The sequence below is a fragment of the Paenibacillus sinensis genome, assembly GCF_019904155.1.
GTDB lineage: Bacteria > Bacillota > Bacilli > Paenibacillales > Paenibacillaceae > Paenibacillus_AQ > Paenibacillus_AQ sinensis.
This window is the reverse complement of the sequence record NZ_JAHCMB010000190.1, coordinates 1-57185: the sequence shown is the minus strand read 5'-3', so window position 1 is coordinate 57185 and position 57185 is coordinate 1. Positions and strand designations below refer to the sequence as shown.

The window sequence follows — 57185 nt, the reverse complement described above, 5'->3', positions numbered from 1 at the left end:
ATTGTCCAAGCTCGTCGGCCAGCTGCCACGTTTCTTTCTTATCCAGCCACATAAGCGGAGTATGGATGACAAATTCATAGTCCATCGAGAGATTAAGCGTCACGTTCAGCGACTTCACAAACACATCCCGGCAGTCGGGATATCCGCTGAAATCCGTCTGGCACACACCGGTTACGATGTGATGATAGCCGAGCTGCTTAGCCAGTATGGCCGCGAACGACAGGAAGAGCAGGTTGCGTCCGTCAACGAAGGTGCTGGGCAATTCACCTTCCTCGCCCGCCGATATTTCAATATCGCTGCGGGTGAGCGCATTGGGAGCCAGCTGGTTCAGCAGGCCGAGATCCAGAATATGCTGCTTCACTCCGAAATGGCCGGCAATTTCCTTGGCAACCTCGATTTCCGCTGCGTGCCGCTGGTTATAATTAAAGGTCACGACCTGAACTTCTTCGAACTGCTTCAGAGCCCAAGCCAGGCAGGTTGTGCTGTCCTGACCGCCGCTGAAGACGACTAGCGCTTTTTTATTCATGGGATTAATTCCTCTCCTTAATCTGCTTAAGCATTAGACAAAGACGATTCCGACAACCCGTTGATTACCGGTTATCTACCTTCTCCGGATACAAATCGTGGTTCAGCAGCCGATGCTCGGCAATGGCCTCGAATTTGGTTCCCGGGCGTCCATAGTTGCAGTAAGGATCGATGGAGATGCCGCCGCGCGGCGTAAATTTACCCCATACCTCGATATAGCGCGGGTCCATCAGGGCAATCAGATCATTCATGATGATGTTCACGCAGTCTTCGTGGAAATCGCCATGATTACGGAAGCTGAAGAGATACAGCTTGAGCGACTTGGACTCTACCATTTTCACTTCCGGAATATAGGAAATATAGATCGTGGCGAAGTCGGGCTGGCCGGTTACCGGACAGAGACTTGTAAATTCCGGACAATTAAATTTGACAAAATAATCGCGTCCCGGATGCTTGTTGTCGAACGTCTCCAGCACACCCGGATCATAACCGAAATTGTACATTGTACCCTGGTTTCCGAGGAGTGTAACTTCGGGCATTTCTTCTTTTTTTCTACCTTCGGACATAATAAAAAATCCCTCTCTTTTCCATCGGCGCACCGGCGCCGTTATATTGGAAAGAAGAACGAGACTTCATCAAACCAATCCATAACACTAAGAAAAACACAAGCAGACATGCCGGTCCCGGCACATCGTTCTTAGTTTTTTATAGAGGGAGTTTGCGAACCTCTCCCGCGGGCTCAGCCGCGGATTTTCTTCTTCAGTTAGTTCATGCGTAAGAACTATAACATAGGTAACCGCAATAGACAAGGTTGAACACGAAGACACAAACGGAACAATAATGGATCGGCTTCCACTTTGTCCCGTTTGCTCATTTCCTGTTCATTTTGGGGATACAGAGAATCCCAGGGTTTCGATGGCTCGGACGACCTCCGATAATTCCAGGGCTTCATCCTCATATTCGATAATGGCCTTCTCTCTCGCATAACTGACGGATATCCTCTGGACCCCATTCAGTTTGCGCAATTCCGCTTCTATCGTTTTGGAACACATCTTGCAGGTCATTCCATGTACATGCAGAGTCGCTTCCGCCACATTGATTCCTCCTCCCCGATGCCATCCTTCGGCGCTCAGTTCCGAACTGTCACTCTGTAACCGTAATATGGCTTTCAATCATTTCCATCCAGCATGTAAAAGAAAAATCTCCCGCCTCTGTCGGTGTGAATTCCACAACATTATCCCCGGGTACAAGCTTCTTTCGCAAATGAAAGGCAGGGACAATAATCTCGTTGTTGCAGTCATTCAACTGCTCCCGGCTTACACGAATGATCCATTTTACCGGGATTCCTCTCTTGACCGTAATTGGAGAATAGCTGTCTTTTTTTACGATGGTGACAACGGTCTGAATTTCCTGATCATGTTTCGGTGACGCCTTGGGAGACGCAACGGCTTGAGCCGTGGCAGCCGGTTTAGGCTTATGAGAAGCATCAACTTTAGCTGTGGCAGTCGGCTTGGCAGAAGCTGCAGGGGTCGGTTCCACTGTCGCAGCAGCCGATTCTTTCTTGATGGTGGAAGGTTTCGGCTGTTGAGTGGCGGCGTCGGCTGATTTCGCTTTGTTCTCTGTCGCAGGCTTGACCGTAGGCTCCAGTCTCCGTTCCTCCTTGTGATCCCTGCCATTCGCTGAAGCATGGCCCGGAGTGGGCGTCGGCTTGCTTGCCGGGACGGCAGAGGCTTTGGGAGACGGAATCTGATGCAGGGCTGAATCGGCAGGCTCCGCACTGGGAATGCCGACCTTGGCCGGCGGCACGGCTGTTGCAGCAGCATGTCCATTGTAACTGTGAGGGTTGTTTCCTTCATCCGGATTAAGAAAGGTCGGGATCGGGGATGCGCCGGATGTGATCTGGGGACTTGGTACAGTCGAATTTATTGTCGTCCCGCTCACAGTTAACAATCGATTCCGATCATAGCGACCAACATCATCCACAACGACAATGCTGCTCCGGATCATTCCCATCCAGCAGGAATACTCATAGACGCCTTCTTCCTTCGGGGTGAAACTGATGAGATTGTCGCCAGCCTGAAGCTTCTGCTCGATCTTTAACCTGGGAATGCTGAGCGCATCGTTGCAGGTGTTCAGATTCTCTTGTTCAATATGCAAATTCCAGGTGACGGGTATTCCCTTTTGCACGACGATCTGCGGATAGCTGTTCTTCCCTGCTTGCGCTGTCGCAAGCTGAGTTTGACCGTTCTCGTTCAGCTCGGCGATCACCGCATTGGGGCTGATACGCCCTTGTTCGTAAGGAAGGGATATGCCTGCAAGGGCAAATCCCCTATTCAGCATGACCAGACCCAGAATAATGACAATCACGGCGCTTGCCTTCAATACTTGTCCGGCGAACTTCTTGCTCAGCATCGGGTGGATGGCCCCGAACAGAAAGAGCATCGGAACCGTGCCCAGAGAGAAGGCCAGCATCGACAGAGCCCCATGGACCACACTGCCTGTTCCAAGAGCATATAACTGCATAATTTGTAGCGGTCCGCAGGGCATTAACGCACTGAGCAAGCCGACTGCCAAAGGACCCAGACCGGAGGCCCCGTTCCGGATCACATTGAACGCAAATGAGGGCATGCTCAGGTTGAATCTTCGCAAGACTTTGAACAAGCCCAGCAAATTGAATCCCATAATGATCATGAACAGACCGCCAATGAGAGGAATGATTCCGCGCCAGATTCCCGGCAATTGAAAGACCTGGCCGATTCCGCCCGCAAGTCCCCCAAATAACGTATAAGAGATAATCCGGCCGCCATTATAGCGGATGGAGGGGATATAACGCTGCAACCGTTCGAGTTTGTTCAGCTTATTCCGGCTCCGCATGGACTGGGAGATCGCAATCCCTCCGCACATCCCCGCACAATGAAAAGAGGTAAGAATGCCGACCGTAAAGATCATGCCGTAGCCTGCATCCATGGATAGCTGCGGGACATTCTTCATCAGGACCAAATCCAGAAGAAAGGTTCTCCATTCCGGATGAAGCCAGAGCAGCATGGCGGCCGACAGAATCACCGCCGCTGCCAGAAACCATCTTATTCCTTTCCCGATGTCACGGGTCCGCAGATTTCGCTCATCGGCGTGACTGGTATCCGTCAAGTGATCAGACATTGTTCCTCATTCCTTGTTAACTGAATTATCTATACGCATTTCCTAACCTCTCAAACCTTGCTCATCCGGAAATCATTCAGCCTCTCCCAGCCTCCGCGATGAAATTATTGAAGAACAGCAGTTACTCCATATGCTCCCTCCCGCTGCTCGAATCTTGATCGCCGTCAGCCGGCGCATCGACGGCGGTTACATCCTGTGAAAGGGAAGCGACATGAATAATATCCCCCTCGATCGTACCGGATACATGGATCACGATATTAGTCTCTTTCTTGATGCTGTCGATCAACACGGCAGCCAGCTCATGGCCTCTCGTATCAAACTTGTAGTATTTGTACTTGCCGTCTGTCTGAAGGACGTCGATTCCGAATCCGGACGAAGCGCAGCCCGGCATCAGCAGGCATTTCTTCGAATGCTTCGTGGGGTCGCTTGTTCCGCTGTGATGGCCTTCGATAAGAATACCGTCCAGTTCCTGCAAATTGGCCGCTGCGCTGTCGTTGCCGTTGCCGCTATCGCTACCGCCGGGAGCGATCTTTACGACCTGAAGCTTGCCTGACACCAATCCGTCCACCGCATCCACGACAGCTGTTCCGGATTCGATTCCGGCTACAGCGGCAGCTCCGGCAAGTGAAGCATCGCCCGCCGCGGTCAGTGAATAAACGGTTTCGCTGCCGTTTGCAGTCTTCTCCTTCAGACCGAAGCCTCCTGAGGTCTGGACAATTGTGCCGGTATGCTCCTGTTCCGCTGTAAAAGCCGGCGGCTGCACGTCAAGCGGCTGTGCGCCGTTTGCCTTGGCTAGAAAGAACACGGCCTCTGACCGGGTTAGCAGCTTTTGCGGCAGCAGATATCCATCGGATGATGCTTCTATGTATCCTTGAGCCGCCGCCTGGCGCAGCCACTGCCCCACCTCACCGGCAGGAAGATAGGCGATATCTTTGTAGGCATGAAGATTGTCAGCCGATGCTTCCTTCCAGTTTAAGGCAGTTGCAAAGGCAGCGGCAGCCTCGGCCCGTGTCGCCGGCTGGTTCGGCCGGAAAGCGCCGTCCGCATCAGCGCTTAAATAGCCATCTCCCGCTGCCTGGCTTATAGCCGATGCATACCATGAGCCGGAGCGCACGTCGGAGAAGGATGCCGCTTTTTTCGTCTCTTCATCCGGAAATGCTTTGGTGAGCAGCACCGCCAGTTCCGCCCGAGTGATCGGGGAGTCGGGATGAAAGCTCCCGTCCTGATAGCCGGTCAGAAGCTTTTGCCCGATTGAACGCTCAATAATCGTCTCGGACCAATGACCGCTGTAATCTTTGGCGCCTGCTTGACCTTCATTCGCGTAGACCGGGGCTCCCCCCGCCTCAAGGGCTGCCGTGATCGCCAATATGGCGAGCGGCGCCTTTTTTACCGCTGATCTGTACTTTTTGTAAACCATCTTCATCATCCACTCCTCCTTCAAATGAGTCACATCTTAATTCCGATTTATTTTATGTGATTTATGTGATTATTTTCACTATACATTGTTCGTATTTGCGTTACTATAGCCTTTTCTAGCTATTTATGCCGACGGATTGTGACAAAATGGAAAATCCGATAAAAAGCGAGGGATTCCGAATGACGTACAGACAAATGAAGTGGTTGATTCTAACGATCCCGACTTTCACCATGGGCTTGTGGGAGTACGTACGGCACAAATTTCTGCTCCCTTACATCACGATGGATTTAGGAAATTGGCTGGCGCCGGTTGTCGTATTTCTAGCCACCCTTCTGTTCCTGATCCCGCTGTTCTCGTTAATCGAGAGAAATCAGGCGGAACTGAATGAGGCCCGCAGCCTGCAAGCCGCACTTCAGGAACGGGAGCAGCTATCCAGAGAACTCCATGACGGCATCATGCAGTCTTTGTTCCTTCTGAACGCCCAGGTGAGCCGGATGGAACAGATATCGGATAACGATGGCAGCCTGTTCCAGTCCTTCAAAGAAAGCATTCACCGCACAAATGTATATGTGAGAGAAGCCATTGCCAATCTGCGGTATCCGAACGACTGCCTCCATATGCCCTGGGTTCAGGGGATCGAGCATCTGGTGGACACCTATAAGCAGGAAACCGATATGGCGTTCAAGCTACATTGGGCCCTGCCGGAGCATCTGCTTACAACGAAGGAGAAAATCGAGCTGTTCGCCTCGGTTCGCGAAGCGCTCGTCAATATCCGCAAGCATGCGGAAGCGAACAGTGTCCGGATTGAAGCCGCGCCTACGGCTAACGGTTGGGAGTGCCTGGTATGCGATAACGGCAAGGGATTTGCCGAAGCTCCTTCGCATGAGAATCGATACGGCCTCAAAATGATGGAAGACCGCGCGAGAACAATGAACTGGCATTTTCATTTTGGAAGGAACGAGGGTGAAACGATCTTCAGTATTCGAAAGGGGGAAGCCGCATGAATACACCTGTCCGTGTGATCGTGATCGACGATAGTGAACAGGCCCGGGAGGGCATTCACACCATCCTTGGCGGCGATCCGGCATTTGAATTCGTTGCTGAAGGCAGAGACGGCATTGAAGCAATTGAGCTGACGGAGCGATGGATGCCGGACCTCATTCTGATGGACATTCAAATGCCCGTGATGGACGGTCTGGAAGCAACGAAACGGATCAAGGAAAGATTCCCCTATGTAAAAATTGTTATTCTCACCGTATCCGACGACATTACCCATTTGTTCGAAGCTCTCAAAAAGGGCGCACAGGGCTATATGCTGAAGAATTTAAAGCCAGAATCCTGGGGTGAATATTTAAGGGCAATCGCCCTGGATGAGGCCCCGATGACCCGTGAGCTTGCCCACCTTCTTCTTAACGAGTTCTCACGGACGAAACAACCGGAGGCATGCGGAGACCCGCTGACCGGACGGGAACGGGAAATCCTGACATTGGTCGCGAAAGGCTTGTCCAACCGGGACATTTCGCTGCAGCTGATCATCTCCGAGCATACGGTTAAGAATCATTTGAAAAATATTATGCAGAAGCTTCATATGGAGAATCGCGTCCAGCTTGCGAGGTACGTCTATGAGCAGAATTGGCTGGGTTAGCCAGAATGGGCTGAAAAGATGCGGTCGGATTTCCAAATTTCTCTTGACAGTATGAAGTAAAAAGATATCATAGTTGTATGACTATTGAACAACAAACACTACTTAACGATGAGCAGCGTGTGCAGATTTTCAAGGCATTGGCCGATCCCACCCGTCTTCAGATTATCCGGACGCTGAGAGACAGCAGAACGGAGCTGAACTGCGGAGAGGTCGGCGAACGATGTGAAGCATCCAAATCGAACGCCTCATATCATTTCCGCACCTTGCGAGAAGCGGGACTGATTATGGTAAGAAAGGAAGCGCAGACGAAGTACATACAGATTCGACAAGAAACGTTCGATCATTATTTGCCCGGATTCCTGGATACCCTGTGATCCGGTTTTTTATCGCCGTTTAGTTCAATGGTTATTTAACTAATGAAATAGGAGGTCATTATGCAAAAAACAAGCCTTACGCTCTTCTTTCTCATCATGTTCGTTGTCGGTACAGATACGTTCCTGATCAGTCCGCTGCTCCCTGTCCTGCGGGAGGACTTCGGGGTGTCTACGGCTCTGTCAGGGTGGATGGTCAGTGCCTATGCGCTCGGCTACGCGATTTTCGCCTTAATAGCCGGCCCCTTGTCAGATCGGTTAAATCGGAAGCCGGTTATGATTGCAGGAATGCTCGCCTTCGCGCTGTCTACAGCGCTCTGTGCAGCCGCAACCGGATTCTGGAGCATGCTGCTGTTCCGGTTCCTCGCCGGCGTAAGCGCGGCATTCGTAACGCCTCAGGTGTGGGCCTCGATTCCGATTCTTCTGCCCAAGGAACGGATTCTGCAGGGTATGGGTATCGCAACCGCTGGTCTCTCCTGCGCGCAACTGCTTGGTCTCCCGCTGGGCGGATTCTTCGCTGTTCATTCCTGGAAGACACCCTTTCTGGTGATCGCGGGCTTCTCTCTCCTCCTGACACTGCTTCTATTAACCCTTCTGCCCTCCATCCCCTCCAGGCTCGCAGCAGGAACAGCGCCCAGTCTGCTGAAGCCTTACGCCTCTCTTCTCTCCTCTAGAACCGCCATTTTGGCATTCTTCGCATACTTTATATTTCAAATTGGAAACTTTGCCGTCTTCTCGTTTCTTGGCTCCTGGCTCTCCCAATCATTCGGCCTTGGCGTCTCCCGGATCGGCCAGGTGATGCTGTTTCTCGGACTTGGCAATCTGCTTGGCAGCCTGTTCGGCAGTCGATTAAGCGGACGCTATGGACGCTACACCGTCTTGGCCGGGGGCATGCTATTGAATGTGCTGCTGTTCCCTATACTCGCCATAACCGGTAATTTGACAGGCATACAGGCGGAGCTGGTACTCATTTACGGAATTGGCGGCACACTGTTTCCGCTCATGGTCAGCATTCTGCAGGGTCTGACGGTTAATGCCAGGGGGACGGTGTCGGCTCTGACCAACACCCTCATGTATCTGGGAACGACAATCGGTGCGGCAGCGGCGGGAGCCGTATACCAATCGACTGGTCATTTCCTCAGCGTTGCGCTTGTAACGGCTTGCTGCCTGCTTCTGTCCATATGGCTGTTTCATCGAAGCGGCGCCGCAGCACCGGCACGGATTCAATCCGAAAAAGCGGGGTAAATTACACATTATAGACCTGATGAACGACACTTGCGGCAAAGGATGGGATTATCTTATGGAAGAGCATGTGAAACTGCTGGCGGAATGGCTGGAGGAACATATCGGAGAAACCGTTGTAATTGAAAAACAGGAGATGGAAGACAGCGATAAAGTGTATTTCAAGCTTGATCGCGTCGATTATCGGGATGCGGATTCCGTGATCGATGATTACCTGGACAGCGCACTGATTCTCCACGGAACGGGAAGCACCATGAACGGAGACGGAGAACTCGTCGCGCTGCCGGGTCAGAGCTACGAGATCGCCGTAAGCGGCCTGAGCTTCGAGCCAGCCGGTGCCGGCAACGTTGCAGCGAAGACTGAACGCGCCAAGTATACACTGACCATTGAGTGATCGGCGGCAGAATGTCTATTAGTTATAGATGAGTATCTCTTATGACGACAAATCGCTGCGGTGATATTTCCCGCAGCGATTTTGCCATTGTTAAAGTCTTGATTGATCCATTGGTTCCGGCGTTCGTGTTATACGTTCCCGGTCTTCGGTTCCTCGCCGATAATCTCGACTTCCGTCTCAAGCTCAACGCCGAATTTCTCGTTGACCTTCTCTCTGATATGCGCGATCAGTCCGATGTAATCGCTGGCTGTCGCATTATCGGCATTGATAATGAAGCCCGCGTGCTTCTGCGACACTTCCGCGCCGCCGATTCGTGTGCCCTGAAGGCCACTCTCCTGAATCAGCTGGCCGGCGAATCGTCCGGGCGGACGCTTGAACACACTCCCGCAGGATGGATATTCCAAGGGCTGCTTCGACTCACGAAGCTCGGTTAATCGGTCCATCTCCGCCTTGATGGCAGCGGGATCGCCGGGCTTCAGCGCAAAGCGCGCTTCGAGAATGACGTACTGCCCTCTCGTAAAGACGCTCTTCCGGTACCCGAACTGAAGCTCTTCGCCAGTGAACTTGACGAGCTCTCCCTTGCTGTCGATCGCCAGTGCGCTCTCCAGCACATGGGCGACTTCGCCGCCATAGGCTCCTGCATTCATATACAGAGCCCCTCCGACTGTGCCCGGAATGCCGCAGGCAAACTCCAGACCGGTAAGACCATGGCTCAGTGCGACGCGCGAAGCTTCAATAATCTGAGAGCCGGCCTGCGCCACGACATAATCATTCTCTACACTTATTTCACCAAGACCCGAAGTCTGCAAAACGATGCCGCGTACACCGCCGTCCCGAATAATGACATTCGAGCCGTTGCCCAGGATGGTCAGGGCAATCCTGTTAGCAGCGGCATAGGCAACTACCGCCTGCATTTCTTCATAAGTTCCGGGTGCAGCCAGAATGTCGGCTCGGCCGCCCATTTTAGTAAACACATGATCCCTCAGCGGTTCAGCGTTCTTGACCGTACCCGTATGTACCAGCTTCACCAGTTCTGTCTGTATGTGGTTAATATCCATGGATTTGCTCCTTTAATCCTTACTTGGCTTAAGCAATCCTCACTTTAACAACGAACAGGCTCCCTTGTCAATGACGGGAGCCTCTGCAAGCCTATGAAGTTGATATTCCGGTTTGATGCCGGAGGCCTATTCCGCTGCTGCCGATCCTGCCCGCAGACGGTTTTCCTCCCGGCGCCTGTTTCGCTCCCGCTCGCTTACCCGCGGACAAATGTAGCAGAGGCTTCCGCCTTCGGTGCAATAATACAGACAACAGCGGTTGCGGATTTGCACCCTCTTGCCGGGATCGGCGATATCCTCCGTATACCGCACTTCCACCTTGAACGGATTGCGGTGAAGGCCGAATATGTCGGCAGGCAGGTCTTTAAGCAGTTGGTAGGACTCGCGGAAACGCACTGTGGTTGGATCGGATTCTTCTCGCTCAAGCATGCTTTCATAATAATTGAACCGGGTCGGCAGCTGTCCCCATGCATCCGTTATCGAAAGACCGCTTGCTCTTGAAGCTTCCCGAATCAGTGGACCGGCCGTCTCCTGATAGAACTGCTTCAACACGGAGACGATATCCCCCTTCTGTGCTTCCCGATCTTCTCCTAGAGGCGTTTCGATCCATTCGCCAACCGACCAGGCTACCCGGCAGTAGCCTTTGGATGGGATAAGATGGAGCGTCAGACTGGACAGCTCCATTCCCACTGCGGCTCCCCCGGCCGAGAGGCCATACAGCAAGGCAAGAGCGGGGCTGGCGATCCAGTTAGCCAAATAAGCCCCGGCTGCCTTGCGCTCCAGCGCCTTCATCATAGGGACATAAATATCCATGAAGCGATCCATGCCTTCCGGCTCCGCAATTTCTCGGGCGGAAAAAGAATACGCGGCGCCTTCCGGCACCGCTGTATGAATATCGAATAATTGGGCGAATTCTTCCTTCAGCAGAATGGTCACCCGGGTTCCCCCTCTCTCAGCCCTTTCCGGCTTCCCCCTCTTCACGCTATCTGGCTACGGTAACACCGTATAAGAAGAGCCTCTAGACAGCCTCGCGTCCGGCAAGACTGTGCGGGAGGCATAGCGGAAGGCCGGTTCGCGGATCTTCCACGATGTCCGCTTCAATACCGAAGACGGCACGCAGAACCTCCGGCGTCATGACTTCAACCGGGGTCCCTTCGCTGATCACCGTACCTGACTTGATCGCAACCATATGCTGGGCATAGCGCGAAGCGTGATTCAGGTCATGAACGACCATAATAATGGTTCTTTTTTCCCGTTCGTTCAACATCTGAAGCAGCTGCAGCACTTCAAGCTGATGGGCCATATCCAGAAAGGTGGTCGGTTCGTCGAGGAACAGAATTTCCGTCTCTTGCGCCAGAGCCATGGCAATCCAGGCACGCTGCCGCTGTCCGCCTGAGAGACGTTCGATCGGCCGATCTCCAAAGGCGCTCATCCCGGTAACTTCAATCGCATTCGCCACAATCCGGCGATCCTCGGAGGTTAGCGAGCCGAAGCCTTTTTGATGCGGATAGCGTCCATAAGCGACCAATTCGGACACCGTCAGGCCGTCCGGTGCAGTGGGATTCTGCGGGAGTATAGCCAATTGGCGGGCTACTTCCTTGGTCGATTGGCTGTGGATGGATTTACCGTCCAGCAGCACGCTGCCTCCGGCCGGCTTCATCAGCCGGGACATTGTCTTGAGAATGGTCGACTTCCCGGACCCGTTCGCTCCGACGAGCGCTGTGATCTTTCCGGTTGGAATGGTCAGATTAAGGTCTTTGACAATAATCGACTCCGCATATCCGATGCTTAATTGATTTGCGTTCAGGCGTTCCGCCATTTCACTTCACTCCTTATCCTTATTAAAGCGGTATGACCGCCGTAATGATATCATCCCTGCTCTTGCTATAAACCTCAGCCGGTATGGCTCTCTTCTATATAAATGATATTGATTCTCATTATCTATGTCAACTTGAAAGATACTGAATTATCAAAAATTTTCCGAAATCCGTTGTTTTTTCAGCAAAAAAAACCGCCCCGGGAAACCCGGAACGGCCTTTGAGAACAAACTGATCTTAGAAAGCTATTTATTTAAGTGATAAGGCACTGTCGCGACGACAATATCTTTATGATTCATCAGATAAGTCCGGATAAAAACACTGGTTTGATTATGCAGAACCGCCTGCCACCAATGCTTGGTAATAAACTGCGGAATCAGAATCGTAATATGGTCCGTTGAGGCCGTCTTCCACTCGACCGTGTCGATAAATTTGACCAGTGGCCGCATAATGCTGCGATAACGGGAACGGAGCACGATCAGACGAACGCCCGGGTTCCATTCCTCCCACTTCTGCTCCATCTTGCGAATTTCTTCTTCGTCAAAACCGACATACAGCGCCACTACGTTATCGGTGAGCGATTTCGCGTAGCTCAGGGAGTGAAGCACTGCACGTGTCACGCCGGATACCGGAACGACTATCGTACTTCCCTTGATTACCGGTTTCTCGGTGTCGAGCTGAATCCGGAGCTGGTCGGCCGTATTCATGTAATGCTGATGAATCCGGAAGAAGATCAGCATCACAATCGGCAGGAAGATGAAGGCCACCCACACATTCGAGAACTTGGTGATGATGAAGATCAGCGTAATGGTCAGCGTTGTCAGCATCCCGATGGTATTGACTACAAATTTCGTCTTCCAACCTGAAGGCTTCAGCTTAGCCCAACGGATCATCATGCCAAGCTGGGACAGGGTGAACGGGATAAATACGCCTACCGCGTACAGCGGAATGAGATTGGTCGTCTCTCCATGGAACGCCGCGACAAGAACCGCAGAAGCTACGCCCAAGAAGATGATGCCATTCGAAAATCCGAGCCGGTCACCACGGACCATGAAGGCATGCGGCATATATTTGTCCTTGGCCAGCATGAACGACAGCAGCGGGAAAGCCGAGTACGCCGTGTTGGCCGCCAGGAACAGGATAATCGCCGTTACCGTCTGAATGCCGTAATAGAGAAATCCGCGTCCAAAGGTCGATTCCGCTATCTGCGACACGACGGTCTCTTTTGCGTTAGGCGTAATGCCGAACCAGTAAGCAAGCAGCGTAATGCCGGTGAACATGAAGCCCAGAATCAGTCCCATCATCATCAGCGTCTTGGCCGCATTCTTCTCGGCGGGAGCCTTGAAGTTCGGAATGGCGTTCGATACCGCTTCGACACCGGTCAATGCCGAACAGCCGGAGCTGAAGGCCTTCAGCAGCAGGAACAGGCTGACATTCGATACGGCCGTCCCGATTTCGGGAACGTCGGCATGGGCACCGCCTACTGCATATTTGATCACGCCGGTTACAATCAGAACGACGATCGACAGAACGAACAGATACACCGGAATCGCGATGAAGGAGGCTGACTCGGTTACACCGCGAAGATTGATGATCGTCAGAATGATAATAACTGTTACGGCGATGGCTACGGCGTGATCATGCAGGCTTGGAAAAGCCGACGTAATCGCGTCCGTGCCCGCCGAGGCGCTTACGGCAACCGTTAGAATGTAATCCACCAGCAAAGATCCGCCAGCCAGCAGGCCCGTCGAGACGCCAAGATTATCCTTGGCGACTATATACGCTCCCCCGCCCTGCGGATAAGAGAAGATGGTCTGCCGGTACGATAAAATCAGAATCGCCAGCAGCGCAAGAACAGCAAGCGCGATTGGCAGCGAATACCAGACCGCCGTGAAGCCGACCGTTACAAGAACGAGCAAGATTTGTTCCGTACCATATGCGACGGATGAGAGCGCATCGGAGGACAGAACGGCAAGTGCTTTCAGCTTGCTTAATTTCTCCTGTTCAAGCTCTGTGGACTTCCTTGGACGGCCGATCAACAGCCGTTTGACTCTGCTTACCATGTTGGATCCAGTTCCTCTCTTTGGTGAGTTGAAACGGTAATACCGTGCGCCGTTTTCAGTGGTTTATTTTCATAAATGAAGGCAAAAAAATAAGCATACGGTAATGACCGCATGCTTAAGACATGATCATTATCCACTGTGGCTTACGAGGTTAGCTGGCGGATTCGGACTGTGGCAGCCCTACGGACCGAAGACTTCGGTACCGATTCACCCCTTGACCGGCAGGCGGTCATGTTGGTTCCCCCGTTTTTCCTTCTGGGAAAATTCAGCGCATATTCAACTACTCACAAGGTCTAATATTAGTCGATAAACCCGGAGCAGTAAACAGTGAATATGATGAAAATAAATTGAAAAAACGACTAAAAAGCGCAAATTTCCAGTAAGAAAACTTCTACTCTTTCATTCTCTTGTTTTATCCCTTTAGCTCTTGTTTTTTCATCAATCAATGCTGTCTTTCTCCGCTGCCCGTTCTCTGCCGTTCCACAGCAGCAGTCCGATCAGCACAAATGCCGTGAGCGCCAGAAGCGGAACCGTCACAAAACCGAACCAATTGAGATAATCCTTGGTGCATGGAACGCCGATGCTGCAAGAAGCGATACGTCCAAGGGCAGGTATTTTCTGCTCTGCGTAATGATAGGTCGAAATGCTCCCTCCGATTACGCACAAAGGCAAAATGTAGGGAATGATCTTCCTGTCGTTCCGATAGGTCGCAATGCCGAGCAGCACGAACTGGGGATACATGAAAATCCGCTGGAACCAGCACAGCTTGCAGGGTTCGTATTTAAGTACCTCGCTCAAGTAGAGACTGCCTGCTACCGCGACCAGTGATACAAACCAGGCAAGGTAGAGACAGTGGCGTCTTACGAAGTCCTTCATTTCGACTCCGCCGCCTTCGCTGCCGACTCGATTGCGGCTCCCACCTCGTTCATATCAAATGCATTTTGGGCCGCAGTCCCGTTGACGAACAGCGTTGGCGTGCTAGTTACACCATTGTCTGAAGCAGTCTTGTTATCCCGTGACAGCTCGTCTGCATAGGTGCGATTCTGGATATCGGTGCGGAGAAGGTCGTAATCGATATCAAGCTGCTCCTTCTTGGCCAGCTCCACCAGCTTGTCCTCGGTCGCCCATCCTGAATTCTCCGCTCCCTGATTGCTATACATTGCGTCATAGAATTTCCAGAAGACATCGCTGTTCTGATGATAGACCGAAAGGGCGGCGAGCGATGCCGTCTCGGAGTCCGGGCCGATAAAAGACATATTCACAAAGTACAGCGCCGCCTGCCCCGTATTGATGTACTTATCCATAAGTTCAGGCTTGATGCTATTTGAGAACTGGGCGCAGGAGGGACATTGAAAATCGCCGAATTCCACAAGCTTGACCGGTGCGTCGGCTTGTCCAAGTCTTGGAAGCGTCGAATAGTCGAACTCAGCCGAAAGGGATGCGGTACTCTTGCTGCCTGAATTTTGGGAGGCCAGAGCAAAAAGACCGGCAAATATCGCGATGACCAGAACCACGGAGGCGATCAGTAATATTCGCGTCTTCTTTTTTTGCCGCTCCTGCTCCTGGCGCCGCCTCTCCTGATTACTCACGGAAGCGGCAGAGCCGCTGCTTCTTCTATTGGATTTGCTCAATGTAAGCCTTTCCTTTCTGTCCATCCGGACCTAAAGTTCAATAGATGATGTCTATTGGTAATAGTAAAAAGTATATAGTTTAGCTTATATCTTTGGCAAATGGAAGCAGCAGGTAATTCTTCTCGGCAAAAAAAGAGCGCACGCCTTATTTAAAGGTCGTCACGCTCTCCTTGCTTACGCCTGCTCCGGCTTCCAGACCCTTTTCAGGCTCCCGCCTCTTCGACCAGAGGCTCCGCCTTCAGCAGCCTGATACGGGCAACCCGCTTGTTGTCCGTCTCCTCGACCACGAACAAGTGGTCGTCGTACTGGAAGGACTGCCCCTTCTGCGGCGGATTCACTTCAAGTCTGGCATACAGCCAGCCTCCGATTGTATCGTAATCCTCCGTCTCCAGCTGCAAATCGAACCGGTTGTTCACCTCTTCGATCAACAGCAGGCCGTCAAGGGAATACTCTTCTTCTCCCAGCTTCTCCACTTCCGGACGCTCCTGGTCGAATTCGTCCTGAATCTCGCCGACGATTTCCTCCATGATGTCTTCCAGCGTAACGAGTCCCGAAGTACCGCCGTATTCATCAATCAGAATGGCGATCTGGGTCTTGGCCTTCTGCATCGTCTTCAGCAGGGCGCTGATCTGAATGGAATCGGGCACGGTCAGCACCGGCCGGATCAGCTCCTGCAGATTCATCGTATTCTCGCGGATCAAATCCTTCATATGAATAAATCCGACAATATGGTCCTTGTCGCCGTCGAATACCGGATACCTCGTCCGCATACCTTCAAAGGCGACAGTGAGATTCTCCTGAACGGACAGATGACTGCTCAGGCAGATCATTTCTGTCCGCGGAATCATAATCTCCCTGGCCGTGGTGTCTGCAAATCCGAAGATATTGTCCACCAGAGCCATTTCGGTGTTATCGATCAGTCCGCTCTTGTTGCTCTCTTGCATGATAATCCGGATTTCCTCTTCCGTATGCGCAGTTCCCGTCTCGGAGACGGGCGTCAGTCGAAACAGCTTAAGCAGCCCGTGGGCCAAGCCGTTCACGATCCAGATCAGCGGATACATCAGCCGGCAAAAGGCTGTCATAAGTCCTGCCGTCAACAGCAGAACGTTCTCCGCCTTGTTCACGGCAATGGTCTTGGGCGCGATCTCGCCGAGTACGATATGCAGAATGGCAATCAGCAGGAACGCCAGGATAACAGAGCATACATGCACCGCCGTCTCCCCAAAGCCGAGCCCTGTAAGGGCTGGAGTCAGCAGGGTAGCGATTACAGGCTCTCCCAGCCATCCAAGCGCCAGCGAGGACAGCGTAATGCCGACCTGGCAGGCTGACAGATAAGCGTCCAGGTTCCGGATGATATACCGGGCGGACAACGCTCTTTTGCTGCCTTCTTCAGCCAGGGTCTCTATGCGTCCTCCCCGCGCCTTCACCATTGCGTATTCGACAGAAACAAAGAATCCGTTTAACAGCACCAACAGAAAAATCAGACTTACTCTCAATAAACCGGGTAAAGGGTCGCTCAAATTCTCTTCCTACCCGTCCACATATTCAGGCAGGCGGGTAGGCCCACCTCCTTCGTTTGTTCAAAATTGTGACTACCGACAGTGCAATCGTTCCTTTCGCTACATATTTCCCAATGCATTCAGCTCCTTGCCAGTTCCGAGTGTAATGAATTATTCATTATTATATAAATTTATACCTGTAGACCGCAAGCATGCGCGTCCCCTCCGAAAATTGGATACGGCTTGTCATTGCAGCCTTCAGGAGCGTAAATGAGTACAAACTGCGGATTACGGTGAAAAAACCTGCAATACGGTCCCTTGGCCTTCCGATGCTTCAATTACCGCCCGCGCTCCGTTAATTAAAGTCATTTGTGGGGGAACATGGCCACAGTCTATATCATATATAACAGGCAGGTTCAATTCCTGAGCCAATTCCGCATAGACATCTTCGGCTGTGTAATCATCGACAGATTGATTGGCGGAGCTGCGCCCGAACAGAATACCCGAGCAATGATCGAACCAGCCCGCCAGCTTCATGTGAACGAGCGACCGGCGCAAATCGGCGGTATTTAGCTCGCAGTTCTCCAAAAACCAGACAATTGGCTCACCGTGTATGTAATTCTTCTGGAATTCACCGACATTTCCGTAAGGTGTACCGATCAGATGTCTGATCACATCGATGCATCCTCCTAGCAAGCGGCCTTGAATATTCGCCTTGTCTTCCGAAACAATTTTCCATGAGGCAGGTTCCGTTAAGTCAAAAATGCAGGGCGACGGCTCATCACGCTTCCACTCCCGCTGGTACTTCTCCGAGGAATGCTGCAGGACGGATTCTCCCATACGCGTGGACAACACGTCCTTCCACCTGGCTGTAGTCGGGTCCGAGAATTCACCTCTAAGATCAATCAAATTTGTACCATGTGCTGTGGCAATGCCAGTTCGTAAAGTTACCGCTAACAGCAGGAGACTGATATCCGAATAACCAAGTATCCATTTTTCCTTGAATCGGTTAAAATCCAGAAATTCCAATATCTCAATCAGCAGTTCACCACCCCAAGGCGGAAATATCATATCCACATGCTCGTCCGTCATCATCTTGTTCAATTCAGAAGCGCGAAGGCGTGCAGGAGACGATTTGGCCTTATCCTGGGTCCAGACGGTCTCTCCATACTGTATCTGATATCCTTGTTGGATCAACCGATTGTCCGCTTGCTTAAGCAAATCGTGATTTTCTTCTTTCACACCATAGGAAGGAGCCGTCACTCCAATAGTAATTCCTTCTTTCATATGCGGGTAACGAATCATAGTGAAACCTCCCTTTTATTATGGAATAACCTACGTGATTTGGTTAATTGTACCGAATAATCCGAAGTGCGGCAATGCTTCATCCTATGTGTAAAAAATAACGGCACCCTCCTTAATAAGGAAAGCGCCGTTGCGATATGTTGTGCTTCACGCTCCTAATTAACGGTAACCGCGGGATGTAGGCGGCGGATTGCCAACTACACCGGGATATTGATACACCAGCGGCTGATCGAAGGTAGCATAGTCCAGATTAACCATTAACAGAATGGTGCGCTGTCCGGTTGTCGGATCGCTGATGATAATATGGTCGCGTCCGGCAGCTTCCAGCACGCCCTTGAAGATCTTGGCGTTCCATTCGCTGTTGTTCTCGTAGGTCATGTAGAACGTTCCGACCTTGCCCAGGTTCAACCGGAGAATGTTCTCAATGTACGATTGCTCGAAGGCGGGCTGCGCGGTGCTGACCACCGTTCCTCCAGGGGTAATCATACCTCCGCTGGCAACCTGGGACGGGTTGCTGGGTGCGGTCATTCCTGTTCCGCTGCTCATGCTTCCGATCGTGTAAGTCACGGGACGATAAGGCTGTGTCAACATGAAATTCAATTCCTCCTTAAGCTGGGTTGTCAATATACGTTGGGACAATCTTCTGCTGTCGGTCTAAAGAAGCAGTGGGCCTTGTAGCGGCCCGTGTTCTCCTGGTTAAACCAGGTAGCCGGGCAATCGCCCGCAGGACGAAAGAACCAAAGGGCATTGGTGGCAGGCCGGGTCCGTTCTCCGCCGATCGCGCGCCGGGCCAGCCGGATATCCCTTTCTCTCGCTCTCTGATAGAAATAGCCTTTAGTCGGCGCCTCAAAGCCTCCCGGACTCTGGAACACCATGTCATCGATGGAGCGGATATTACGGAAATCCAGGCAGTTGGAGAGAATCCGGTTAACTCCAACATTGCCGACCATCAGCATGCCGGGGTCCCCATCCTCCTCCGCCTCCGCCCGCATCAGCCGGGCCAGAACTTTCTCGTCCTCCGAATTTGTTTTAATGACGGCCACGCGCGTTCCTCCTTCAAGTACCTCCGTGAGCGGTTTTTCTGAGAAACGGCTTCCCCGGGAGTTCGGCAGCTGCGCCTGATCCGCTTCAATTCGTAAGGGCACCGCCGTTTCTGCACGATGTATTGTATGTGCGGGAGCCCAAGTGGTGCATGACAATACCCTTGATTTTTCAGCTCATGCCTAAGAGATGTCTGTTTGACCTGTTTTATTTAATGAGTTCAGTCGACTGATCGGTCTTAATCCGGCACGTAAATCATCTTGCGAGTCATCCCGCCGTCAACGACCAGCTGCGCTCCGGTCACGAACCGGTTATCCGGATCGGCCAGATACAGACAAGCCTTGGCGATATCCTCGGGAACACCTACCCGCCCCGCCGGATGCTGGTCATGATCTTCATCACGCAGTGAGCCGTAGTCGCCCGTCTCAATCCAGCCCGGCAGGATGCAGTTCACCGTTATACCATCCCTGCCCAGCGTTACCGCCATCGCATGGGTTAGCGACGAAATGGCGCCTTTGGATGCCGCATAAGCCTCTGTATCCGGTTCCGACATCAAGGCGCGAGTGGAAGAGATGTTGATGATCGTCCCGCCGTCCGGGTTGTCCCGCATCACCTTGGCGACTTCCCGGGATGTCAGGAAACAGCCGCGGGCATTTGTGTTCATCACCCTGTCCCAATCATCGACCCCAAGCTCATAGAAACTGGCTGCATGCGGATTGGCGATTCCGGCATTGTTGATCAGGACATCGATATTTCCGTAAACAGAGACCGTCTTTTGCACCATCGCGGTAATATCTTCCTCCCGGCTGACATCGCATGCGACGAACATCGCAATTCCTCCTTGCTCAACAATCTCGCCAGCGGTCTTCTCGCCTTCCTCCCGATTCACCTCGGCTATGATGACCTGGGCTCCTTTCTCCGCGAATGCCTTGGCGACTCCCCGTCCGATCCCCCGTCCGGCTCCGGTCACGATTACGGTTTTATCTTTAAAAGTCATGGCTCATCACTCCTGTCCCGAATAATAGTCTGCAAAACTAATATATCCCCTGAATCCGCATTACGGAAACAGAGGATAGGATTTGTCAGCGCCCTTCCAATCTTGAATAATGGGTTTCCCGGGTAAACCCGAGATAACGAGTTCCCTGATAGGTCAATATCCCCCGGTCCCGTTCCGCACTTACACCATATTCTCCCCCTTTTACCCTAAGCTCCATCCGTTCTCCATTCTCCAGCTCGAATGTGATGTAATAGAGCGTTGTGGTGCGAGCGGGGCTTCCTTCATCCTGCGGCTTCTGTCTGATCTCGCTCCGTTTGGCGACAATCCGGGCAGGGACGGTAAGAACGGGCTTCCGGTTGTTGCGACTCCAGGCCAGCAGCTCCCTTCCAGCCGCCAGAACTCCTATAGCCACCATTACGGCGAAAAAGATCGGCAACACCGTTCCGGCAAAATCAAACATCCACGATGAATCCGGACCCAAATTCACAGCTGATTCCTCCTCGCCCCGAAGTGATCGCCCAGGCCGGGCTTCCCTACATTATATGCCAGGCTATAGCGGGAGAGACTTGGCGAGTGACAACAAAAAAGACCGGCGTCTCCCAGTGGGAAATCGTCGGTCTTCAGATCAATGAGTCATTTTCTATCTTATGCATGTACCAGATCCAGCAAACGTTTCGTCTCGTCTTCTTCCTGAGGGATCATACCGTTCTCTGTCCAGCAAGCCATGCATTGTTCTTCAGTCTCACACAGGTAAGCATCTTCGCAATTGTAGCACAGCTGAAGCAGGTTTTTCGTAACAAAGTCCGTTTCAAAAGTTCTCATGATAATCTCTCCTATCNGTTAAATATATCACAATCTCACAGCTATATGTGTGATTTTTTTCACATTCAATAGAAAATTTTAATTAATTTTTTTATTGCTAAAAAAGGAACTTCCAGACGTATGAAACGAGTTATCGAGCAATCTGAAGCCGGGTTAGAGGTATTTTTTAAAACCTTTACTGACCAAACCGTCATAGCCTTCTTTTTCGAAGAACTGATGTGCTCTTGTCCGGCTTGAATTGCTTAGAAGCATAATCCGGTGACAGTTAATAGACTTGCAGTACTCCTCAACATATTGTAGAAGCTGCTGCCCAATATTCTTGCTTCGATGATCCTCATGAACAATAATGTTCTCAACTACCCCATACGGTCTTGTCCCATGCAGCGCCTGGATACATATATTGAGTGTGACTGTCCCTAACACCTTCCCCACTTCATCGAACACGAGCAGAAAATTATTAGGGTCTCTTCGAATGGCATCAATTTGTACTTCGAGCACATTCATTTTCTTGCTATTTGGCACTAACATACGATAGAGCTCGTACAGCTGGTCTTTATCCGATTTTTCGGCTTCTCGAATCAAATTCGTATCATCTCCTATATGTTCAAAATAAAGAAAGGCGACCCGACCCGCCAGCCGCCGGAACAAATCGCCATATATCATTAATTACAACACATGCCAACTGAGGCCTCCGTCCGTCGTCTGAAGCAGATTCGAGCGCTTGCTCTCGTTCTTCTCAATCAGCAGCCAGCCTGATTCCTCGTCAATGAATTGAAGCTTCACGACCTCAGGATATTCGGCAAGCTTCGATTTGAGAACACTGCTGGTGGATAGTGCCTTCCAGGTCTTGCCCTGATCATCCGTCCGGTACAGCAGATTGCCAATCAGCCGCCAGCCGATGGAATTGTTCAGAAAGGTGGGCGGGATATCAGCGTTAGTACCTGTTTGAATCCCGAGATTGAACGGAACATATTTCCAGCTGCTTCCCCCGTCCGCGGTGAAAAATCCACCCCAATACGTTCCATCACTACCCTTCTTGCTTGCCGATACCGGAATCCAGCCGTTGTTGAAGTTGAAAAATTGAGGAGTGTCGGCATTGACTTTATCATAATTCGTGAAGGTCTTGACATCAGAAGAGAACGACGTATCTTTGCGCCAGCCGGCTCCCCCGTCGAACGAATGATACAACTCCGGACCATTGGACTTGTTCAGGATATTCAAGCCATGATTAAAATCCCGGAACACTAGCCCCCCGGTCTCTCCGGCTACCGGAAGAGCGGGATGCGGCGAATTGGGCATGTACTGGTCGTTCTGCATCACAGTCTTCCAGGTAGCCCCGCCGTCTTCCGTCTTGTAAAGCGCCTTGCTCTCATGCTCGTCCTCGGAATCCCAGGTCGCCAATAACCAGCCTTTCAGAGCCGACACGAAATAAATCGACCGGATATCGCTCCCCTGGTTCAACGAGGAAATCTTCCAGGTCGCTCCCCCATCACGGGTCCGAAGCACCACGGTCTCCATCATGCCGAAGGATTGCCGGATAATCCAGCCGTTACTTGGATCGGTGAAAAAAATATCTTTGCCGTACACAGGGATCGTTGAGAACTGAACTGTCGAGGACGGCGAAATATTGCTCCAGGTCTTGCCGTTGTCACGAGTCATATAGAGCCGGAGGGAATTCTTGGTTACTCCCCAAGCAAGACCTTCCGTGCCGCTCATCAGCTCGAAGTCGGTTAGCCGGGTCTGGATCTGGTATTTGGAGGTTTTGGAGGAATCTATGTTGGAAGCGTCTGGCGTAATCAATGTGATCGTCTGACCTTCCTCCGGCGAAGCGCTTGGCAATACCGGACTCGGAGACGGCTCCGGCTTGGGAGACGAACACGATGCCAGGATCAGCGCAGCCGGGATCAGGACAAATAAAGTTCTCAATAGCTTATGGCGGGCAACTGCAGATGGCAATGTCCTCTCTCCTTTCGGTTTGAATGGCAGCCGGGAGCCTAGCTCCGGCGGCTGCCTTCCTGGTTCAAACGGCTGTTCCGGTAGCCGTAGAGGCTGTAAATGAACAGGCCGGCGATCAGCCATACGAAGAAGCCGGCCCATGTCTCGTAGCCGAGGCTGATCATCAAGTAGGCGCATGACGCTGCGCTGAGCAGCGGAATCACGGGAACCCAGGGCACTGTGAAGCCTCTCTTCAGCCTGGGCTGGGTCTTGCGCAGCACGATAACACCAAGAGATACGACCAGAAAAGCGAACAGCGTTCCGATGCTGGTCAGATTCGCCAACCGATCGAGCGGAACGAAGCCGGTCAGCAGGGCGATAACGCCTCCTACCATCCAAGTGCTGCGGACAGGTGTTTGCGTCTTCGGGTTGACGACCGACAGACTCTTCGGCAGCAATCCATCGCGCGAAATCGCGAACAGCAGCCGGGTCTGGCCGAAGAGCATGACAAGCAGCACCGTCGTCATGCCCGCGATCGCGCCGATCGAGATGAGGCCGGCGATCATATCTTGTCCCGCAAATCGCAGTGCATAAGACACGGGATCACTGACATTCAGGTTCTGATAGGGAACGATCCCTGTCAGCACAAGGGATACGGCTATGTACAGAATCGTGCATATCGCCAGCGAAGCGAAAATTCCAATAGGAAGATCTCGCTGCGGCCGCTTGACTTCCTCAGCCGCAGTCGACAAGGCGTCGAAGCCGATATAGGCGAAGAAGACGGTCGCCGCGCCATTCATAATGCCATGGAACCCGAAAGGCATGAATGGCGTCCAGTTCGCAGGCTTGACATAGAAGATGCCGGTTACTATGAACAACAGCACGACCGCAAGCTTGATCAGAACCATCACTTCATTAAAACGGGCGGTTTCTTTGATACCGCGCGACAGCAGTAGAGTGATCAGCAGAATGATGATAACAGCCGGGAGATTGACGAGCGTTCCCTCATTCGAATTATACGCCCCCGACAAAATAACAGGCAAATGGATGCCGAAGCCATCGAGCAGTCCCAGAAGATATCCGGACCAGCCGCTCGCAACCGCAGCCGCAGCCACACCGTATTCGAGGACAAGATCCCATCCGAGCACCCAGGCGAGAAGCTCTCCGAATGCCACGTAGCTGTAAGCGTAAGCGCTCCCCGATACCGGAATGCTGGAAGCGAACTCCGAGTAACAGAGTGCGGACAGGGCACAGGCCAGTCCGGCAATAATGAAGGAGAGCACCAGCGCAGGTCCGGCGTGTTTGGCCGCCGCCACTCCCGTCATGACGAAAATGCCGGTACCGATAATCGCACCGACTCCAAGAGCCGTCAAATCGAAGGCGCCAAGTGTTTTGCTCAGCTTGCCGCTACCGGTATCGTGAGATACGTCGAGCGGTTTTTTACGAAAAACGTTCATGCTCAATGATCGCTCCAGTCTATGCTAGTCGTATTATGGTGAAGTCGTCAACAGTTTGAGTCCCAGCAATGTGAAAATAGAACCGGCAACGATATTCGCCGCCTCGTTCACCCTTGGATTCTTCAGAATTCTGCCGGCGGCAGCCCCGGCGAAATAGGCCAATGCGCCAAAGATCAAAGCCGTCAGCACAATGAAGATAAGGCCCAGAATTATCATTTGCACAGGTACGTATCCGTAATCATAATGAACAAATTGCGGCAGAAAGGTCAGAAAGAAGATTGCCACCTTCGGGTTCAATACGTTCATGGTCAGTCCCCGCAAGAACAGTGACCGGTCATTCGCGGCGCGATCCCCCTCCGCTGCCGTTATTGGCATCTTCCGGTATTTAATCGACTTTCTTGCCAGATTAAACAGATACAAGGCCCCTGCTATTTTAAAGATGGTGAACAGTACAGGCGAAGTCTTGACCAGAACGGATAAACCGAGAGCCGCAGCCAAGGTGTGAATCGTGTTGCCCATCGCCAGACCGAGCGCCGTCACGACCCCCGCTCTTTTGCCGTTGGTCATTCCCTGGGTGAGTGCGAAGATCAGATCGGGACCGGGAATGAGGATCAGAATGACTGCCGCAAATGCAAAAAGTGCAAGCCCGGATGCAGTGAACATATTTTATTCGCCCCTTTCCTGAATACGGGTATAGGTAGTATTTAATATTGGGTAATGGATTAAATAACGGGTTCTTGAAAAGACTACCGAATGAAGCTATGATGGATAAGATTGGTCAAGAAAAATTCATAACTTTTAAGGAGATGGAACTATGGCCCCCCCCTTCAAACCTAATCGAGTCGTTGTCATTGGCACAGGAGCCGTTGGCACAACAACAGCCTACACTCTGCTGCTGCGCAACCGTATGCCCGAATTGGTCTTGATCGATGTGAATCACCAGAAAGCGCATGGTGAAGCACTGGACATGAACCACGGCCTTCCGTTCGTCGGAGGCGTTAAGCTGTGGGCCGGCACCTATGAGGACTGCCGCGAAGCGGACATCATTATCGTTACGGCAGGCGCTTCGCAGAAGCCGGGAGAGACCCGCATCGATTTGCTCCGCAAAAATATTTCGATCTTCCGGGATATCATCCAGAAGATTACCAAATATAATTCTCATGCGATCCTGCTGATCGCCACGAATCCGGTTGACATTCTGGCCTATGCCACACTCAAGATCAGCGGCTTCGACCGCCGCCGGGTTATCGGTTCCGGTACCGTGCTCGACAGCGCGCGTTTCCGCTATTTGATCGGCAAGTACAAGGAAATTGATCCCCGCAGCATCCATGGCTCCATCATCGGGGAGCACGGCGATTCCGAAGTGCCGGTATGGAGTCTGGCCAACGTCAGCGGCACCGACCTTGGCTTCGACGAAGAGACCCGTAAGGAAATCTACGAGGACACCAAGAATGCCGCCTATGAGATCATTAATGCCAAAGGCTCCACTTCCTATGCCATCGCGCTGGCGCTGGACCGGATTGTGGCGGCTATTCTCGGCAACGAAGGCGCCGTGCTGAACGTCTCCACGCTGCTGAACAACTATAACGGCGTGTCCGAAATCTTCCTTGGCGCACCTTGCGTTGTAGACCGTTCGGGGGTACGCGAAGTGCTGCCTCTGCCGATGAGCGACGATGAGACCAAGCTGTTCCAGCAGTCCGCCGAGAAGCTTAAAGGCGAAATCTCCAAGCTGGAGCTGTAGAAGAAACCTACTGCCGGCTACTTGTAGCGAAGCTTACAGAACTATGAAGAAAAGCCGCCTGCTGATTTGAAACGGCTCAATCTTCCTTTGGAGGAAGGCATCCGTTTCCAGGAAAACATAGAAGACTGCCACGGCAACAGCCAAATGATGACTTCTGTGTTTTTCAAAAGCCTGCGGCTTTTTTTATGGACATGCAAGGGAATCGGGGATCTCTTCTGAAGCAGCCTGTCAGCCAGTTGATCGAACGGCTCGGGGCCTGGATCAGCTCTATCGGCGAGAAGCCTTTATCGAAGAAGGAAGAGCCTTCAATGTCCAGTGCATACCGGTCTCCGAAGGATGCGTGTGGATTTTGTCGCCGGAGTCCGGCAGAAAGCCTGTTACATATGTATCCCCAATCTTGAATTTCAACTCGATCTCCAGCCTAATCTCGATCTCCGGCTTACTCTCGATGATTCGCGCTGCCGCCTCGATAACCTCCTCCCGCTCCCACATGATGTCACCTATTTCAGGAGCTCTAGCTGAAGCCTGGACATGGCCTCTTCCTTCTCTCTGTTCGTGATATGCGTATATACGGTCGTCGTCTGGATGGAGGAATGGCCTAGCAGCTCCTGAACCGTTCTCAAATCGGCCCCTCTTCGCAGAAGCATGGTCGCGAAGGAATGCCGAAGCTTATGGCTGGAATAAGAGCGGCGACGGGCAGCCGGAAGTCTGTTCTGGAATCGGTCAAAGGTATCGGAAGCGATCCCCTGAATAGTACGGATCGAGAGTCTGCGCCCCTTCTGGGAAATGAACATGGCCTCCTCCCGGTTCCCCCGCCAAGGCTCAAGCCGTTCCTGAATGGCTTCCTCCAGATAAGCAGCGACTGCCTCCGGAACGGGAACGGACCGCCATTTACGGCCCTTGCCGAACACATTCAGCGTCCGTCGCTCCGGATGGTAGTCGCCGATATTGAGCGTATGCACCTCGCCAACGCGAAGGCCCATGTATGCCATCAGCAGAAACACTGCCAGATTCCGCGTCTTGTATTTCCCGTCGACATGCGCAAGGAAATGCCGAAGATCATCTTCCTCCAGATAGACCGGCTCCCGGTTCTTCTCGGTTCTCGATTTCTTGATGCCTGAAGCAGGGTTGGTCTGCAGCAGTTCCAGCTCATTCAACGCCTTGAAGAAGCAGTTCACCGACGCGTGCTTGCGGTTCCGGGTCGAATCGCTGACCCCGCTCTCACGTATGCGGCTCAAATATGAGATTACATGCAGCTTCTTGACCGAACCGAGGGGCTTGCCTTGAAGGCCTGCCAGAAACTGATGGACATCATTTATATAGGATTTTTGCGTGTACGACGTATAGCCGGCATCCTTCATCCAGATGACGAAGGCTTCCAGCTCTTCTTCATATTCAGTCACATCTTCCTGCAAGGCGTCCTCAACCTCCTGTTCAACCGACGTTCTATTATAGCATAAAATACGGACGGACAGGCTCATACGGATATCTTATCCTGACGCCACAGACCTGCGTGCCTGCGCACTGTCTCCAGAAACGCCTCCAGCGCGGGGGAGTGCCATTTCTTGTGGTGGTAAGCCATCTGCGTCGTTACCCGATGGGTCGAGTCATCCCAGAGGAGCCTTGCAAGCCTGCCTTCTTCAAGCTCCTTCCGCACCGTAACGAGCGGGAGCAGCGACAACCCAAGCCCGGCAATAACACACTGCTTGATCGCTTCGATACTCCAGAATTCCAGCTTGGGGTCCGGATATACACCGGATGCGTTCAAATACCGTTCGAACAGCAGACGATAAGAGCAGCCCGTCTCGGTATGAAGAATCGTCTCGTTCCGCAGATCATCCGGACTTACGGGACCGCCATGCGATAGCCTGTGGCGGAGGGGTGCAACAAGCGCCATTTCTTCGTGAACCAGCGTCTCTACATGCAGGTCCTTGTCATTGAATTCTTCCTGAAGCAGGAAGGACAAATCCATCTCCCCGGTCCTGCTCATCTCCCTAAGCTCCCAGCAGGAGCCTGGCTTCAGGATGATCTCGACCTGCGGGAACTTTGACCGGTACTCGCCGATGATGCCGGGCAGGCGGAACGCCGCCAGCGACTCCGGCGCTCCGATCCGCAGCAGGCCCGAAACGCCGCTGTGGGCGCGCAATTCTTCCTCGGCCATGCTGTGCATCCGTTGAATTTGCCTCGCATAAGGCAGAAGCCGCCGGCCTGCGTCTGTCAGGATGATCTTCTTCCCGATCCGGTCGAACAACGGCTGCCCCAATTCCTGCTCAAGCGCCTGGATCTGGGCCGTGATGCTGGACTGCGCATAATCCAGCTTCTGGGCGGCGCGGGTGAAGCTTCCGGCCTCCACAACTTCAAGAAAAGTGAACAAATGTCTGGACTCCATCCTCAATGCCTCCTGCTATCGGAAATTTGAATGGATACCATTCAAAGAATCTGTTTTTCTAATAAGACCATTATCTGATACGCTATAACAAATGACAAGAGAGGCTGATTTACGAATGAAGCAATCTGTAACGCTGCGCAATCAGATCGGCATGCCGCAAGCCATCGCGCTCTATATCGGAGCGGTGCTGGGTTCCGGCATCCTGATCGTCCCCGGACTGGCGGCCGAAATGGCCGGACCTGCCTCCCTGCTCGCCTGGGGCCTGATGACGCTGCTCATTCTGCCAATGGCACTGTCCATGGGTTTTCTATCCGCCAAATACCCGAATGCAGGCGGCGTCTCGCATTTCGTCACGCTCGCATTCGGCGAACGGGCCGGCTCCTTGGTCGGCTGGTTCTTCCTCATGTCCGTGCCGATCGGCGCGCCGGTTGCCGCGCTCACCGGCGCCGGGTACATGACCGCGGCCATGGGCTGGGGCGAGACGGCGCGGATCGGCCTCGCCGTCTTGATGCTGGCCGTCGGCCTTGGCATGAATGTCGTCGGCATGTCGCTAGCCGGCAAAGTGCAGATCGCGGTGGTGATCGCCATCATCGCGGTGCTGATCTGCGCCTTCGGAACGGCGCTGCCGCATATGGAGCGTGCCGCCTTCACCCCGTTCGTCCCGCATGGCTGGATGAACGTCGGCCGATCTGCCGCCATCCTGTTCTGGTGCTTCATCGGCTGGGAGGCTGTCTCCCATCTATCCGAGGAATTCAAGGACCCGCAGCGGGCGGCGATTAAAGGCATCACGATCGCAGCAGCCATCGTCGGCACGCTGTACTTCCTGTCGGCGCTGGCGACCGTCGGCACCGGCAGCTATTTGGACGGAGCCGCTTCGTCAGCGCTCGTCCGGATGATCAGCGGCCCGCTCGGCCGCTGGGGCGGCCTAACTGCCGGGCTGACCGGCATGTTCATCTGCACGGCGACCATCATCGCCTACGCAGGCGCCGCCTCGCGCGTCGCTTACGCGATGGCCCGGCAGGGCAGCGCTCCGGCCTGGATGGGCCGCATGTCCCGGCGCTTCCATACGCCGATCGGCGCGCTGCTGTTCCTGCTGCTGTGCTTCACAGCCGTCATGTCGCTCTACGGCAGCGGCCTGCTCTCGCTGACAACGCTGATCACCTTCCCGAACGCCACCTTCATCCTGACGTATATCGGCGGCTGCGCCGCCGGGGTCCGTCTGCTGAAGGGAAGCCGCTTCGGATCAGCCGTCAGCTGGATCTCCCTGATCGCAACCGTGGCCGTCTTTCCGTTCACGGGAATGGCGATCGGTTACCCTCTCGTGATAAGCCTGGTGTACGGCTTGTTCATTCTCCTGCGGAAACGGTCTGATCGTATTTCGACTTCCGGTGGAGCATCTGTGCCCGATTCATCCGGCAACCATACTGCCGATGATCCCCGCAGACGCGCTTAATAGAAAAAGCCCGCAGAGCTAAAGCTCTGCAGGCGACACACCCGTCAAGAAGATGATGTTACAGGGCGAACGGATATGCTGAATCTATCCCGTTCGCCTATTCTTTTATCTCAATAGGTTGACATAATATTTATTATGTATTTCAACTATTACATCCATCGGGTCCGTGTCGAGCTGCTTCTGCGATTTTAATCGGTTTGCTCTCGGTAATCAATTCGATAAGCTGCTGTTCGACAACGCTACTTCCCTTCGTCCATTTTCGTGAGCGGTATGTTCAGTTCATATGCCTGAGAGGCTTCGATAGCCGACTCCGGATCTACAACCAGTACGGGATTGTCCTTAAGATTTAGCGCAGGAAATACAGCCATATAAGAGAGAGTATCTTTCGCTATTCGTTCAGGAAATCGCTTTGTAGAGATAAACTCCTTATGTCGATCTGCGAAGTAAAAGGGCGCATTGCCCGGCACCGGCTTGCTAAGCGTATAATATACCTTCGTCTCCTGCTCCCCATACTCGATCGACGTAATAGTAAAGTCCCCTGCACCCTCTCGGTTAACAGTTAATGGAACCTGTATCGGCAAATTCATACGTGTCTTCTCCAATTGTTGATTAGGGCTGGATGAGCCGTTTCTATTACTCAACGTAAGCGTCAAATACTCCGGATGGGGATTGATAGCTGAAAGTCCGGAGAAATCCGCAATCACCTGTCCGTTCTGATCTCCGCTTCCACCGCCCGGTTCCAAAAAGGTGCCCTTGTCATCGCGCAGCTGAATATTCCAATTGCGTGTTTCAAAGGAATCGTCTGTCTCAAGAACCATTCTGACCACCGCGGGCGCTACAAGCAGCTTCTCAACCGTGAAGGATACGCCTTGATAGCTTCCTTTTATTCGAGGCCTGAACGTTTCGGAGAGGTTATCGCTTTTTGACTTATCCAAGATGATCGGCAAATCCCAATTTCCGGATACATCGCCAACCCGGTCAACGAGCATATGAAGCTTCAAAGTTTCCGGCATATCGGCGCTGCCGAAGTTGAACAGTGTAGTCCCTGCAAAAGAATGGTCTCCAGTGATTGTAAAGGCATGCGTGTATATACTGTTCAAATCCGCCTGCTTATCATCAAATACAAGCTTGTAATAAACGCTCGCCTTATCTTCGGTAAGGGCAGGCAGACGCTCCGGTAGAGTAACGTTATAGTTCAGCATAAACTGGGTTCCGTCATAATAGACGCTCTCCATTCGGATAACAACGCCGTTGTCGCTTGATTCTACACCACTGGCGGAATCCAGCCCCTTCTCGTCAATTCGCTTCAATCCGCTTGGGAAGCCCCCCTTATCCAGTAAGAAATCAATGAACGGGATGCTCCGAATCGCTTCACCGACCGCCGGGAACGCCAATCCTGAGCCCATAGCTATTACTAATAAAATCACAATAAGCGCTGTGCGAAGCTTCCGGTTCGTGATTGTAAATTGCGGCCATGAACTGGACTGTGCTGTATATCGTTCCCATAGTTCATCAAACGTAAATGACGGGGCTCGATCCATGAAATCAGCAGACAAATTGCTCATAGCCTTGAGTTGTTCGTCCTGATTCATTTTTTCTTCAACCGAATGGGTCCCCATGTCATTGTTCATATGCTGTCTCACAGTCCGTCCTCCTTAAGCGCTTGCCCGTAATCTTCAGCTAACTGACCGTTATTTCTCAGCTTAACAAGTGCCGCATTAATTCTGGATTTGCATGTCCCAAGGGTTATTCCCAAAATCTCCGCCGTCTCGCTTAGAGGCAGTCCAACCAAGTAATGGAGGGTTACGGTTTGCCTCAGTTTAGGCGACAGCTTCTGGATGCTTTCCCACAAGTCCCGTTCCCTCTCATCTTCAAGAATGCTCTGTAAAGTGAGATCACTGCCTGAGTTTTCAGGGATATGTCCGAACAGCGAATGCCAACGAAGCTTCCTCTGCATACTTCTAGCCGTATTTACCGTAATACGGTATAACCAAGGCCGTACCGGTCGTGACTCATCAAAACGATGATAATGACGAAAGGCGCTTAAGAACGTTTCTTGAGTAATATCATCAGCCAGCGCAGGTGAGTGTGTCAGCATGAGCGCTATTCGGTACACAAAGCCGGAATGTTCTTCAAACCACTCCCTGGCTTGCTCTTGCCCGATCGATAAACCTTTCAACGATATGCACCTTCCCGATGATTTTTCTTTATATACGCCCAGAAGGAGTGAACTGTTCGATAAGTCATGAAAAAAGCCGAAATGTACGTTTGACTAACGTACAAATCGACTTAATGGCCTAATACCGGAATCGAGCTTGTTTCAGAAAGAAGCCGGTTTATTTACTTCCACCCTGCCTTGTACTTACAGAACTCCACCGCTTTCTGAATCAATCATTCTATGTCTGATCCTTCTTGTTTACGTGTAAGGGGAAGTTGTCACGAATTGGTTAACATAATATGAGTTATGTTATGTTATTTTCATTTATTGAGATCAATATTGCTTGATTCATGGGTTTTGCGAATTTCCCGATTTTTGGAATAAATATAGAGGTCAAGCGCCTCGATCGCTCTGCGCAGTGCTTTAATCACGAGTATCACGACATATACCCCAATGACCATCCAAACCAGCGAAATTAAAATGCCGAATACAGTAAATCCTCCGAAAAACAATCCGCCAATCCCATGAGGTGTGGTTACCACTTTTTCTCCCGCCTTTCCAATAACTTTATCTCCGAATAACTCCGAACTCATCATGGCATAATTCTCCAGCAAGCGCTATGTATTGGATCATTCCATGATTGTCTCCTCAATTGGATTGAAGTCTGATTCACCTCGTCCGTTCACAGCGCTTATTTGCGCTCCAGAATTCTTCATTTTCTATGGATAACTGGACATAAGCCGCGGATTCAATCCTTCTGAATCAAAACAGCGTATAATTTATGTTATACGCTGTTTTTTGAGGCCGTTTTTCCCCGTCTTTTACTATTTCACACCCGCTTTTTATATACTCTCATCGCAATAAAGTACGCTGCGAGCAAAATCCCAACACACCACGGCAGAGCGAGCCATATATCCTTGCCTACCGGCTGTCCGGACAATAGCGCACGAATGGCTTCCACGATCGCAGTCACCGGCTGGTTATCGGCAAAGACGCGAACGACCGGCGGCATCGACTCAGTTGGCACCGGATTTGGACACCACATCGAACCCGTTTATGGCGGCTCTGCCGCTGTCTGGTTTGAGCAGTGTGGCGAGGATTTTGACAATCGCTGTCTTGCCCGCTCCGTTATAGCCGAGCAGAGCGAAAATACCGCCCTTTGCCACCTCGAAGTCAACGCCCTTTAGGACTTGCTGCTACTTGTATGACTTTTGCAGGCCAATGACTTGAATCGAATTATTCTGCATCAGTTCCCACTCCTTATCGAACAATAACCTTGGACAAATCGGCATCCATGCCTTTAAGCGCAGCATAGGTCAGCTTATCCATGACTGCGCCGTCAAAGCAGATGGTTTTAATGGCCCGGTAATACTTCTTGGACAAAGCAAAGCCGGCAAGGAACGAAACATTTTTGAGTACCGCATCTTTAAAGGAAACCTCGTTCAGCGCCGACTTGTCAAATTTGACGCCTATGAAGGTCTGCCCGTCAAATCGCAGCCCTCGCAGATCCGTATATTTGAAATCCACTCCGCTAAAGGTACATCTAACAAAGACTGTTTTTCTAAGATCGGTCATGGTTAACTTGACATCTGTTAGCTCTACATCGATGAATTTTGCTCCATCCAGACCCGACTTGCTGATGCTGGTACGTTCAAGGATGGATTTATGGAAGTTCGAATCCGTAAGATCATTGGTAGATAGGTTGCAGTCAGTCAGATTGGCATGGTCAAAAATGGCTTCACGCACGTCACTGCTCGCAAATGTGCTGCCCGTCAAGTCAGCACCCGTAAAGTCGGAGCCCCGTAACGCACTCGCTGCAAATTTTGCTTTATGCGCGATAACGCCGGCAAAGTCGCTCTCCGGCAGGTTGCTTGCACTTAAGTTAGTCACCACCTGCCGTTCCAGCGAGCGGGAGAGATTAGCCACCTCTTGCACCGTTTGCTCAATGTCGCCGATGCTGTCAACGGTCATCTCAAAGGCTGTTTCATCGTCCTTGCCTTCGGCTTTAAGCTCTTGGAACCGCTCCTGCAAATCGGAGAGCAGGTCGGTCTTTAAATCGGCAACGCTCTTTACCCCATCGTATGGTGCGAACACGCCGTTCAAATAGTTGTTCAATTTCTCATTCATAACATCAAGCCTCCCTATAATAAGCTCTCAAGCACGCGTTTTGCATACTCCCAGTTGCTTTTGTTGCGGGCGTAAGTTTCCTTGCCTTTCTCGGTAATCCTAAAGTATTTACGCCGTCCGCCCTGAGATTCATCGCCCCAATACCACTCGATATCACCGTCTGCCTCAAGCCGACGGACACTGGAATACATCGTGGCTTCCTTTAATTCATACTCACCACCCGAGCGCTCGGCAATCAACTTGACAATCTCATAGCCGTAGCGGTCAGCTTCGGACAAGAGCCGTAGAATCATCGTATCCGTATGACCGCGCAGCAGGTCGGATGTGATTTTGTTCTCGCTCATACAATCACCTCCACACTTGCATGATACGACACACTACTATGACTGTCAAGGTAGTGCTTTAAATATAATACCTTGCTAAAGAAACTCATGTAATTCTCACCGGTACATAAGGATTTTGAGATGAAATTCTTTGAGTGGTAACTAACCAGCAGATTATACTTACGAGGAAGAATTCTTACTAAGCAAGGCATCGATTATGCACTCATACAACCGTATTCCAACCACGAAAGCTGAAAGTCGCCTTAGACAGAACTAAAGCATGCAATTATCGATGCCCAGCAGGAATTTAACGAGGTATCAAAAACCAGATGGAAGGGAGTCTATCACGAAGCACATGAGAGCGCCTCAGACACTATCGGATAACCTTGTACATATGCCTGTGGGGAATGCCGATTTCCGTAAATCCTTCCCCTTCGCACTTATAATTCATTTTTTCATAAAAAGGAACCGCCGTTTCACGCGCATGCAGCACGATCCGGTGATATCCCTCTTCTCTGGCAAGAGCTTCGGCAAATTCGACCATTCGACTGCCTACCTGCCGGCCTCTTGCCACCTCGTCAACGGCAACCTGTTTCATTTGGACCGTTATGTCATCCAGCTTCCGCAGCAGCAAGACGCCAACCCATTCACCGCTGCTGCCGGCACAAATATGTATGTCCTGGGTTTCCTGCTGCCAGGGATCATCCATGATGCTCATCCCAAGCGGACGGCGAAGCACTCTATCCCGCAGCGACAGTGCCTCATGGTATTCCGGCGTTCCCCAGCTCACTTGCCTGATCGTGATGGATTCCATCTCTCTTATGCCTCTCTCTCCGATGAAGAATTGGCCCATTCGAGCCTCTCTTCATTTTACATGGTGAACGATTGTATGGTCCAAAGAAAAAAAGCGCTCGTCGAAGAGCGCCATCCAGAGTTATTCATGCAATTAAGTTTACATAATATTTATTATGTTATTCGAAACCCCATCTACACTTATACCTCCGCTTTTTGCAGCAATGCCCATGAGACCAGCGCCAGAACCCCTGCCAATGGAATAGAGATCAACCCCATTGTGAACGCGTCATGATTACCTATCCAATTCGCAATGTTCAACAATGATTCCCGGCCTCCCGGTATATAAATCAGAAGTCCAATAACAACGGCACATCCTCCAAAGAACATCCACACCCCTTTACCTTTAAAGCACCGGTGAAGCGAACCGAAGAAGAAGCCACTAAGATTAAACACCATCATGAGGATAAAGATGACAATGAATTGCCGCAGTACTCCTCCTTCATTAATATACGGCAAGGTGAAGAATTGGATCGTTCCACCCCATCTGGAGGTCCACTGCTCCACCGTACTCAGCATCACCGTGATTACTGCGCTTACGGCGCCGGTGAAGACCAGAAACAGCAAGCTTCCATTGAAATAATCCGCCCTGCGGACGCTCATGCCGATTGCATAGGGGTAGGTCTGATTGACCATAACGATACTGTATACAAAAGCGTAAATATAGAGCGTTACGATAGCCCCGTTATAGCCTTCATCCACCCCCGTCGATGTGCCGGCAACCTGAAGTCCGATGAAGTTCAAGATGAAAATAGCCGCAACAATCAGCCAGGGACTGAAAAGTGCCCCTCTGATCCCCTTCATTTGAATTCCCCATACCCCCCGGACCCGGTTCATAACATCTTTTCCTCCCTCTCTCTGTCGTTCTGTCTCTTCCCGGTCATATATACAATGAGCTGCTGCAGGGATACCGAGGATAGATCGAGACCCAATTCCACCGACTGCCTCTGCGCTTGAGAATTCAGGGTCTCCCGGACCGATGCCTTGATGTACCCTCCAATGTGCTCGCGGCTCATGACGCTGCGTCCCTGAAGAAAGGTCTCAACTGCGGATGCAGGGCCGGTCACGGTATAAGCGGTTCCTCGAAGCTCATCTGTCTCTGTATCGAGTACAAGCCGGCCTTTGTCGATGAGCAGGATATGTTCGAGTATGCGGCTGATTTCGTCGATCAGATGAGTCGAGATAATGAAAGTACGGGGATTGAGCTGATAATCTTCAAGCAGCCTGTCGTAAAAAATTTCTCTGGCAACCGCATCCAACCCCAAATAAGGCTCGTCAAACATCGTTAAGGGGGCTCTGCTAGCCAGACCGATGATGATACCTAGACTGGAGAGCATTCCTCGCGACAGCTTCTTCACCTGGCGCTTCTCGGGAAGATCGAAGTCACGCAATAGCTCCAGCGCATAGCCGCGATCCCACTGCGGGAACAGCAATGCCCCGACATCCAGCGCATCGCGAACTTTATAATGATCCGGGTACTGCTGGCTCTCCTTGATGAAGCAGATTTGGCTAAGCACCCGGCTGTTCTCCCTGGGATGCTCACCGAATATGCGGATCTCCCCGGAGCTGGCCTCCAGTTGGGACGTCAGCATACGCATCAATGTCGTCTTACCCGCGCCGTTTCTCCCGATCAATCCGTAGATCCGATCCTGCTCCAGATTGAAGGAAATGTCTTCGACGGCAATCAAATCCTTGTATCGCTTGCTCAAACCTTTTACGGTCATCATATTCATCTGTCCCCGGCTCCTTTCGAGATCATCGCGGTAACCTGCTCCACCGATATGCCAAGCTTCTTCGCTTCCTGGAGCAGCGCCACTACATACTGTTCATAGAAATGCTCCCGTCTCTTCTCCATCAGCTTCTCTCTCGCTCCTTCCGCAACGAACATGCCGATGCCGCGCTTCTTGTACAGAATCCCATCATCCACCAGCACATTCACACCCTTGGCTGCCGTAGCCGGGTTGATCTGGTACAGAACCGCGAACTGATTGGTGGATGGGACCTGGCTCTCCTCCGGCAGCCTCATTTCCAATATATCATTCTCGATCTTCTCCGAAATCTGCTGAAAAATTGGTCGGCTGTCATCCATTTTCGCACCTCCAGACAACCTAATTGGTTAATTACTCATGTAACTAACTATATAACCAACCTGTTCATTTGTAAAGTACAAAACGCCCCTTTTTGCGCAAAAAAAGAAGCTGCTCTACAGCGGATAACCGCCGAAGAGTAGCTTCATGGATGATTTCAATCTTGATATGCCTTCTAGGGAAGAATCTCAAACACATGATTCAGTCTCGTCAGCTGGAAGACATTCATCACATTTGGCGAGAGCGACTTTAACCGGATATTGCCGCCCGCTTCCACGCACTTCTTGTAGGAACTCACGATCACGCCGAGCCCCGTACTGTCGATAAAGGCGCAGTCGCTGAAATCCAGCATAAAGACAAGTGTTCCTTCTTCAATAAGACTGCGGACCTCATCCCTGAATAGCCAGGCTTTCTCGACGGAGAATTCCTGCGGAATCCGGATCACCGTTTCACTCATGCTGTTCACCTCGTATTATAAAGTTCTCCGCCAGATGCTCCAGTTCGACTGAAGTGGCACTTACCTCTTGCGCCGAAGCGGCGATCTGGTTAACTGTCGATGCCTGCTGTTCAATTGCGCTGGCCACGCTTTCGCTCGCATATACCGCTTGTTCCGAGACCGACCCCATGGAATCGATCAGCTTGATGATCTGATCCGATGTAGCAACTTCATCCCGGGTGATATCCACGATTTCATCAACATTGCCCTCGATATTCTGCACCTTTTCCATGATTCGCATAAAGGCCTGGTCGGTTTCGTGTACGACTCCCCGGCCTTCCTTCACCGCCTGGGAGGCGCCGCGCATCGCGGTTACGGCAGTCGAGATCCGATTCACCATCTCGCCGATCATCTCGGATATCTCGGTAGCCCTGAGGTTGGATTCGTCGGACAGCTTTCTGACCTCGCCCGCCACCACGGCAAATCCTCTTCCATGCTCCCCGGCTCGCGAAGCTTCAATCGCCGCATTCAGCGCGAGCAGATTCGTCTGCCTTGCAATGCCGTTCAAGACCCCGACAATTTCAGAGACATGCGCCGATTGGGCATGAACCGCCTCCAGAATGGTCTCAGTCTCTCCCGTATTGGCATGGATCACTTCCATGGCCTTCACGGTATCCGCGATTTTGACCCGGCCGTCCTGAGCGGCTTCATTGGCCGCAATCGCGTTGGCATTCGCCGTACTTGCTTTGCTCTGGGCCAGCTGAACCAGACTGGACATCTGGACCAGCACCTGGGAAGCCTCCAGCACGGACTGGTTGCTGTTCTCCGCCCCCGCAGCAATTTCCTGAGAGCTGGAGTTGATCTCTTCGATCGACGCGCTGAATTCCTCAGACGAGCTGGCCAGCGCCTCCGACATATTCATCAGCGCCATGGAACCCGCCTGGATGCTTCCGATCATCTCCTCCTGCTTCTGTACCATCTGATTAAAGGCTCCGCCAAGCGTCTGGAACTCGTCTCCTGTCCGGATATCCGTCCGTACTCTCAGATCTCCTTCACCGGCAACCACCATAGCCGACTGCAGCCGCTTGATCGGACGCAGAATGCCAAGCAGGGTAAGGATCAGGGCAACCACGATAGCAGCCACAATGCACGCTGCGGTGATCCAGATAGTACCTGTCCGGATTTTGAACGCGGGAGCCATATATTCATTATAATCCGCGGTAGTCGCCACCAGCCAGTTCCCCGACTTCTGGAAGGTTACAAACTTATGTATGCCCTCAAAGGTATAGAATCCTTCATTGCTGCTTCCCGCAACCACCTGCTTGACCAGATCATTCATTTCTTTATGTCCGTTATCCGTAAAGTTCTCATTCATAATCTTGTCTTTCACCGGATGAGCCAGCACGAGCCCGCTCTTGTTGAGCATGTAGGCATAGCCATTGTTGCCAATCTTCACGGCATCAACCGGAGACGAGATGGCGGTGAACGGAATGGTTCCGATCAGGACGCCCGCCGTGCTTCCGCCGCTCTGAAGCGGCAGCGCAATGGCGACAATCGGGTTCCCGCTGTCCTTGGATACAAGCACATCGCTGACGGCCGGGCTGCCCTGCAGCGCCTGCTTGAAATATTCGCGGTCGCTTACGTTCAGATCGGGTGCATCCGATGCGCTTGTTACCAGGGCTTGTCCCTGGGAATCCGCGATGATAAGCAGCTCGATCAGATCCTTGTTCTGCTGCTGGACATCGGCGGAATAGCGATAAACTGCGGTTCGAAGCTCTTGACTACCCGGATTCCCGGCCAGTCGGGCAAGATCGCCGTTAAGGGCCGCAATCTCCAAATCGTGGCGGACGGTATCAAGCTTGCTCTCCACGGCTTCTGAAGCCGAAGCGGTCGTCTTGCGGAGTTCATCTTGTATGGCGGACTGAAGGGCATCCGAGGACAGGCTGTACGAGAAATATCCGGATATAACGAGCGGTATGCTGATAATCAGCACGAGACATATGCTTATTTTAACTTTTAGACTCAGTGTAATCATTCCTCCGTGTCAAGCTACAGAATATTTATCCGGCTGCCGCCGTTGCTAAATACGCTTAACCATGGTGATACCCCGGCTGTCCGCCAATACTTCATCCGCAAAACAGCGGATCAGGTACAGACCCCTGCCGCTCTCTGCAAGCAGATCTTCCCCAACCATGGGGTCTGAGAGAAAGTGGGGATCGATCCCGCCGCCCTCGTCCTCAACCTGCACGGACAGCAGACCGTCCGTAAGGGAATAGCGAATGGTTATCGGCTTGGTATCACAGCAGCCGTTGCCATGGTTATATGCGTTGGTCACTGCTTCGGTCAGCATGAGCTTGACGGCGAAAGCGGCCTCTTCCAGTTGAAGCTCCCGGATGATTCCGTCGATCACGCCCGAATGCCGCTCCAGGCCGTACACAATTACCTCTTTACCCTTTGCGGGAAGACGGTCACCGCTATTTATTTGATTAGCAGATTTAACCATGTGCAGTCATCCTTCAATACAGATTCATGTATCGCGAGCTTCAGTGAATCGTAATCCCAGTACCTTCTCTCCCCTTCGGCACCGCCGTCCAGCAACTCCAATCCATCGCTGTAGAAACATAAGTGGTCTCCGGGAACGAACGGAACAACTGTTGATTCAAAAATACTGTGCGGGAACATGCCTACCGGAGCACCCGGTACGGTCAGTTTCTTCACAGCGCCATCCCGGGTCCGGTGAATAAATTCATTAATACCGGCACCGGAGGCGTTCAGGAGACCTTGGGTGAAGTTCATGTGAAAGCAAAGTGTGGAGAAGTAGTCCTCCTCCATATGCTTCAGCACCCGCCGGTTAAGCTCGGACAGAAGACGAACCGGGTCATGAATACGGAGAGCCAGATCCGAGAAGAGCATACGGACCGCCGAAATGCCGAGCGCCGCCGATATTCCTTTGCCCATCACGTCACCGATCAAGCCGATAACCTCGTCGTCACTAATCCGGTGAAAAAAATAAAAATCCCCGCTCAGCGTCTCTGCCGGTACGTACAGCTTCGTGAATTCGGCTCTGCCCGGAAGCGGAAAATCCCCGGCGAAATGACGCTCCTGCAGCTGAACGGCACGTCTGATCTCCTGTCTGCTCCCTGTCACATCCCGCAGTACAAGCTGCACCGCCGGCTCGCTGCGGAAGGTAATCGGTGCGCCGGCGATTTCGAGATCAAAGGAGCGGCCATCATGCCGGACTACGCTCACCTGAAGATTCGCGTTCTTACGGAGCGTCTTCAGCCTGAGCATCTTGCGGTATTCTTGTGAGCTCATTCCGGAGTCGGTCAAGTAGTCCTCCAGACGATTCCCGACAAGCTTGTCCTTACGGGCGCCGAAGAGAGCCTCGCTTCGCTTGTTGGCGAATACAATCGTCCCGTTTCGATGAACCAGGATGGCGTCGGGACAGAGCTCAACCACTTCCCGGTATCTCTCTTCGCTCTCTTTCAGCAGACGTTCGGAGCGGACTCGGTCGCTGATGTCATGAATTACGGTATACAGTAAATCTCTGCCGAGCATGATGATGGAGCCGGTATGGACCTCGACATCAACATCCCTACCATCCGCCAGCCGGTGACGCAATTGAAATATGCGATTCGCCCCTGCTCCCTTTCTCTCCACACCAAGCGCCTGTGTCAAAAAGCCTGGATTCACGGGGTCGGCATTCGAGGTGTGCAGATCAGAGATATTCAATTTCTTCAACTGCTTGAGGCTGTAGCCATAAAATGAACAGGCCGCTTTGTTGGCATCCGCAATGCTCCCGTCCTTGGGATCGATCAGCAAAGTTATGAGATGATTGTTCTCATAAATGCAACCGTAGTGCTCCATGCATATCTCGGGAGTGGGACTTGGATTCAGGTTTTTGCAGTTAATAGGCTTGATCGTCATTATGGACACGCTTTCCAGTCAGTTTTGCTGGCATTATATCACAAAATTCTATAGTTTTTCTGTTAATTCGACAGTTGCAATTTATAAAACTTCCGCATATGATACCTTATCTTGTTAATAAAGGCAGGGATTCGCGCATGTCGAAGAACAAACGGGGAAAAGCGCTGTGGCGTATGCCTTCCCGGGGCAGGGGAACATGCCCCTTGTGCGGAAGCACCCGGATCAAGCTTTTGTACACCGTCAAGGGCAGTCAGGGAGAAACGCTTAATGTGTGTAAAAAATGCCAAGGCAAAAAGGCCGGGTAATTCCCGGCCTCGGCCACCCGGCCATCTTCGCGCGACAGCCCACTCTACGTCCCGGATCGCCCATGAGACAAGCCCGTATTCCGGTGAACGATTAGCACACATGCAGCAAAAGAACGCCCGGCAGAGCATTCTCTCCCGGACGTTCTATTTTTTCATAGAGGGGGGATATTGCGTTGTACGTCATGTTGCCTACACCAGTTAAATTATACATATAGGCTATGTATGGCCTCCAGCTTCTTCCTGACATATGTCCGTATCTCTCCGGGCTCCATTACTTCCGCTACTCCGATCAAGGGCAGCAGTTCGCGGCAGGCGGCCTCATAGCCGTACAAATTCACTGTAGCCCATATTTCTCCGTCACGCCGATCGAGCTTCAGTATATCTAGATTGCCTGTCAGAAGCGGGACGGGATCATCCAGCCTGAGAACAACCGGATAATGTTCCTCATCCCGGCGAAGCTGTTTGAAGCCCTCCTCCTTTTCCTTCCAGAAGGCTTCCAGCCTGAAATCCGGCGGGATTTCAAACTCTTCCTCCACTAGCTCCGCTTGCTCTACGCGCTCACACCTGAAGATTCTCAGATCCTGCGCGGTCTCGCAGTAAGCCGCCAAATACCAGTCCCCCTGCTTGACAACGAGTCCATAGGGACGGACTATCCGAACCGAGCTGTCACTGCTGTGTTTGCGGTAATGCAGCTTCAGCTTCAACGATTTCCATATGCCGGCACGGATTGTCTCCAGACAGGGCAAGGGCTTCTTCTCGCTCCACCAGGGCGTATCATCGAACCAGAACCTGGATTTCGCCTTGTGCAGATCGGGCTGGTAGGATTCGGGAAGTGTTTTTTCCAGCTTGAGCAGCGCAGCCTGAAGTCTCTGCCCCGATTCACTTCCTCCCCCGGAGCGGATGCCGAGGCCGGTCAGGTACAGCTGGATGATATCGTCGTTATGTATCGTTTTGAGATCGAGGGTATACCCCGGCATCAGTGCCAGTCCGCCCCCCGGCCCTGAAGTGCTTATGATGGGAACGCCCGCTTCGCTAAGGGTATCCACGTCCCGGTAAATGGAGCGTACCGACGTTTCCAGAGCCTCGGCAAGCTCTCTCGCCTTGATTCGGCCCCTCGATTCTAGCAGAAGCAGGATCGCTATAAGCCGATGCAGTCTCAATCAGATCTCCTCCTTCATTCCGCAGCACGGCTAAAAATTGGCACTACAGATGCTTCCATTGCTGCCAGGCTGTTGTCAACAATCGAAGTATATCATGGAATCATTAACAATGAGGGAGTGTTCAGCGGATGAAAATTGGAGTTCTGGGAACAGGATTCGGCGCATATCATGCCAAGCTGCTCAAGCAAATGGACGGAGTGGATGGTGTAACTGTCTTTGGCCGAAACAATGAGAAGTTGAAAAAAATGGAAGCGGAGCTTGAGGTCGATGTCACCACTGATCTGGACCGGGTGCTGCGCGATCCATCTATAGACATTATCGATATATGCCTTCCCACCGCACTGCATTCCGAAATTGCAGTGAGAGCAATGTCGCATGGCAAACAGGTATTCTGTGAAACCCCCGTCAGCCTTACACCGGAAGAAGCGGAACAAATGCTGGAAGCGGAAGTCAAATATGGCCGGAAGGTGCTGGTCAACCGCTTCATCCTGTTTGATCCTGCCTATGCGTATTTGCGGGAGTGCGCACTCCGAAGCACGTATGGACGATTGCTGTCCTTATCGTTATATAGAGAGACAGCTCCCCTGTGGGGGGACCTCAGTCTATCCAGGCTGCCGCTTCAACTGATGATCCACGAGCTGGATCTAGCCGCTTCCCTGGCATCGGAACCCGCTCTCGAATACGCATGGGGCACAGAGTACCCGAATCCCGGCGAGTCTCTGGTGAATGCAGTCATCGGATTCGGCAGCGCTTCTCCGCGCATTACGGTTATGGCTTCCTCCGGTATGCCGTCCCATTACCCCTTCACAGTAGGCTTCGAGGCTTATTTCGAATCCGCCAAGCTCGTCTACCGCGAGAACTGCGACAACGGCGAATCCTCGCTTCTGGCTTTTAAGCCGGAAGGCGAGCAGAAGATTGAGCTGCGCGCTGTCGACCCGTACGCCGAGAGCCTGAAGCATGCGATTCAGGTGCTGGGCGAGGTGAGCGGCGCTGCGTCAACTATTAGTGATTCTCCGCTATCCTTAAGGGGTGCTGCCGAGTCCCTGAGGCTCGCGCATGGGATAACCGGACAAATTAATCGTTAGCATCTTGCGCATCCGTGAGATTTGGGTTAATCTGTAAACGGACAACATCATAGTACACGGGAGCTTGGAACCGGCCAGGCTGAGAGGATGACCGCATGTCGTCGACCGTAATACCTGATCTGGGTAATGCCAGCGGAGGAATCGTTACAGGCTTTGTATGTACAAAGACCGCTTCTTTCGGGATGCGGTCTTTTTGGCGTACGGGCTCCTCTGCGCTTCACTAACCATGAGGAGGAATCGTAGAATGGCCAGTCACAAGGTGTATGTGGAAGGTTCCCGTGAGGACATCCGGGTGCCGATGAGAGAAATTGCGCTCAGCCGTACGGAGAGCGTGGAAGGAACGGTGGATAATCCGCCGGTCCGGGTCTATGACACAAGCGGACCGTCAGGAGGCGAACCCTCGCCAGCCGACATCCGTCAGGGACTTCCGCCGCTTCGGAGAAACTGGATACTGGAGCGGAACGATGTGGAGGAATACGCGGCCAGGCCGGTTAAACCGGAGGACAACGGACTGCGTGCAAAAGAAGCAGCGCTGGATACCGGAATAATCTATCCGGGCCTTAAGCGAGAACCGCTGCGAGCGAAGATCGGCGGCAATGTGACGCAGATGCACTACGCCCGGCAGGGAATCGTCACGCCGGAAATGGAGTTCATCGCCATCCGCGAGAACCTCGATCCCCTCTTTGTCCGCGACGAAGTGGCGGCCGGGCGGGCGATCATCCCCGGCAATATCAATCATCCGGAATGCGAGCCGATGATTATCGGCCGGAATTTCCTCGTGAAGATCAATGCCAACATCGGCAACTCGGCTGTCAGCTCCTCCATCGAAGAGGAGGTCGAGAAGATGACGTGGGCGACCCGCTGGGGAGCCGATACCGTGATGGACCTGTCCACCGGCCGGCATATTCATACGACCCGGGAATGGGTCATCCGCAATTCCCCGGTTCCTGTTGGCACCGTGCCGCTCTACCAGGCGCTTGAAAAGGTAGGCGGCCAGGCGCAGGATCTGACCTGGGAGCTGTACCGCGATACCTTGATCGAGCAGGCGGAACAGGGTGTGGACTACTTCACGATCCACGCGGGCGTACTGCTGCGCTATGTCCCCCTGACCGCCGGGCGCGTCACCGGCATCGTCTCGCGCGGCGGCTCCATTATGGCCGCCTGGTGCCTGGCGCATCACGAAGAGAATTTCCTCTACACGCATTTTGAGGAAATCTGCGAGATCATGAAGGCGTACGATATCGCCTTCTCGCTCGGCGACGGCCTCCGTCCCGGTTCGATCGCCGACGCCAACGACGAAGCGCAATTCGCCGAGCTGGATACGCTCGGCGAGCTTACCGAAATCGCCTGGAGACATGATGTCCAGGTGATGATCGAAGGCCCCGGCCATGTGCCGATGCACAAGATCAAAGAGAACGTCGACCGCCAGATGGAGGTGTGCAGGGAAGCCCCCTTCTATACCCTGGGACCGCTCACGACGGATATTGCGCCGGGTTATGATCATATAACATCGGCCATCGGAGCGGCCATGATCGGCTGGTTCGGCACAGCCATGCTCTGCTACGTGACGCCTAAGGAGCATCTGGGTCTTCCGGACAAGAACGATGTCCGTGAAGGCGTCATCGCCTACAAAATCGCGGCGCACGCCGCCGATTTGGCCAAAGGCCATCCCGGCGCGCAGCAGCGGGATGACGCCCTCTCCAAGGCGAGGTTTGAATTCCGCTGGAGAGACCAGTTCGCGCTCTCGCTCGATCCGGAACGGGCCGCTGAGTACCATGACGAGACGCTCCCCGCCGAAGGGGCTAAGGCAGCACACTTCTGTTCCATGTGCGGGCCGAAATTTTGCAGCATGCGGATTACGCAGGATATCCGGGCCTACGCCAAGGCGAATAATCTGGAAAATGCCGAAGCGATCGAACAAGGCATGAAGGAGAAATCCGCCGAGTTCGCCAAAGCCGACCACAGCATTTACAGCTGAATCCTTTAAAGGCGGACATATCAGCAAATATTGGCAAATAAGCCCTAATGCTCTCCTTCAGTCAACATGTTCAGCCCCAGCTTAACCGATAATTTCAAGGCTCTTCCGATAGATCAGGATGGATCGGGAGAGCCTTTTTCACGCCGGATATTGGGCCAAAATGGTACAATAATACATAAGACCAGCATTCATCCAATCTGTAAGGAGTGAGTACAGTGGCATCTATTTTTCATACAAATGAGCTGTCGTTCAACAAGAGATCTGCGCCTCTGCCGGAGTTCGCTTTTTCAAGCACCGACGATTTGTGGAAGTCCGTCAAGGCCTCCCGGCTCGATTTTGATGTCCGCCGGCTGGAGCCGGGCATATTTTCGTACCCGTACCATTTCCACCGCAATGCCGAGGAAATGTTCGTTATCCTCTCCGGACGGGCCTTGCTTCGCGCGCCGGAAGGCATTACGGAGGTGAAGGAAGGCGATATCCTGTTCTTTGAAGCGGGACCTGGCGGAGCACATCAGCTGTACAACCATACGGACCAGCCCTGCACCTATCTCGATCTGTCCACCCTGAACGGTCTCGACATCGCCGAATATCCCGATTCAGGCAAAATCAATATCCTGCCCGATCAGGACATTTATCATCTCGGCGAAAAGTCCGATTATTACGATGGCGAGGAACGGGTACGCGAGATCTGGAGATCGCTGGGCTACCCTGCCTCAACCGATTAAGTCTCCTTGACCCCCGTATTTTTAACCCAAAGCCTGGAGATATCGAGAAACCCGAACGAACCGGTATGCCTGCCGAGCAGGCTGTCGCTGAGCTTCGCTTTTTTGTTGAGATGACAAGTATACAGCAGCCAGAGATTCTCCCGGACAAGGGATTCGGCTTCCCGAATCCGATTGAATCGCTCCTGTGTGTTCAACTGAAAAACGTTCTCCAGAGCTTGATTTAGTGCTTTCTTCGCCGCCGGATCAAGCATTTGCCGCAGAGATTTTTGGTCATTTTTGTAAAAGTTCAGCATTCCCCATTCCCAGTCGTCCTCCAGCACCTCTTCGGCCAGCATCAGATCGGCGTCCACCATATCCATCCGTGAATCCCTGCTGCTGAGCGGCACCAAGACCAGATTGAGTCCGATCGACCGGGCACGGGCGCGCAGCCATTCGGCCTCCTCCATCTCTTCCTTTTTCATTGTATAAGCGAATGTCACTGGCTCTCCAGCATACTCCGCCTGCATCAGCAGCTCTTTCGCTGTCTGCAGGCTCCCCTCCGGGATGTCCCGCTCCCGGCTGATCTCGGGCAGAAGGCTGTCCGCCGGCTTATACCTGCTGCCTCCAAGCTCGCGGATAACGGCCTCCCTGTCGTACAAGTGCCGCAGCGCCTGCCGGACCTCGATCCGGTGATGAACGCCCTCTCTCCCAAAATTAATCATGATATACCGACAACCGGAGGCTGGATAATCGATGCTGCTGTTATACTGTTTCCAGGACATCAGCTCTTGGACAGGACTCTCCTCCCCTGCAACTTCGTAGCGGCGGTCACTGCCTGCATGCTCCAGGAAAAACCAGATTTCCACGCGATCCAGAAGCGGTCGGATGCCATAATAGCTATCAAAAGCGGTCAAGACAAGTACGTCCTCGTTCATCTCGCTCACCCGAAAGGGTCCGGTGCCGACAGGGATTTCCGACAGTCCGACATCATGGGGAAGGATGGACATATACAAACAGGCTGCGGTGTGCAGAAAGAAACGGTTCGGTTTTTCCAGGCAAAAACTAACCGTATAATCGCCTGCGGTTCTTACCTCCTTCAACTCCCGGAACTGCCATAGCGAAGGGCTGTCTAGCTGTAATAAACGCTCCAGTGTATACTTCACATCCTTAGCTGTCAGCTGTCCGTCATGATGAAACCTTACCCCTTTCCGCAAATAGAAGTTCCAGACCGTATAATCCGCATTATGCTCCCAGGTATGCGACAGTCCCGGTGAGAAACGGTCCTCCGCTGCATTGTAGACCACCAGAGTGCTGCATACCTGACCAATGATATAAGCTTCAAAAGCCGTATATACAAAGGCCGGGTCCAACCGCTCAAGCACCCTTCCTCTCATCATGCGCAGCACATCCTTGCCGGACGATGAGGCTGGAGCGCTGCGGAAGCCCATATGCCTGGTCAGCTCGGTCATCAGCCGGTCCCGAAGCAGATTGCCAGCCGCAGACGTCCGGATCAGCTCAATAGCCTCCTTGATCTTCCCCTTGCTGAGTAGGTCCCGGAAGCTCTCTTCCACCATATCATCCGTACTCCGATAAAAGGTCAGGGAAGACAAGTGCCCTCTTCCTCTTCCGGGCTTCCATGCGATTAGCTCCTGATCCTCCAGCTTCCGCAGAATAAATTTCACGTTGCGCGGTGTACAGCACAGCAGCTCAGACAGCTGTTCAATTGTAACCTGAACCGGGATTCCAGGGCTTTCCGGATTATTAAGCGCCTTCGCCAGCCTGAAGTAATGAGACTGTTCCATCTCTCTCTCCTCCTTATAAAAGGTGAAAACATTTCGTGTAAGATTTCACTTTTCCTTCCCCTTTTTAATATTAAAATTATATACTATACAACATGTCTGTTGACAATACCGCACTTGTAAGGAGAACATAATGAAACTGAAACTAAGGCAAGTTCATCCGCTGGCATGGACCATCATTATCGGAACCATGTTCGGCAGACTGGTTACCTCGATGAGTATCCCGTTTCTGTCCATCTATCTGACCCGAGTGCTTGGCGCGACTCCGACCCAGACCGGGATAACAATTGCCGCGAGTTCTCTGGCGGGCGTCTCCATTTCCTTCTATGGCGGCTATATCTCGGACATCATCGGACGCCAGAAAGTGATGCTGATCTCGATCTTCTGCTGGGCCGCCGTGTTCGTCGGCTTCGCAATGGCCGGACATTTATGGGTATTTCTGCTGGTCAATACGCTGAACGGCCTATGCCGCTCCGTGTTTGAGCCGACCTCGCGGGCTCTGCTGTCGGACATTACACCAAGCAGCCAGAAGCTGCTCGTCTTCAATCTCAGGTACGCAGCCGTCAATCTCGGCGTCGTCTTTGGGCCAATCATCGGTCTGCGGCTTGGCTCCGCCCAGTCGACCTTTCCGTTTCTGATCGCAGCGGCCGTGTATATCCTATATGGACTCGTGCTCATCATGCAGTTCTCGGTTCACGGCGGACAGCTTCCTTCCCGCTCGGCAGCTCAAAGCCCACGGCTCCGTGAAGCGCTGTCGGTAACCGGGCGCGACCGTGTCTTCTTGCCGATACTTATTGGTACGACTTTCTGTGTACTGGGATACGGTCACTTCAGCTCTACGCTCGCACAGTATCTGGCACTGAATACGCATTTTGCGAACGGCGGACAAGCCTTCTCCTATATGCTCTCACTAAATGCCGTCACCGTGCTCGTCGTCCAGTTTCCGATCGTTCGGACGTTTCGGAATTTCCCGCCTGTTATCCCGCTAATATTCGGCAACTTGTGCGTGTCGGCATCAATGCTCGTATTTGGTTCCGCAAACGGACTGCCGCTGCTGATGTTCGGCGTCGTACTTTTTACGATCGGGGAAGTTTTGCTCTTTACCATGATGGATATGCTCATCGACCGGGTTGCGAAGCCGGAATGGAAGGGAACCTACTTCGGCACGATCGGCTTCAACGGCATCGGCAGCGTCATCGCCCCGATCCTTGGAGGAATCCTGATCGATTTCTGGGGCGCGGATCACGGGCTTGCTATTTTCTTTCCGCTTGCTTTGACAACGGCTGCCGGTCTCCCGTTTCTCTTCACCGCGCATCGCCGCCTTACAGCAAGGGAGAGCGCTGCGGCCGCTCCTGTAGTTATAGAGAAGGAGAACGCAGTGTAGCAGTTTGTTTCGGGACGCCTCGGCGTCCTTTTTACATGTAAGCATTGGCTGCTTGTTGCTGAAAGGGATGGATTGGAGAGAATGATGCGAGAAGAGAGATGATTTTTAGATTCTATTGTGAATTTTTCATATGTTGAAATACGATCATTAATGAAGTGTTGGTATGAACCGACTCATTTTATGATCAGCCGATGATTCATTTGAGGTTTGTTTCGAGGATGATTGAACGGCTAACTTTAAGGATATTCTTAACAGTGGTTTACATAACATTTATTATGTTTGGTTATTGGGTTTGTCCCACTCACCTGCTCTATCCACGCAAGAGAGGCCACCCTCAGGGCGACCTCTCTTCGTTCTGTTATTCCTTTCAACCGTTCAGATATCTTCACATCACCGGCTCACCGCTGAACTTCTTCTCCGTATGGTTCAGGATATTGTCTTCAAGCACAGCGAACTTATCGCCATACTCGTTGATGATATGTCTCTCTCCCCAGGCACAAAGCGAGTCCAGAATCGGCTGAAGGCTCCAGCCGTATTCGCTGAGCTCATACTCCACTTTCGGCGGAACCTGGTTGTAGACGATCCGGTTCACAATGCCGTCGTCCTCCAGCTCTCGAAGCTGCTGGGTCAGCATCTTCTGTGTAATTGACGGCATTTGGCGTTTCAAATCGCTTGTGCGCATCTTTCCATGTGTAAGGTGACATAGGATCACGCACTTCCACTTACCCCCGATAATCTCAAGGGTTGCTTCCACGGGAATATTATATTTTTTCACGGCCATACGGCACGCCTCCATCTCTTCGGGATTTATAGGTACTTTTTAGTGCCTATGGTACTTTGAAGTACGTACTATTCAAAATTCACGGTTGCGTACATAATAACACATACCGGCCGGAGAATACCAGATAGGAGTGAGAATCCATGAAAGAGACAGCGAACCGCAATAGACTGGCACTGCTAGCGCTGGCCATCAGCGCGTTTGCCATCGGCACTACCGAATTTATCAGTGTGGGGCTGCTGCCCCTGATCGCTGAAGATTTTCATATATCCATTACCTTAACCGGATTAACCGTTACCTTATACGCACTCGGAGTAACCTTTGGGGCGCCTGTGCTTACCTCCCTTACGTCGGGAATTCCCCGTAAAATCTTGCTCCTCGGAATCATGATCGTCTTTGTGCTCGGCAATTCGGTCGCCGCTCTGTCCGGCGGAATCGCGATGCTGCTGATCGCGCGGGTTATTAGCGCCCTCTCGCACGGCGTCTTCATGTCTATCGGCTCTACGATTGCCGCTGATCTCGTGCCTGAAGACCGGCGGGCCAGCGCGATTGCCCTCATGTTCTCAGGCTTAACCGTCGCCACGATTACTGGCGTTCCGCTCGGCACCTTTATTGGCCAACAGTTCGGTTGGCGGGCTGCTTTTGCCGCTATTGTGCTGATCGGCATCATCGCGTTCATCGCCAATCTGATTCTTGTGCCCGCCAAGCTGAGAGGCGGCGTAAAGACTCCTGTGCGTGAACAAGTTAAATTGGTTACGAACGGTCCTTTGCTGCTCGCTTTTCTGATTACGGCGCTTGGCTATGGAGGAACCTTCGTCGTGTTCACCTACCTGTCGCCCCTGCTCCACGAGATTACCGGCTTCGCTACCTCGTCGGTTGCCCTGATTCTGCTGCTGTATGGCGTTGCGATTGCCATCGGCAATGTGATCGGCGGTCGCGCCGCCAACCGGAACCCGCTTACGGCCCTGCTTCGGATGTTCATTCTGCAGGCCGTCGTGCTGCTGATTCTTACCTTTACCGCACCATTTAAGGTTCCGGCCCTAATCACTATTTTCGGAATGGGACTGTTAGGCTTTATGAGTGTATCCGGTCTGCAGATCCATGTCGTTACACTGGCCGAACGCTACGTGCCCAAGGCTGTTGATGTGGCCTCTGCGGTTAACATTTCCGCGTTCAACGCGGGTATTGCACTGGGCGCTTTTCTCGGCGGCATTGTCGCCGATTCGCTCGGACTGATCCATACGGCATGGATCGGAGCTCTGATGGTAGTTGGCGCTGTCCTGCTTAACGTGTGGGCGCTTGCTCTGGAGAAGAAGGACCGGACCACAAGTCATGCGGCTGCCGGTTATGAGACGCCTGATCTAACATGTGCCGATTCCGCGCAATCCTAATTTAACTTTACTAACACAGGAGGATGAAACAATGATCACTAATATTCACAGCACAACGACGCTGCATAACGGAATTGAGATGCCTCGGATGGGACTGGGCGTTTTTCAAGTGGAGGAAGGCCGCGAACTGATCGAAGCCGTGAAGTCGGCAATCAAAAACGGATACCGGAGCATTGATACCGCTGCTGTATATGCGAATGAATCCGGCGTGGGTCAGGGCATTCGCGAAGCGCTTGAGGCAGGCGGGCTGTCCCGTGAGGATCTGTTCGTCACCTCCAAAGTATGGAATGCCGATCTGGGATATGAGGAGACGCTATCGGCTTATGACGCAAGTCTGGAACGGCTCGGCTTAGAGTACCTCGATTTGTACTTGATTCACTGGCCTGTGGCCGGGAAGTATAAGGATGCCTGGCGCGCGCTGGAGAAGCTGTACCGTGAGGGTCGCGTCCGGGCGATCGGGGTGAGCAATTTCCAGGTTTACCATCTGGAGGATCTGCTGGCGGATGCTGAAGTGAAACCTATGGTTAACCAGGTCGAATTCCATCCTTACTTGACGCAAACGGAGCTCCTGCGCTACACAAGGGAGCAGTGCATTCAGTTGGAGGCCTGGGCGCCTCTCATGCAAGGCGGATTGCTGGAACAGCCGGTTCTGAAAGAAATCGCCAGTGCGTACGGCAAAACCGTGCCCCAAATTATTCTGCGCTGGGACCTTCAGCATGGCGTCATTACTATTCCTAAATCGACGAAGGAGCATCGCATTGCCGAGAATGCCTCCGTGTTCGATTTTGAACTGAGCCTCGAGGATATGGCACGAATCGACGCGCTTAACCAGGACCTTCGTGTCGGTCCCGACCCGGATAACTTTGATTTTTGATTGTTGTAGAGTCTGCAGAGAGCTTAACATAACAGACAAGACGCGTCTTAGTGACCTTTTGGTGACTAAGGGCGTCTTGCTCATTTGCTTATAGTTCTTTGCAAGGAGTCTATTCTGAATTTTTCATATGGTGAAATTGATCATTCGTCTTTTTCGTGTAACCGCAAAGTGAACAAGAATCAAGGCATGGAGAATCGATGACCACATAGAATCAATGACGCACAGAAAGCATGTCACCCTCCATTAGTTTACATAATATATATTATGACCACTTGTCGTTCGCTTCATTTTGCTTCGCGCCGGATCTTCCGCTCCCGCTGCGCGCTTATTCTGTCCACCCGCTTAAAGAAAATCCGCAGAATCGGAGGAACAGCCAGGAAGATAAAGAACGTCCGAAACACCTGATAGCCCGCAACCATGGACAAATCAGCGTTCACTTCATGCGCGATCAGACTCATTTGATCCATGCCGCCCGGGGCAAGGCTGAGCAATGCGGTTGCATGAGACGCTCCGGCTCTTGATGTTAGCAGCGTGCTTAATCCCCAAGCCCCGGCGATCAGCAATACACTGCTTCCAAGCGCCAACGCAAGGGTCCGCACTTTATGCTCCAGGCTGGCAGGTTTGAGCAGAAGTCCGACATAAGTTCCGATCGTCAGCTGCGCCGCAGCCAGAAGTACCTGCGGAAGTGCCGGACCGGATAATCCGCATAGCTGCAAAATCGCAGTTGCGATAGCGGGTCCAAGCAGGTATGGAGTCGGAAACTTGATCTTCGCTCCCAGAATCGCTGCTGCAATGCTTACCGGGATGAACAGCAAAATATTAGGATACAGCCCCGACCAGGCGGCCTGAGCCGCTGCCCTCGTCACATCCGCTGCCGAAGAGCCGCCGCTGACTCCGCCAAGTGGCCCGAAGACCAGGATGGGCACCGTTATGATAATCATCATCAGACGGATAACCTGGGTTACGGTCACAATTGTAATATCGATGCCTTTCGTCTCCTCCGCCAAAACAATCATCTGCGTAAGACCGCCGGGAATGCTTCCAAGCAGCATCGTCCTATAATCGATTCCGGAGATTTTGGCAACAGCTGCCGCAATGAGCGCGCACCACAAGATCAGCATGGGAGTCATGAACAGCATACTTGGAAGTCCTCGTGACATCTCTTTTAGCGCCGGGGCGGTCATGGCCAGTCCAATTGTGTAACCGACGACGATCATCCCCGCGTTTCTGGGCAGAGATGGCCATGCATAGCATCCTTTTGCAACATTTGAACCGATCAATGACGCAAGCATAGGCCCCAGAAGCCACGGCAGCGGAAGCTTGAAGACTTGAAAAATCAGGCCGCCCAGCACAGCGGTAACCAGCGTAATTCCGTACCTTGCCTTGGGGTTCAGCAGTCTCCCCGCACTTTCCTTCTCCATTTCCATTCCAGCTTTCTATCTCTGTTTAGTACTCCATTAGAACAATTCCCTGATAGTCAGTCACATTCTCTTTCGTGAAATTCAACTCTTGCACGCGATGCACCGGCAGTCCGGAATCTTGGATAAAAGGCTCTACTCTGTGAAAAAGCACTTTGCCAGCAAACCCAAGCGCTTCAGTCCTGTAATGCATAGGTATGGCTATCTGTGGCTTGATTAGTCGAACGGTTTCCGCCCCATGTGCCCCGTCCAACGTCCGCGTGCCTCCAACCGGCACAAACAAAACATCGATTTTACCAATTTGCTCAAGTTGTTCGGCCGTTGGAAGATGACCAAGATCGCCGAGATGGCACAGCCGCAACCCGTCTATTTCAAAGACAAACACAGTGTTCTCTCCCCGCTTCTTCCCTCCAACATTGTCGTGAAAGGTTGAAATGCCGTATATGACAGCATGCTCCAGCTCATATTGTCTAGGCTCATTGACAAGCACATAGCCTCCTTCAACAACCTGGACATGATTATGATCGCGGTGATCATGCGTTACGGCAACAATATCCGCTTGAAGCGACGGCATGCGGTAGCCCAGAAATTTACCATACGGATCAATCAGCACCTTGCCTCCGGACTCCGATGTTAACAGAAACGACGAGTGGCCATACCATTTGACAATCATTCTATTCTCCCTTTCTTTGCCGAGTCACTTGTTTCATCTGCTTGTCACATTAATGTGCAAAGAATAGCACCATTTATCCTGAAAAAAATCGGCTTCTGTCAATAAGGGACCTCCATCTCCACCATATCCGCCAACGTATATGACTCCAGAACCCGCGTGACCTGAACCTGGATATCCGACATGATTTTATCGAATGAGCCGCGTACCCGGCTTCCGAACAAGCTGTTGCCTGTCGTCTCCAGCATCCCGTCCCACAACGGTTCTTCTTCATGGACGGAATGGTATACCTCGGCCAAGGTAATGGAGGAAGGCTGTTTCGCCAGACGATAACCACCGCCTCTGCCTTGCTTCACTTCAATAATCCCGGCCTCGGTCAAGCGTGCCATAATCTTTCGAAGCGCCGTCGGTTCGCAGGAAATCCTATCGGCCATCTCGATGCTCGACACCCACTTTCTGTACGTAGCCAGCAGGATCAGGGCCTGGAGACCATACCCGAATCGTTTGACTTGAGCCATCCGAATTCCCAGCTCCCTGCTTCGTATTTAATGTGCAAATCTTAGCACATTATTCGGTGTTCCACAATCTGTAATCGATGTTCTACCCATTATGAAGCTCCGATGCAAACTGCTTGATACGTTCTTCGAACAGTCCGCCGCTTTCTCCACTCTTGCCGCTGACAACTCGCAGGACCAGCTTTTCTGCCCACGACAGTTCTCTTGGAGTAATCCTGTCGCCGAGTACCGCACATGCCGATGCACGATTCACAAGTTCCTTGGGAAAGGCTTGTTCAAGCTCTGTCTGCGCTTTATCCCCGCCTGCTGCGGCACAGATGTACAGTCCGATTGTTTTTGCCGAAAGCACCTGCTGTTTCTCGCGGTTCATATAGGCCGTCAGCTGCTTTTGAACTTGCCCGTAATAGATGGAGCCTCCCAAAACCACCAGATCAAATCGACGTAAATCGGAAGGTGTTGCCACCATCAGATTGACCATTTCCGTTCCAGGCCCCAGCTCTTTCTGTAGAGCTTTGGCCACTTCTTCGGCGCATCCATGCTTGGATGTGTATAAAATAATAGCGTTCATTTGACCGCTTCCTTTCCATGATCTGCTTGCCTGTTTTAAACGTTGTTAATATTTTGATCACTGTTCAGTATATGGGGTTATGGAATTTCGGGCAGTGATGATTTTTACTATTAATAAAGCACAAAAAACCACTGCTGATATTCAGCAGTGGTTCATGTGCTTGGCAGCTTCCTACTCTCCCAGGACCCTTCGGTCCAAGTACCATCGGCGCTGGAGGGCTTAACGGTCGTGTTCGGGATGGGTACGCGTGGAACCCCTCCGCCATCGCCACCAAACGGGTTTTTTCCGGTCTCCTTACTTCCCAGAATCACTTCAGGAAAATAACCGACTACAGAAAAGACATGCAGCTTAGGTTCAGGTTTCAGCATCGCCAAATGCTGAAAGCAATTCGTCGCCTCAATCAGCCGCGTGGACTGGTGAAGCTTGAGTCTTGCTCNTGGATCGAAACGAAAATTTGCGTCTTAGCCCTTACTCGGTGTCTCGGGGTCCCCGAAAAGTACTCGGTGTACTCTTCGAAGCCTCCGCTTCACTTTTTGAGGTATGCTTATGGGTCCCCCGCAAAGTACTCGGAATCAGCTTCGTCAGCGTCTTCTTCACTTTGTAGGGAGATTTTTGGATAAGCCCTCGACCGATTAGTACTGGTCAGCTCCATGCATTGCTGCACTTCCACCCCCAGCCTATCAACCTC

Annotated in this window: 58 protein-coding genes, 1 rRNA gene, 2 pseudogenes and 2 riboswitches (1 of these 63 running past the window's edge); of the genes and pseudogenes, 13 read left to right on the top strand and 48 right to left on the bottom strand. The window is 52.3% G+C overall.

The genetic code is table 11. The annotated features are described in order from the left end of the window. The 5 genes from queC to KIH86_RS22720 form a co-directional block, all read right to left on the bottom strand. Positions 1 to 526 carry the 5' portion of a 7-cyano-7-deazaguanine synthase QueC gene (queC, locus tag KIH86_RS22740; RefSeq protein ID WP_223083661.1) on the bottom strand. Its footprint begins 137 nt before the window's first position, so only the first 526 of its 663 coding nucleotides appear in the window; it begins with the start codon at positions 524 to 526; its stop codon lies beyond the left edge, outside the window. 64 nt (positions 527 to 590) lie between these two features. Continuing rightward, positions 591 to 1091, bottom strand: coding sequence for a preQ(1) synthase (queF, locus tag KIH86_RS22735; protein ID WP_223083660.1), 501 nt, complete (start codon positions 1089 to 1091; stop codon positions 591 to 593). Between the two features lie 125 nt (positions 1092 to 1216). Continuing rightward, positions 1217 to 1260: riboswitch (PreQ1 riboswitch) on the bottom strand. 146 nt (positions 1261 to 1406) lie between these two features. Continuing rightward, complete coding sequence (locus KIH86_RS22730) at positions 1407 to 1619, bottom strand: heavy-metal-associated domain-containing protein (protein WP_223083659.1); 213 nt, start codon at positions 1617 to 1619, stop codon at positions 1407 to 1409. Between the two features lie 49 nt (positions 1620 to 1668). After that, complete coding sequence (locus KIH86_RS22725; protein ID WP_223083658.1) at positions 1669 to 3684, bottom strand: urease accessory protein UreH domain-containing protein; 2016 nt, start codon at positions 3682 to 3684, stop codon at positions 1669 to 1671. A gap of 121 nt (positions 3685 to 3805) precedes the next feature. After that, on the bottom strand, positions 3806 to 5107 hold the full coding sequence (locus tag KIH86_RS22720; protein WP_223110673.1) for an S-layer homology domain-containing protein: 1302 nt from the start codon (positions 5105 to 5107) through the stop codon (positions 3806 to 3808). 188 nt (positions 5108 to 5295) lie between these two features. Between KIH86_RS22720 and KIH86_RS22715 the strand changes: the two genes are divergently transcribed. From KIH86_RS22715 to KIH86_RS22695, 5 genes are all read left to right on the top strand, one after another. Continuing rightward, entirely contained in the window at positions 5296 to 6105 is an 810-nt protein-coding gene (locus tag KIH86_RS22715) for a sensor histidine kinase (protein ID WP_235775555.1), read from the top strand. Then, positions 6102 to 6746: a response regulator gene (locus tag KIH86_RS22710; protein ID WP_223083655.1), complete on the top strand. Its 645-nt coding sequence runs from the start codon at positions 6102 to 6104 to the stop codon at positions 6744 to 6746. Before KIH86_RS22715 ends, KIH86_RS22710 begins: the two co-directional genes overlap by 4 nt. Positions 6747 to 6823: 77 nt before the next feature. Further along, positions 6824 to 7120, top strand: a complete 297-nt coding sequence (locus KIH86_RS22705) for an ArsR/SmtB family transcription factor (protein ID WP_223083654.1) — start codon at positions 6824 to 6826, stop codon at positions 7118 to 7120. A 60-nt stretch (positions 7121 to 7180) separates the two neighbouring features. Then, a complete protein-coding gene (locus tag KIH86_RS22700; RefSeq protein ID WP_235775554.1) occupies positions 7181 to 8362 on the top strand; it encodes an MFS transporter in 1182 nt (393 codons plus the stop codon). A 55-nt stretch (positions 8363 to 8417) separates the two neighbouring features. Then, the gene (locus KIH86_RS22695) at positions 8418 to 8753 is read left to right on the top strand and encodes a hypothetical protein (protein WP_223083653.1); all 336 of its coding nucleotides are present in this window, start codon (positions 8418 to 8420) and stop codon (positions 8751 to 8753) included. 128 nt (positions 8754 to 8881) lie between these two features. Here the strand turns inward: KIH86_RS22695 and murB are convergent, their stop codons facing one another. The 17 genes from murB to KIH86_RS22610 all read right to left on the bottom strand — a co-directional run bounded on the left by murB (position 8882) and on the right by KIH86_RS22610 (position 25038). After that, positions 8882 to 9811 (bottom strand): UDP-N-acetylmuramate dehydrogenase, encoded by a 930-nt coding sequence (gene murB, locus KIH86_RS22690; RefSeq protein ID WP_223083652.1) that lies wholly within the window; start codon positions 9809 to 9811, stop codon positions 8882 to 8884. A gap of 126 nt (positions 9812 to 9937) precedes the next feature. Continuing rightward, a complete protein-coding gene (locus KIH86_RS22685; RefSeq protein ID WP_223083651.1) occupies positions 9938 to 10744 on the bottom strand; it encodes a (2Fe-2S)-binding protein in 807 nt (268 codons plus the stop codon). Positions 10745 to 10826: 82 nt separating this feature from the next. Further along, the gene (locus tag KIH86_RS22680) at positions 10827 to 11627 is read right to left on the bottom strand and encodes an ABC transporter ATP-binding protein (RefSeq protein ID WP_223083650.1); all 801 of its coding nucleotides are present in this window, start codon (positions 11625 to 11627) and stop codon (positions 10827 to 10829) included. Between the two features lie 243 nt (positions 11628 to 11870). Further along, positions 11871 to 13688 (bottom strand): APC family permease, encoded by a 1818-nt coding sequence (locus KIH86_RS22675; RefSeq protein WP_223083649.1) that lies wholly within the window; start codon positions 13686 to 13688, stop codon positions 11871 to 11873. Positions 13689 to 13813: 125 nt separating this feature from the next. Continuing rightward, positions 13814 to 13969: riboswitch (cyclic di-AMP (ydaO/yuaA leader) on the bottom strand. A gap of 157 nt (positions 13970 to 14126) precedes the next feature. Beyond that, positions 14127 to 14564, bottom strand: a complete 438-nt coding sequence (locus KIH86_RS22670) for a disulfide oxidoreductase (protein WP_223083648.1) — start codon at positions 14562 to 14564, stop codon at positions 14127 to 14129. Further along, entirely contained in the window at positions 14561 to 15319 is a 759-nt protein-coding gene (locus tag KIH86_RS22665) for a DsbA family protein (protein ID WP_235775553.1), read from the bottom strand. The genes KIH86_RS22670 and KIH86_RS22665 overlap by 4 nt, the downstream gene beginning before the upstream one ends. A 203-nt stretch (positions 15320 to 15522) precedes the next feature. Next, positions 15523 to 16839 carry a hemolysin family protein gene (locus KIH86_RS22660; protein ID WP_223083646.1) on the bottom strand — a complete coding sequence of 439 codons (1317 nt, stop codon included), beginning with the start codon at positions 16837 to 16839 and terminating at the stop codon, positions 15523 to 15525. Positions 16840 to 17106: 267 nt separating this feature from the next. Continuing rightward, positions 17107 to 18123 carry a S66 family peptidase gene (locus tag KIH86_RS22655; protein ID WP_223083645.1) on the bottom strand — a complete coding sequence of 339 codons (1017 nt, stop codon included), beginning with the start codon at positions 18121 to 18123 and terminating at the stop codon, positions 17107 to 17109. A gap of 159 nt (positions 18124 to 18282) precedes the next feature. Then, positions 18283 to 18669: a spore coat protein GerQ gene (gerQ, locus tag KIH86_RS22650; RefSeq protein ID WP_235775559.1), complete on the bottom strand. Its 387-nt coding sequence runs from the start codon at positions 18667 to 18669 to the stop codon at positions 18283 to 18285. A 74-nt stretch (positions 18670 to 18743) separates the two neighbouring features. Then, complete coding sequence (locus KIH86_RS22645) at positions 18744 to 19166, bottom strand: cell wall hydrolase (protein WP_223083643.1); 423 nt, start codon at positions 19164 to 19166, stop codon at positions 18744 to 18746. A gap of 236 nt (positions 19167 to 19402) precedes the next feature. After that, entirely contained in the window at positions 19403 to 20161 is a 759-nt protein-coding gene (locus tag KIH86_RS22640; RefSeq protein ID WP_223083642.1) for an SDR family NAD(P)-dependent oxidoreductase, read from the bottom strand. An 85-nt stretch (positions 20162 to 20246) separates the two neighbouring features. Continuing rightward, complete coding sequence (locus KIH86_RS22635; protein ID WP_235775552.1) at positions 20247 to 20648, bottom strand: DUF2500 domain-containing protein; 402 nt, start codon at positions 20646 to 20648, stop codon at positions 20247 to 20249. 158 nt (positions 20649 to 20806) lie between these two features. After that, positions 20807 to 20983, bottom strand: a complete 177-nt coding sequence (locus tag KIH86_RS22630; RefSeq protein WP_223083641.1) for a hypothetical protein — start codon at positions 20981 to 20983, stop codon at positions 20807 to 20809. A gap of 153 nt (positions 20984 to 21136) precedes the next feature. After that, a complete protein-coding gene (locus KIH86_RS22625) occupies positions 21137 to 21646 on the bottom strand; it encodes a GNAT family N-acetyltransferase (protein ID WP_223110672.1) in 510 nt (169 codons plus the stop codon). 3 nt (positions 21647 to 21649) lie between these two features. After that, a complete protein-coding gene (locus KIH86_RS22620) occupies positions 21650 to 22939 on the bottom strand; it encodes a WD40/YVTN/BNR-like repeat-containing protein (protein WP_223083639.1) in 1290 nt (429 codons plus the stop codon). Positions 22940 to 22977: 38 nt separating this feature from the next. Further along, positions 22978 to 24375 carry an amino acid permease gene (locus tag KIH86_RS22615; protein ID WP_223083638.1) on the bottom strand — a complete coding sequence of 466 codons (1398 nt, stop codon included), beginning with the start codon at positions 24373 to 24375 and terminating at the stop codon, positions 22978 to 22980. A gap of 33 nt (positions 24376 to 24408) precedes the next feature. Continuing rightward, a complete protein-coding gene (locus KIH86_RS22610; protein WP_223083637.1) occupies positions 24409 to 25038 on the bottom strand; it encodes a LysE family translocator in 630 nt (209 codons plus the stop codon). A 151-nt stretch (positions 25039 to 25189) separates the two neighbouring features. On the opposite strand from KIH86_RS22610, the gene KIH86_RS22605 reads away from it, so the two are divergent. After that, a complete protein-coding gene (locus KIH86_RS22605; RefSeq protein WP_223083636.1) occupies positions 25190 to 26116 on the top strand; it encodes an L-lactate dehydrogenase in 927 nt (308 codons plus the stop codon). Positions 26117 to 26383: 267 nt separating this feature from the next. On the opposite strand, the gene KIH86_RS22600 is transcribed toward KIH86_RS22605, so the two are convergent. From KIH86_RS22600 to KIH86_RS22590, 3 genes are all read right to left on the bottom strand, one after another. Further along, positions 26384 to 26608, bottom strand: coding sequence for a DUF3898 domain-containing protein (locus KIH86_RS22600; protein WP_223083635.1), 225 nt, complete (start codon positions 26606 to 26608; stop codon positions 26384 to 26386). 8 nt (positions 26609 to 26616) lie between these two features. Continuing rightward, positions 26617 to 27477: a tyrosine-type recombinase/integrase gene (locus tag KIH86_RS22595; RefSeq protein ID WP_235775558.1), complete on the bottom strand. Its 861-nt coding sequence runs from the start codon at positions 27475 to 27477 to the stop codon at positions 26617 to 26619. Between the two features lie 116 nt (positions 27478 to 27593). Further along, positions 27594 to 28505 carry a LysR family transcriptional regulator gene (locus KIH86_RS22590; protein WP_223083633.1) on the bottom strand — a complete coding sequence of 304 codons (912 nt, stop codon included), beginning with the start codon at positions 28503 to 28505 and terminating at the stop codon, positions 27594 to 27596. A 115-nt stretch (positions 28506 to 28620) separates the two neighbouring features. Here KIH86_RS22590 and KIH86_RS22585 point away from each other — a divergent pair, with 115 nt between their 5' ends. Then, positions 28621 to 29958: an amino acid permease gene (locus KIH86_RS22585; protein ID WP_223083632.1), complete on the top strand. Its 1338-nt coding sequence runs from the start codon at positions 28621 to 28623 to the stop codon at positions 29956 to 29958. Positions 29959 to 30197: 239 nt separating this feature from the next. Here the strand turns inward: KIH86_RS22585 and KIH86_RS22580 are convergent, their stop codons facing one another. From KIH86_RS22580 to KIH86_RS22505, 16 genes and pseudogenes are all read right to left on the bottom strand, one after another. After that, entirely contained in the window at positions 30198 to 31601 is a 1404-nt protein-coding gene (locus KIH86_RS22580; protein WP_223083631.1) for a DUF4179 domain-containing protein, read from the bottom strand. Further along, positions 31598 to 32137 carry an RNA polymerase sigma factor gene (locus KIH86_RS22575; RefSeq protein WP_223083630.1) on the bottom strand — a complete coding sequence of 180 codons (540 nt, stop codon included), beginning with the start codon at positions 32135 to 32137 and terminating at the stop codon, positions 31598 to 31600. Before KIH86_RS22575 ends, KIH86_RS22580 begins: the two co-directional genes overlap by 4 nt. Positions 32138 to 32436: 299 nt before the next feature. Continuing rightward, the gene (locus tag KIH86_RS22570; RefSeq protein WP_223083629.1) at positions 32437 to 32712 is read right to left on the bottom strand and encodes a hypothetical protein; all 276 of its coding nucleotides are present in this window, start codon (positions 32710 to 32712) and stop codon (positions 32437 to 32439) included. A gap of 233 nt (positions 32713 to 32945) precedes the next feature. After that, positions 32946 to 33143, bottom strand: a pseudogene (locus KIH86_RS22565) (ABC transporter permease); the annotation flags it as partial. A gap of 4 nt (positions 33144 to 33147) precedes the next feature. Continuing rightward, a pseudogene (locus tag KIH86_RS22560) lies at positions 33148 to 33363 on the bottom strand (ATP-binding cassette domain-containing protein); the annotation flags it as partial. Between the two features lie 13 nt (positions 33364 to 33376). Further along, a complete protein-coding gene (locus tag KIH86_RS22555) occupies positions 33377 to 34243 on the bottom strand; it encodes a pentapeptide repeat-containing protein (protein WP_223083628.1) in 867 nt (288 codons plus the stop codon). Between the two features lie 14 nt (positions 34244 to 34257). Next, positions 34258 to 34587 carry a PadR family transcriptional regulator gene (locus tag KIH86_RS22550; protein WP_223083627.1) on the bottom strand — a complete coding sequence of 110 codons (330 nt, stop codon included), beginning with the start codon at positions 34585 to 34587 and terminating at the stop codon, positions 34258 to 34260. A gap of 352 nt (positions 34588 to 34939) precedes the next feature. After that, complete coding sequence (locus KIH86_RS22545) at positions 34940 to 35419, bottom strand: GNAT family N-acetyltransferase (protein ID WP_235775550.1); 480 nt, start codon at positions 35417 to 35419, stop codon at positions 34940 to 34942. Between the two features lie 140 nt (positions 35420 to 35559). Continuing rightward, on the bottom strand, positions 35560 to 36255 hold the full coding sequence (locus KIH86_RS22540; RefSeq protein ID WP_223083626.1) for a hypothetical protein: 696 nt from the start codon (positions 36253 to 36255) through the stop codon (positions 35560 to 35562). After that, the gene (locus tag KIH86_RS22535; protein ID WP_223083625.1) at positions 36252 to 37151 is read right to left on the bottom strand and encodes an ABC transporter ATP-binding protein; all 900 of its coding nucleotides are present in this window, start codon (positions 37149 to 37151) and stop codon (positions 36252 to 36254) included. The genes KIH86_RS22540 and KIH86_RS22535 overlap by 4 nt, the downstream gene beginning before the upstream one ends. Continuing rightward, the gene (locus tag KIH86_RS22530) at positions 37148 to 37507 is read right to left on the bottom strand and encodes a GntR family transcriptional regulator (protein WP_223083624.1); all 360 of its coding nucleotides are present in this window, start codon (positions 37505 to 37507) and stop codon (positions 37148 to 37150) included. The genes KIH86_RS22535 and KIH86_RS22530 overlap by 4 nt, the downstream gene beginning before the upstream one ends. A gap of 173 nt (positions 37508 to 37680) precedes the next feature. Beyond that, the gene (locus KIH86_RS22525) at positions 37681 to 37962 is read right to left on the bottom strand and encodes an STAS domain-containing protein (protein WP_223083623.1); all 282 of its coding nucleotides are present in this window, start codon (positions 37960 to 37962) and stop codon (positions 37681 to 37683) included. After that, on the bottom strand, positions 37955 to 39976 hold the full coding sequence (locus KIH86_RS22520) for a methyl-accepting chemotaxis protein (protein ID WP_223083622.1): 2022 nt from the start codon (positions 39974 to 39976) through the stop codon (positions 37955 to 37957). Before KIH86_RS22520 ends, KIH86_RS22525 begins: the two co-directional genes overlap by 8 nt. Before the next feature lie 45 nt (positions 39977 to 40021). Beyond that, positions 40022 to 40444 carry an ATP-binding protein gene (locus KIH86_RS22515; RefSeq protein ID WP_223083621.1) on the bottom strand — a complete coding sequence of 141 codons (423 nt, stop codon included), beginning with the start codon at positions 40442 to 40444 and terminating at the stop codon, positions 40022 to 40024. Further along, entirely contained in the window at positions 40420 to 41808 is a 1389-nt protein-coding gene (locus KIH86_RS22510; RefSeq protein ID WP_223083620.1) for a PAS domain S-box protein, read from the bottom strand. The genes KIH86_RS22515 and KIH86_RS22510 overlap by 25 nt, the downstream gene beginning before the upstream one ends. A 568-nt stretch (positions 41809 to 42376) precedes the next feature. Further along, entirely contained in the window at positions 42377 to 43333 is a 957-nt protein-coding gene (locus KIH86_RS22505; RefSeq protein ID WP_223083619.1) for a helix-turn-helix transcriptional regulator, read from the bottom strand. Positions 43334 to 43461: 128 nt separating this feature from the next. Between KIH86_RS22505 and KIH86_RS22500 the strand changes: the two genes are divergently transcribed. From KIH86_RS22500 to KIH86_RS22490, 3 genes are all read left to right on the top strand, one after another. Beyond that, positions 43462 to 44418, top strand: coding sequence for a Gfo/Idh/MocA family protein (locus KIH86_RS22500; protein ID WP_223083618.1), 957 nt, complete (start codon positions 43462 to 43464; stop codon positions 44416 to 44418). Positions 44419 to 44662: 244 nt separating this feature from the next. Then, positions 44663 to 46396 (top strand): phosphomethylpyrimidine synthase ThiC, encoded by a 1734-nt coding sequence (thiC, locus tag KIH86_RS22495; protein WP_235775549.1) that lies wholly within the window; start codon positions 44663 to 44665, stop codon positions 46394 to 46396. A gap of 215 nt (positions 46397 to 46611) precedes the next feature. Next, complete coding sequence (locus tag KIH86_RS22490) at positions 46612 to 47121, top strand: cupin domain-containing protein (RefSeq protein WP_223083617.1); 510 nt, start codon at positions 46612 to 46614, stop codon at positions 47119 to 47121. Here KIH86_RS22490 and KIH86_RS22485 read toward each other — a convergent pair. Beyond that, positions 47118 to 48902 carry an ABC transporter substrate-binding protein gene (locus tag KIH86_RS22485; protein WP_223083616.1) on the bottom strand — a complete coding sequence of 595 codons (1785 nt, stop codon included), beginning with the start codon at positions 48900 to 48902 and terminating at the stop codon, positions 47118 to 47120. The genes KIH86_RS22490 and KIH86_RS22485 overlap by 4 nt on opposite strands. A 130-nt stretch (positions 48903 to 49032) precedes the next feature. Between KIH86_RS22485 and KIH86_RS22480 the strand changes: the two genes are divergently transcribed. After that, on the top strand, positions 49033 to 50283 hold the full coding sequence (locus KIH86_RS22480) for an MDR family MFS transporter (RefSeq protein ID WP_223083615.1): 1251 nt from the start codon (positions 49033 to 49035) through the stop codon (positions 50281 to 50283). 385 nt (positions 50284 to 50668) lie between these two features. Here the strand turns inward: KIH86_RS22480 and KIH86_RS22475 are convergent, their stop codons facing one another. Continuing rightward, positions 50669 to 51064 (bottom strand): winged helix-turn-helix transcriptional regulator, encoded by a 396-nt coding sequence (locus KIH86_RS22475; protein WP_223083614.1) that lies wholly within the window; start codon positions 51062 to 51064, stop codon positions 50669 to 50671. Between the two features lie 140 nt (positions 51065 to 51204). Between KIH86_RS22475 and KIH86_RS22470 the strand changes: the two genes are divergently transcribed. Together KIH86_RS22470 and KIH86_RS22465 are read left to right on the top strand one after the other, a co-directional pair. Continuing rightward, on the top strand, positions 51205 to 52452 hold the full coding sequence (locus tag KIH86_RS22470) for an MFS transporter (RefSeq protein WP_223083613.1): 1248 nt from the start codon (positions 51205 to 51207) through the stop codon (positions 52450 to 52452). Between the two features lie 31 nt (positions 52453 to 52483). Then, positions 52484 to 53326 carry an aldo/keto reductase gene (locus KIH86_RS22465; RefSeq protein WP_223083612.1) on the top strand — a complete coding sequence of 281 codons (843 nt, stop codon included), beginning with the start codon at positions 52484 to 52486 and terminating at the stop codon, positions 53324 to 53326. 284 nt (positions 53327 to 53610) lie between these two features. Here KIH86_RS22465 and KIH86_RS22460 read toward each other — a convergent pair whose 3' ends face one another. From KIH86_RS22460 to rrf, 5 genes are all read right to left on the bottom strand, one after another. Continuing rightward, on the bottom strand, positions 53611 to 54747 hold the full coding sequence (locus tag KIH86_RS22460) for an AbrB family transcriptional regulator (RefSeq protein WP_223083611.1): 1137 nt from the start codon (positions 54745 to 54747) through the stop codon (positions 53611 to 53613). A 25-nt stretch (positions 54748 to 54772) separates the two neighbouring features. Further along, positions 54773 to 55417, bottom strand: coding sequence for an MBL fold metallo-hydrolase (locus tag KIH86_RS22455; protein ID WP_223083610.1), 645 nt, complete (start codon positions 55415 to 55417; stop codon positions 54773 to 54775). Between the two features lie 98 nt (positions 55418 to 55515). After that, complete coding sequence (locus KIH86_RS22450; protein ID WP_223083609.1) at positions 55516 to 55932, bottom strand: Rrf2 family transcriptional regulator; 417 nt, start codon at positions 55930 to 55932, stop codon at positions 55516 to 55518. Positions 55933 to 56014: 82 nt separating this feature from the next. Then, positions 56015 to 56497 (bottom strand): flavodoxin domain-containing protein, encoded by a 483-nt coding sequence (locus tag KIH86_RS22445; protein ID WP_223083608.1) that lies wholly within the window; start codon positions 56495 to 56497, stop codon positions 56015 to 56017. 158 nt (positions 56498 to 56655) lie between these two features. Further along, positions 56656 to 56772, bottom strand: a 5S ribosomal RNA gene (gene rrf / locus KIH86_RS22440). Between the last annotated feature and the right edge of the window lie 413 nt (positions 56773 to 57185).

Excerpts from the sequence above, each read along its gene's own strand:
- KIH86_RS22675 (WP_223083649.1), bottom strand. The coding sequence starts at position 13,688 with ATGGTAAGCAGAGTCAAACGGCTGTTGATCGGCCGTCCAAGGAAGTCC.
- KIH86_RS22535 (WP_223083625.1), bottom strand. The coding sequence starts at position 37,151 with ATGAATATGATGACCGTAAAAGGTTTGAGCAAGCGATACAAGGATTTG.
- KIH86_RS22465 (WP_223083612.1), top strand. The coding sequence starts at position 52,484 with ATGATCACTAATATTCACAGCACAACGACGCTGCATAACGGAATTGAG.
- KIH86_RS22500 (WP_223083618.1), top strand. The coding sequence starts at position 43,462 with ATGAAAATTGGAGTTCTGGGAACAGGATTCGGCGCATATCATGCCAAG.
- KIH86_RS22540 (WP_223083626.1), bottom strand. The coding sequence starts at position 36,255 with ATGAACCGGGTCCGGGGGGTATGGGGAATTCAAATGAAGGGGATCAGA.
- KIH86_RS22475 (WP_223083614.1), bottom strand. The coding sequence starts at position 51,064 with ATGGCCGTGAAAAAATATAATATTCCCGTGGAAGCAACCCTTGAGATT.
- KIH86_RS22610 (WP_223083637.1), bottom strand. The coding sequence starts at position 25,038 with ATGTTCACTGCATCCGGGCTTGCACTTTTTGCATTTGCGGCAGTCATT.
- KIH86_RS22700 (WP_235775554.1), top strand. The coding sequence starts at position 7,181 with ATGCAAAAAACAAGCCTTACGCTCTTCTTTCTCATCATGTTCGTTGTC.
- KIH86_RS22725 (WP_223083658.1), bottom strand. The coding sequence starts at position 3,684 with ATGTCTGATCACTTGACGGATACCAGTCACGCCGATGAGCGAAATCTG.
- queF (WP_223083660.1), bottom strand. The coding sequence starts at position 1,091 with ATGTCCGAAGGTAGAAAAAAAGAAGAAATGCCCGAAGTTACACTCCTC.
- KIH86_RS22595 (WP_235775558.1), bottom strand. The coding sequence starts at position 27,477 with ATGAAGGATGCCGGCTATACGTCGTACACGCAAAAATCCTATATAAAT.
- thiC (WP_235775549.1), top strand. The coding sequence starts at position 44,663 with ATGGCCAGTCACAAGGTGTATGTGGAAGGTTCCCGTGAGGACATCCGG.
- KIH86_RS22445 (WP_223083608.1), bottom strand. The coding sequence starts at position 56,497 with ATGAACGCTATTATTTTATACACATCCAAGCATGGATGCGCCGAAGAA.
- KIH86_RS22625 (WP_223110672.1), bottom strand. The coding sequence starts at position 21,646 with ATGATATATGGCGATTTGTTCCGGCGGCTGGCGGGTCGGGTCGCCTTT.
- KIH86_RS22555 (WP_223083628.1), bottom strand. The coding sequence starts at position 34,243 with ATGAATGAGAAATTGAACAACTATTTGAACGGCGTGTTCGCACCATAC.
- KIH86_RS22615 (WP_223083638.1), bottom strand. The coding sequence starts at position 24,375 with ATGAACGTTTTTCGTAAAAAACCGCTCGACGTATCTCACGATACCGGT.
- KIH86_RS22545 (WP_235775550.1), bottom strand. The coding sequence starts at position 35,419 with ATGGGCCAATTCTTCATCGGAGAGAGAGGCATAAGAGAGATGGAATCC.
- KIH86_RS22525 (WP_223083623.1), bottom strand. The coding sequence starts at position 37,962 with ATGAGTGAAACGGTGATCCGGATTCCGCAGGAATTCTCCGTCGAGAAA.
- KIH86_RS22515 (WP_223083621.1), bottom strand. The coding sequence starts at position 40,444 with ATGGTTAAATCTGCTAATCAAATAAATAGCGGTGACCGTCTTCCCGCA.
- KIH86_RS22680 (WP_223083650.1), bottom strand. The coding sequence starts at position 11,627 with ATGGCGGAACGCCTGAACGCAAATCAATTAAGCATCGGATATGCGGAG.
- KIH86_RS22720 (WP_223110673.1), bottom strand. The coding sequence starts at position 5,107 with ATGAAGATGGTTTACAAAAAGTACAGATCAGCGGTAAAAAAGGCGCCG.
- KIH86_RS22695 (WP_223083653.1), top strand. The coding sequence starts at position 8,418 with ATGGAAGAGCATGTGAAACTGCTGGCGGAATGGCTGGAGGAACATATC.
- KIH86_RS22710 (WP_223083655.1), top strand. The coding sequence starts at position 6,102 with ATGAATACACCTGTCCGTGTGATCGTGATCGACGATAGTGAACAGGCC.
- KIH86_RS22480 (WP_223083615.1), top strand. The coding sequence starts at position 49,033 with ATGAAACTGAAACTAAGGCAAGTTCATCCGCTGGCATGGACCATCATT.
- KIH86_RS22520 (WP_223083622.1), bottom strand. The coding sequence starts at position 39,976 with ATGATTACACTGAGTCTAAAAGTTAAAATAAGCATATGTCTCGTGCTG.
- murB (WP_223083652.1), bottom strand. The coding sequence starts at position 9,811 with ATGGATATTAACCACATACAGACAGAACTGGTGAAGCTGGTACATACG.
- KIH86_RS22670 (WP_223083648.1), bottom strand. The coding sequence starts at position 14,564 with ATGAAGGACTTCGTAAGACGCCACTGTCTCTACCTTGCCTGGTTTGTA.
- KIH86_RS22630 (WP_223083641.1), bottom strand. The coding sequence starts at position 20,983 with ATGAGAACTTTTGAAACGGACTTTGTTACGAAAAACCTGCTTCAGCTG.
- KIH86_RS22470 (WP_223083613.1), top strand. The coding sequence starts at position 51,205 with ATGAAAGAGACAGCGAACCGCAATAGACTGGCACTGCTAGCGCTGGCC.
- KIH86_RS22640 (WP_223083642.1), bottom strand. The coding sequence starts at position 20,161 with ATGACTTTTAAAGATAAAACCGTAATCGTGACCGGAGCCGGACGGGGG.
- KIH86_RS22705 (WP_223083654.1), top strand. The coding sequence starts at position 6,824 with ATGACTATTGAACAACAAACACTACTTAACGATGAGCAGCGTGTGCAG.
- KIH86_RS22715 (WP_235775555.1), top strand. The coding sequence starts at position 5,296 with ATGAAGTGGTTGATTCTAACGATCCCGACTTTCACCATGGGCTTGTGG.
- KIH86_RS22510 (WP_223083620.1), bottom strand. The coding sequence starts at position 41,808 with ATGGAGCACTACGGTTGCATTTATGAGAACAATCATCTCATAACTTTG.
- KIH86_RS22455 (WP_223083610.1), bottom strand. The coding sequence starts at position 55,417 with ATGATTGTCAAATGGTATGGCCACTCGTCGTTTCTGTTAACATCGGAG.
- gerQ (WP_235775559.1), bottom strand. The coding sequence starts at position 18,669 with ATGAGCAGCGGAACAGGAATGACCGCACCCAGCAACCCGTCCCAGGTT.
- KIH86_RS22550 (WP_223083627.1), bottom strand. The coding sequence starts at position 34,587 with ATGAGCGAGAACAAAATCACATCCGACCTGCTGCGCGGTCATACGGAT.
- KIH86_RS22570 (WP_223083629.1), bottom strand. The coding sequence starts at position 32,712 with ATGATGAGTTCGGAGTTATTCGGAGATAAAGTTATTGGAAAGGCGGGA.
- KIH86_RS22485 (WP_223083616.1), bottom strand. The coding sequence starts at position 48,902 with ATGGAACAGTCTCATTACTTCAGGCTGGCGAAGGCGCTTAATAATCCG.
- KIH86_RS22600 (WP_223083635.1), bottom strand. The coding sequence starts at position 26,608 with ATGTGGGAGCGGGAGGAGGTTATCGAGGCGGCAGCGCGAATCATCGAG.
- KIH86_RS22450 (WP_223083609.1), bottom strand. The coding sequence starts at position 55,932 with ATGGCTCAAGTCAAACGATTCGGGTATGGTCTCCAGGCCCTGATCCTG.
- KIH86_RS22590 (WP_223083633.1), bottom strand. The coding sequence starts at position 28,505 with ATGGAGTCCAGACATTTGTTCACTTTTCTTGAAGTTGTGGAGGCCGGA.
- KIH86_RS22585 (WP_223083632.1), top strand. The coding sequence starts at position 28,621 with ATGAAGCAATCTGTAACGCTGCGCAATCAGATCGGCATGCCGCAAGCC.
- KIH86_RS22655 (WP_223083645.1), bottom strand. The coding sequence starts at position 18,123 with ATGATTCGTTACCCGCATATGAAAGAAGGAATTACTATTGGAGTGACG.
- KIH86_RS22605 (WP_223083636.1), top strand. The coding sequence starts at position 25,190 with ATGGCCCCCCCCTTCAAACCTAATCGAGTCGTTGTCATTGGCACAGGA.
- KIH86_RS22530 (WP_223083624.1), bottom strand. The coding sequence starts at position 37,507 with ATGGATGACAGCCGACCAATTTTTCAGCAGATTTCGGAGAAGATCGAG.
- KIH86_RS22460 (WP_223083611.1), bottom strand. The coding sequence starts at position 54,747 with ATGGAGAAGGAAAGTGCGGGGAGACTGCTGAACCCCAAGGCAAGGTAC.